The 56,108-nt window shown below is 71.9% G+C and carries 53 protein-coding genes and 1 tRNA gene (2 of these 54 running past the window's edge); 23 read left to right on the top strand and 31 right to left on the bottom strand.

Features of this window, described 5'->3' with window-relative positions; translation table 11 throughout:
- Both R6Y94_RS25990 and R6Y94_RS25995 read right to left on the bottom strand, forming a co-directional pair.
- On the bottom strand, positions 1-758 hold the 5' portion of the coding sequence (locus R6Y94_RS25990) for a hemolysin family protein (protein ID WP_318398467.1). It extends 589 nt beyond the left edge of the window; 758 of the gene's 1,347 nt are visible here — the first part of the coding sequence; its start codon is at positions 756-758; the stop codon falls past the left edge of the window.
- A 146-nt stretch (positions 759-904) separates the two neighbouring features.
- Positions 905-1,627: a hypothetical protein gene (locus R6Y94_RS25995; RefSeq protein ID WP_318398468.1), complete on the bottom strand. Its 723-nt coding sequence runs from the start codon at positions 1,625-1,627 to the stop codon at positions 905-907.
- Positions 1,628-1,828: 201 nt separating this feature from the next.
- On the opposite strand from R6Y94_RS25995, the gene R6Y94_RS26000 reads away from it, so the two are divergent.
- Entirely contained in the window at positions 1,829-2,497 is a 669-nt protein-coding gene (locus tag R6Y94_RS26000; protein WP_412102877.1) for a DedA family protein, read from the top strand.
- Positions 2,498-2,544: 47 nt separating this feature from the next.
- Here the strand turns inward: R6Y94_RS26000 and R6Y94_RS26005 are convergent, their stop codons facing one another.
- From R6Y94_RS26005 to R6Y94_RS26020, 4 genes are all read right to left on the bottom strand, one after another.
- Positions 2,545-3,189 carry a response regulator transcription factor gene (locus R6Y94_RS26005; RefSeq protein ID WP_318398469.1) on the bottom strand — a complete coding sequence of 215 codons (645 nt, stop codon included), beginning with the start codon at positions 3,187-3,189 and terminating at the stop codon, positions 2,545-2,547.
- Complete coding sequence (locus R6Y94_RS26010; RefSeq protein ID WP_318398470.1) at positions 3,180-4,397, bottom strand: sensor histidine kinase; 1,218 nt, start codon at positions 4,395-4,397, stop codon at positions 3,180-3,182. Before R6Y94_RS26010 ends, R6Y94_RS26005 begins: the two co-directional genes overlap by 10 nt.
- Before the next feature lie 66 nt (positions 4,398-4,463).
- Positions 4,464-6,665, bottom strand: a complete 2,202-nt coding sequence (locus tag R6Y94_RS26015) for a (Fe-S)-binding protein (protein WP_318398471.1) — start codon at positions 6,663-6,665, stop codon at positions 4,464-4,466.
- Positions 6,666-6,995: 330 nt separating this feature from the next.
- Positions 6,996-7,259, bottom strand: a complete 264-nt coding sequence (locus R6Y94_RS26020; RefSeq protein ID WP_318398472.1) for a cell division protein CrgA — start codon at positions 7,257-7,259, stop codon at positions 6,996-6,998.
- Positions 7,260-7,484: 225 nt separating this feature from the next.
- On the opposite strand from R6Y94_RS26020, the gene R6Y94_RS26025 reads away from it, so the two are divergent.
- The 4 genes from R6Y94_RS26025 to R6Y94_RS26040 are packed head-to-tail and all read left to right on the top strand — an operon-like array spanning position 7,485 to position 11,160.
- Positions 7,485-8,294, top strand: a complete 810-nt coding sequence (locus tag R6Y94_RS26025) for a DUF881 domain-containing protein (protein ID WP_318398473.1) — start codon at positions 7,485-7,487, stop codon at positions 8,292-8,294.
- Positions 8,291-10,195, top strand: a complete 1,905-nt coding sequence (locus tag R6Y94_RS26030; RefSeq protein ID WP_412102878.1) for a class E sortase — start codon at positions 8,291-8,293, stop codon at positions 10,193-10,195. The genes R6Y94_RS26025 and R6Y94_RS26030 overlap by 4 nt, the downstream gene beginning before the upstream one ends.
- Positions 10,196-10,201: 6 nt before the next feature.
- Positions 10,202-10,504 carry a hypothetical protein gene (locus tag R6Y94_RS26035; protein ID WP_318398474.1) on the top strand — a complete coding sequence of 101 codons (303 nt, stop codon included), beginning with the start codon at positions 10,202-10,204 and terminating at the stop codon, positions 10,502-10,504.
- Between the two features lie 5 nt (positions 10,505-10,509).
- Positions 10,510-11,160, top strand: coding sequence for an aminodeoxychorismate/anthranilate synthase component II (locus R6Y94_RS26040; protein ID WP_318398475.1), 651 nt, complete (start codon positions 10,510-10,512; stop codon positions 11,158-11,160).
- Positions 11,161-11,306: 146 nt separating this feature from the next.
- Here R6Y94_RS26040 and pknB read toward each other — a convergent pair whose 3' ends face one another.
- The 7 genes from pknB to R6Y94_RS26075 all read right to left on the bottom strand — a co-directional run bounded on the left by pknB (position 11,307) and on the right by R6Y94_RS26075 (position 20,219).
- Complete coding sequence (gene pknB, locus R6Y94_RS26045; protein ID WP_318398476.1) at positions 11,307-13,100, bottom strand: Stk1 family PASTA domain-containing Ser/Thr kinase; 1,794 nt, start codon at positions 13,098-13,100, stop codon at positions 11,307-11,309.
- 19 nt (positions 13,101-13,119) lie between these two features.
- A complete protein-coding gene (locus tag R6Y94_RS26050) occupies positions 13,120-14,484 on the bottom strand; it encodes a protein kinase domain-containing protein (RefSeq protein ID WP_412102879.1) in 1,365 nt (454 codons plus the stop codon).
- 1 nt (position 14,485) lies between these two features.
- Positions 14,486-15,991 (bottom strand): penicillin-binding protein 2, encoded by a 1,506-nt coding sequence (locus R6Y94_RS26055; protein ID WP_318398477.1) that lies wholly within the window; start codon positions 15,989-15,991, stop codon positions 14,486-14,488.
- The gene (locus tag R6Y94_RS26060; RefSeq protein ID WP_318398531.1) at positions 15,988-17,379 is read right to left on the bottom strand and encodes an FtsW/RodA/SpoVE family cell cycle protein; all 1,392 of its coding nucleotides are present in this window, start codon (positions 17,377-17,379) and stop codon (positions 15,988-15,990) included. Before R6Y94_RS26060 ends, R6Y94_RS26055 begins: the two co-directional genes overlap by 4 nt.
- A gap of 145 nt (positions 17,380-17,524) precedes the next feature.
- The gene (locus tag R6Y94_RS26065; protein ID WP_318398478.1) at positions 17,525-18,943 is read right to left on the bottom strand and encodes a PP2C family protein-serine/threonine phosphatase; all 1,419 of its coding nucleotides are present in this window, start codon (positions 18,941-18,943) and stop codon (positions 17,525-17,527) included.
- Positions 18,940-19,422, bottom strand: coding sequence for an FHA domain-containing protein (locus R6Y94_RS26070; protein WP_107263173.1), 483 nt, complete (start codon positions 19,420-19,422; stop codon positions 18,940-18,942). The genes R6Y94_RS26065 and R6Y94_RS26070 overlap by 4 nt, the downstream gene beginning before the upstream one ends.
- Positions 19,423-19,427: 5 nt before the next feature.
- Entirely contained in the window at positions 19,428-20,219 is a 792-nt protein-coding gene (locus R6Y94_RS26075) for a DUF3662 and FHA domain-containing protein (protein ID WP_318398479.1), read from the bottom strand.
- Positions 20,220-20,496: 277 nt separating this feature from the next.
- Between R6Y94_RS26075 and R6Y94_RS26080 the strand changes: the two genes are divergently transcribed.
- The 7 genes from R6Y94_RS26080 (at position 20,497) to R6Y94_RS26110 (ending at position 28,560) form a co-directional block, all read left to right on the top strand.
- Positions 20,497-20,579, top strand: a tRNA-Leu gene (locus tag R6Y94_RS26080).
- A 112-nt stretch (positions 20,580-20,691) separates the two neighbouring features.
- Positions 20,692-21,777 carry an NAD-dependent epimerase/dehydratase family protein gene (locus tag R6Y94_RS26085; RefSeq protein ID WP_318398480.1) on the top strand — a complete coding sequence of 362 codons (1,086 nt, stop codon included), beginning with the start codon at positions 20,692-20,694 and terminating at the stop codon, positions 21,775-21,777.
- On the top strand, positions 21,774-22,580 hold the full coding sequence (locus tag R6Y94_RS26090; RefSeq protein WP_318398481.1) for a WecB/TagA/CpsF family glycosyltransferase: 807 nt from the start codon (positions 21,774-21,776) through the stop codon (positions 22,578-22,580). Before R6Y94_RS26085 ends, R6Y94_RS26090 begins: the two co-directional genes overlap by 4 nt.
- Positions 22,581-22,674: 94 nt before the next feature.
- Complete coding sequence (locus tag R6Y94_RS26095) at positions 22,675-23,499, top strand: ABC transporter ATP-binding protein (RefSeq protein ID WP_318398482.1); 825 nt, start codon at positions 22,675-22,677, stop codon at positions 23,497-23,499.
- Entirely contained in the window at positions 23,493-25,985 is a 2,493-nt protein-coding gene (locus tag R6Y94_RS26100) for an ABC transporter permease (protein WP_318398483.1), read from the top strand. Before R6Y94_RS26095 ends, R6Y94_RS26100 begins: the two co-directional genes overlap by 7 nt.
- A gap of 90 nt (positions 25,986-26,075) precedes the next feature.
- Complete coding sequence (locus R6Y94_RS26105; RefSeq protein ID WP_318398484.1) at positions 26,076-27,473, top strand: hypothetical protein; 1,398 nt, start codon at positions 26,076-26,078, stop codon at positions 27,471-27,473.
- A 307-nt stretch (positions 27,474-27,780) separates the two neighbouring features.
- A complete protein-coding gene (locus R6Y94_RS26110; protein ID WP_318398485.1) occupies positions 27,781-28,560 on the top strand; it encodes a 3-ketoacyl-ACP reductase in 780 nt (259 codons plus the stop codon).
- A gap of 66 nt (positions 28,561-28,626) precedes the next feature.
- Here R6Y94_RS26110 and R6Y94_RS26115 read toward each other — a convergent pair whose 3' ends face one another.
- Positions 28,627-30,498 carry a S8 family peptidase gene (locus R6Y94_RS26115; protein ID WP_318398486.1) on the bottom strand — a complete coding sequence of 624 codons (1,872 nt, stop codon included), beginning with the start codon at positions 30,496-30,498 and terminating at the stop codon, positions 28,627-28,629.
- A 247-nt stretch (positions 30,499-30,745) separates the two neighbouring features.
- On the opposite strand from R6Y94_RS26115, the gene R6Y94_RS26120 reads away from it, so the two are divergent.
- Complete coding sequence (locus tag R6Y94_RS26120) at positions 30,746-31,345, top strand: hypothetical protein (protein WP_318398487.1); 600 nt, start codon at positions 30,746-30,748, stop codon at positions 31,343-31,345.
- On the opposite strand, the gene R6Y94_RS26125 is transcribed toward R6Y94_RS26120, so the two are convergent.
- From R6Y94_RS26125 to R6Y94_RS26135, 3 genes are all read right to left on the bottom strand, one after another.
- On the bottom strand, positions 31,313-31,753 hold the full coding sequence (locus R6Y94_RS26125) for a hypothetical protein (protein WP_318398488.1): 441 nt from the start codon (positions 31,751-31,753) through the stop codon (positions 31,313-31,315). The two genes, R6Y94_RS26120 and R6Y94_RS26125, sit on opposite strands and share 33 nt — an antisense overlap.
- A gap of 370 nt (positions 31,754-32,123) precedes the next feature.
- Positions 32,124-32,345, bottom strand: a complete 222-nt coding sequence (locus R6Y94_RS26130) for a DUF397 domain-containing protein (RefSeq protein ID WP_318398532.1) — start codon at positions 32,343-32,345, stop codon at positions 32,124-32,126.
- Positions 32,315-33,196 carry a helix-turn-helix domain-containing protein gene (locus R6Y94_RS26135; protein WP_107263184.1) on the bottom strand — a complete coding sequence of 294 codons (882 nt, stop codon included), beginning with the start codon at positions 33,194-33,196 and terminating at the stop codon, positions 32,315-32,317. Before R6Y94_RS26135 ends, R6Y94_RS26130 begins: the two co-directional genes overlap by 31 nt.
- 583 nt (positions 33,197-33,779) lie before the next feature.
- Here R6Y94_RS26135 and R6Y94_RS26140 point away from each other — a divergent pair.
- A complete protein-coding gene (locus R6Y94_RS26140) occupies positions 33,780-34,082 on the top strand; it encodes a hypothetical protein (protein ID WP_318398489.1) in 303 nt (100 codons plus the stop codon).
- A gap of 160 nt (positions 34,083-34,242) precedes the next feature.
- A complete protein-coding gene (locus R6Y94_RS26145) occupies positions 34,243-34,761 on the top strand; it encodes a hypothetical protein (protein ID WP_318398490.1) in 519 nt (172 codons plus the stop codon).
- Between the two features lie 143 nt (positions 34,762-34,904).
- On the opposite strand, the gene R6Y94_RS26150 is transcribed toward R6Y94_RS26145, so the two are convergent.
- Entirely contained in the window at positions 34,905-35,756 is an 852-nt protein-coding gene (locus R6Y94_RS26150) for a PASTA domain-containing protein (RefSeq protein ID WP_318398491.1), read from the bottom strand.
- Between the two features lie 120 nt (positions 35,757-35,876).
- Positions 35,877-36,554: a PASTA domain-containing protein gene (locus R6Y94_RS26155; RefSeq protein WP_318398492.1), complete on the bottom strand. Its 678-nt coding sequence runs from the start codon at positions 36,552-36,554 to the stop codon at positions 35,877-35,879.
- 185 nt (positions 36,555-36,739) lie between these two features.
- On the opposite strand from R6Y94_RS26155, the gene R6Y94_RS26160 reads away from it, so the two are divergent.
- A complete protein-coding gene (locus tag R6Y94_RS26160) occupies positions 36,740-38,149 on the top strand; it encodes a hypothetical protein (protein WP_318398493.1) in 1,410 nt (469 codons plus the stop codon).
- A 6-nt stretch (positions 38,150-38,155) separates the two neighbouring features.
- On the opposite strand, the gene R6Y94_RS26165 is transcribed toward R6Y94_RS26160, so the two are convergent.
- Positions 38,156-39,634: a glutamate-cysteine ligase family protein gene (locus R6Y94_RS26165; protein WP_318398494.1), complete on the bottom strand. Its 1,479-nt coding sequence runs from the start codon at positions 39,632-39,634 to the stop codon at positions 38,156-38,158.
- A gap of 280 nt (positions 39,635-39,914) precedes the next feature.
- Complete coding sequence (locus R6Y94_RS26170) at positions 39,915-40,499, bottom strand: YceI family protein (protein WP_318398495.1); 585 nt, start codon at positions 40,497-40,499, stop codon at positions 39,915-39,917.
- 150 nt (positions 40,500-40,649) lie between these two features.
- Between R6Y94_RS26170 and R6Y94_RS26175 the strand changes: the two genes are divergently transcribed.
- On the top strand, positions 40,650-41,099 hold the full coding sequence (locus R6Y94_RS26175) for a MarR family winged helix-turn-helix transcriptional regulator (RefSeq protein WP_412102887.1): 450 nt from the start codon (positions 40,650-40,652) through the stop codon (positions 41,097-41,099).
- Positions 41,100-41,443: 344 nt separating this feature from the next.
- Here R6Y94_RS26175 and R6Y94_RS26180 read toward each other — a convergent pair whose 3' ends face one another.
- The 3 genes from R6Y94_RS26180 to R6Y94_RS26190 all read right to left on the bottom strand — a co-directional run bounded on the left by R6Y94_RS26180 (position 41,444) and on the right by R6Y94_RS26190 (position 47,206).
- The gene (locus tag R6Y94_RS26180) at positions 41,444-44,131 is read right to left on the bottom strand and encodes an ATP-binding protein (protein ID WP_318398497.1); all 2,688 of its coding nucleotides are present in this window, start codon (positions 44,129-44,131) and stop codon (positions 41,444-41,446) included.
- A 119-nt stretch (positions 44,132-44,250) separates the two neighbouring features.
- The gene (locus R6Y94_RS26185; RefSeq protein ID WP_318398498.1) at positions 44,251-46,560 is read right to left on the bottom strand and encodes an MMPL family transporter; all 2,310 of its coding nucleotides are present in this window, start codon (positions 46,558-46,560) and stop codon (positions 44,251-44,253) included.
- Positions 46,561-46,720: 160 nt separating this feature from the next.
- Entirely contained in the window at positions 46,721-47,206 is a 486-nt protein-coding gene (locus tag R6Y94_RS26190; RefSeq protein WP_318398499.1) for a MarR family winged helix-turn-helix transcriptional regulator, read from the bottom strand.
- A gap of 51 nt (positions 47,207-47,257) precedes the next feature.
- Between R6Y94_RS26190 and R6Y94_RS26195 the strand changes: the two genes are divergently transcribed.
- From R6Y94_RS26195 to R6Y94_RS26205, 3 genes are all read left to right on the top strand, one after another.
- Positions 47,258-48,544, top strand: coding sequence for a multidrug effflux MFS transporter (locus tag R6Y94_RS26195; protein ID WP_318398500.1), 1,287 nt, complete (start codon positions 47,258-47,260; stop codon positions 48,542-48,544).
- Positions 48,545-48,634: 90 nt separating this feature from the next.
- A complete protein-coding gene (locus R6Y94_RS26200) occupies positions 48,635-49,015 on the top strand; it encodes a type II toxin-antitoxin system RelE/ParE family toxin (protein ID WP_318398501.1) in 381 nt (126 codons plus the stop codon).
- Positions 49,005-49,310 (top strand): helix-turn-helix domain-containing protein, encoded by a 306-nt coding sequence (locus tag R6Y94_RS26205; RefSeq protein WP_318398502.1) that lies wholly within the window; start codon positions 49,005-49,007, stop codon positions 49,308-49,310. Before R6Y94_RS26200 ends, R6Y94_RS26205 begins: the two co-directional genes overlap by 11 nt.
- 139 nt (positions 49,311-49,449) lie before the next feature.
- On the opposite strand, the gene R6Y94_RS26210 is transcribed toward R6Y94_RS26205, so the two are convergent.
- The gene (locus R6Y94_RS26210) at positions 49,450-49,638 is read right to left on the bottom strand and encodes a DUF397 domain-containing protein (protein ID WP_318398503.1); all 189 of its coding nucleotides are present in this window, start codon (positions 49,636-49,638) and stop codon (positions 49,450-49,452) included.
- A gap of 19 nt (positions 49,639-49,657) precedes the next feature.
- Positions 49,658-50,215, bottom strand: coding sequence for a DUF5753 domain-containing protein (locus R6Y94_RS26215; RefSeq protein ID WP_318398504.1), 558 nt, complete (start codon positions 50,213-50,215; stop codon positions 49,658-49,660).
- A gap of 393 nt (positions 50,216-50,608) precedes the next feature.
- On the opposite strand from R6Y94_RS26215, the gene R6Y94_RS26220 reads away from it, so the two are divergent.
- A complete protein-coding gene (locus R6Y94_RS26220) occupies positions 50,609-51,076 on the top strand; it encodes a hypothetical protein (RefSeq protein WP_318398505.1) in 468 nt (155 codons plus the stop codon).
- 79 nt (positions 51,077-51,155) lie between these two features.
- On the opposite strand, the gene R6Y94_RS26225 is transcribed toward R6Y94_RS26220, so the two are convergent.
- Positions 51,156-51,557, bottom strand: a complete 402-nt coding sequence (locus tag R6Y94_RS26225) for a hypothetical protein (protein WP_318398506.1) — start codon at positions 51,555-51,557, stop codon at positions 51,156-51,158.
- A complete protein-coding gene (locus R6Y94_RS26230) occupies positions 51,554-51,847 on the bottom strand; it encodes a hypothetical protein (RefSeq protein WP_318398507.1) in 294 nt (97 codons plus the stop codon). Before R6Y94_RS26230 ends, R6Y94_RS26225 begins: the two co-directional genes overlap by 4 nt.
- A gap of 111 nt (positions 51,848-51,958) precedes the next feature.
- Here R6Y94_RS26230 and R6Y94_RS26235 point away from each other — a divergent pair, with 111 nt between their 5' ends.
- Complete coding sequence (locus R6Y94_RS26235) at positions 51,959-53,200, top strand: D-alanyl-D-alanine carboxypeptidase family protein (RefSeq protein WP_412102880.1); 1,242 nt, start codon at positions 51,959-51,961, stop codon at positions 53,198-53,200.
- 12 nt (positions 53,201-53,212) lie between these two features.
- Here the strand turns inward: R6Y94_RS26235 and R6Y94_RS26240 are convergent, their stop codons facing one another.
- A complete protein-coding gene (locus R6Y94_RS26240) occupies positions 53,213-53,737 on the bottom strand; it encodes a hypothetical protein (protein WP_318398509.1) in 525 nt (174 codons plus the stop codon).
- A gap of 111 nt (positions 53,738-53,848) precedes the next feature.
- Between R6Y94_RS26240 and R6Y94_RS26245 the strand changes: the two genes are divergently transcribed.
- Positions 53,849-54,397, top strand: a complete 549-nt coding sequence (locus tag R6Y94_RS26245) for a DUF1697 domain-containing protein (protein WP_318398510.1) — start codon at positions 53,849-53,851, stop codon at positions 54,395-54,397.
- Between the two features lie 134 nt (positions 54,398-54,531).
- On the opposite strand, the gene R6Y94_RS26250 is transcribed toward R6Y94_RS26245, so the two are convergent.
- A complete protein-coding gene (locus R6Y94_RS26250) occupies positions 54,532-55,680 on the bottom strand; it encodes an acyl-CoA dehydrogenase family protein (protein WP_318398511.1) in 1,149 nt (382 codons plus the stop codon).
- Between the two features lie 113 nt (positions 55,681-55,793).
- Positions 55,794-56,108 carry the 3' portion of an acyl-CoA carboxylase subunit beta gene (locus R6Y94_RS26255; protein ID WP_318398512.1) on the bottom strand. The gene runs 1,218 nt beyond the window's last position, so only the last 315 of its 1,533 coding nucleotides appear in the window; the start codon falls outside the window, past its right edge; its stop codon occupies positions 55,794-55,796.

Here is a 56,108-nt window from a genome sequence, read left to right on the forward strand (position 1 = left end):
TCGACGGTCTCCTCGTAGACGGGGAAGCGGGTCCGGCCGGTCTGCTGGGCCAGGGCCAGCAGCTCGGCGACGGAGGCGGTGGCCCGCAGCGCGACCACGTCGACCCGGGGCGTCATCGCCTCGGCGGCCCGCTTGTCGCCGAACCGGATCGTCCGTTGCAGCAGCATCGCGGTCTCCCGGGGCAGCGCTCCGGCTCGCGCGGAGATCGCCGCCAGCAGGCCGAGTTCCTCGGGGGAGCGGGCGCTGGCCAGCTCCTCCTGCGGTTCGACGCCGAGCCGGCGGACCAGCCAGTTCGCCGAGTTGTTCAGGCCCCGGATCAGCCAGCCGAAGATCCGGGAGAATGTCCGCATCGGCCCGGCGGTGGCCAGCGCGGCCGGCATCGGCCGGGCCAGCGCGGCGTTCTTCGGCACCAGCTCGCCGAAGAGCATCGACAGCAGCGTCGCCAGGGCCAGCGCGAGCAGCGGGGTGACCCGCCCGGTGGCGTCCCCGGCGACCGGACGCAGCAGCGGTGTGAAGAGCTTCGCCAGCGCCGGCTCGGCGAGATAGCCGGTGAGCAGGGCGGTGATGGTGATGCCGAGCTGCGCGCCGGAGAGCTGGAAGGAGAGTTCCCGCAGCGCCTTGCGGACCGTGCCGGCCCGCCGGTCGCCGCCGGCCACCCGCCGGTCGAGTGCCGCCCGGTCGACGGTGACCAGGGCGAACTCGGCCGCGACGAAGAAGGCGTTGCCACCGGTCAACAGGACGAAGCCGACCAGCGGCAACAGGGTGGTGAGGAGTAGGGCGTCGATGATCCGTTCACCTCGACCGTGGTTGCGTCCGGCCCGCGATTATCGAGCACAGTACCGGCCCGACCAGGCGTCGGCTGCCCGGTGGCCACGGTGCGCGGGGCGGCGTGCCCCGGGGTGGCTCAGCGCCGCAGGCAGCGCCAGCCGAACGGGTCCCGGCCCTCCGGGTTCTCCGCGAACGCGCCGTCGCCGTAGGTGTCCCGGCAGGCCCGGTCGATGTCGACGGTGCGGGAGGGGAGCAGCAGCCGCTCGCACTCCCAGCCGCCGTCGTCACGGGTGTCCGACCAGCTCACCCCGCCGACGTGCTCGTCGCAGTAGCGATCCATCATCCGGGCCAGTTCGTCCCGGCCGTCCGGGCCGAGCAGCACGGGCTGCGGGGGCGGCGGCGGGGCGGCCGGCGGCGGGCTGGTGGTCACGGGTGGCGTCGGCGCCGCCGCGCCCTGAAGCGGTGGCCGCGACGAGCTCGACGGTGCCGGTGGGGTCGGCGCGGGAGCACCGGTGGCCCGGGACGTCGGGCTCGGGGTCGCCGTCGGGGTCGTCGCGGGCGTACTCGTCGGCAGGACGTCGTCCGGGGTCGGGTACGCCGGCGCTGTCGGCTCCGGCGCCGGCGGGCTGGCCACCGCCGCCGGTACGCCGACCCCCGGCTCGGTGCCGCCACCCCAGCCCATCGTCCGGAGCGTCTCCGCGCCGAACGGGACGGCCAGGAGCAGCAGCCCGACCCCGAGCCCCACCGTGGAGATCACCCGGAGCCGGCGTCCCGACCGGTCGCGCCGGTCGACCGACCCGGCCTTCCGGTGCCGTCCGCTCGACTCCGTTGCCATCCGGTGTGGTGCGCTTTCCGCCACGCGGCGCCCGCCTCCTCGCGGTCCTGGGGCCGCCGTCGGCCCACCATCGCCTGGTTCGGGACCGCCGTCGGCGGTCCGGCATCGACAGGTACGAACGAGCGCCGTGTGTGGTTCACCGCAGTGCGTGACTGTGGTGACCGGCAGGCGATCGGGCGCCCCTCCACAGGGTTCGGACAGGTGGCACCGGCTAGCGTCGAATTCATGATCGATGATACGGCTCCGCTGGCCGCCGAACCCACCCCGCTGAGCGGGATCGCCGAGTGGGCGACCGACCTGATGGACACGCTCGGTGCCCCCGGAGCGGGCCTGGCGGTGGCGCTGGAGAACCTCTTCCCGCCGCTGCCCAGCGAGATCATTCTGCCGCTGGCCGGCTTCGCCGCCAGCCGGGGCGAGATGAGCCTCGGGTCGGCGATCTTCTGGACCACCCTCGGTTCGGTGGTCGGCGCGCTGGCGCTCTACTACGTCGGCGCGCTGCTCGGCCGGGAGCGTACCCGGGCGATCGCCGCCCGGTTGCCGCTGGTCAAGCTCGCCGACGTGGACCGCACGGAGGCGTGGTTCGTCCGGCACGGAGTCAAGACGGTCTTCCTCGGCCGGATGATTCCGATCTTCCGCAGCCTGATCTCGATCCCGGCCGGCATCGAACGGATGCGGCTGGGGACCTTCCTGCTCTGCACCGCCCTCGGCAGCCTGATCTGGAACACCGTCTTCGTGCTGGCCGGCTATCTGCTCGGCGAGAACTGGCACCGGGTCGAGGAGTACGCCAGCCTGTTCCAGAAGGTGGTGATCGCGCTGGTGGCGCTCGCGGTCGGCTGGTTCGTGCTCTCCCGGCTGGCCCGCCGCGCCCGGCCCCGCAGCCGCCACCGGATGTGACCCGCCGGTCCCGGGCCGTCCACGGCGGCGGCCCGGTCCGGCCCCGGTCAGCCACCGAGATAGCGGAGCACCGCGAGCACCCGCCGGCTGTACCCGGTGACGTGCGCGAGGTCGAGCTTGTCGAAGATGGCGTTCACGTGCTTCTCGACCGCGCTCTGCGAGACGTGTAGCTGCGCCGCGATCGTGGCGTTGGTGTGCCCCTGCGCCATGTGGTCGAGCACCGCCCGCTCCCGTACGGTCAACCGGCTCAGCGGCTCGGTGTGACTGGTCCGGGCCAGCAGTTGGCGTACCACCTCCGGATCGAAGGCGGCTGCGCCGTCGCCCACCCGGGCCAGCGCGTCGAGGAACTCGCCGACCTGGGCCACCCGGTCCTTCAGCAGGTATCCGACCCCGCCGCTCTGGCTGGTCAGCAGCTCGACGGCGTAACGCTTCTCGACGTACTGGGAGAGCACCAGGACCCCGACGGCGGGCCAGCGGCGGCGGATCTCCAGCGCGGCGCGCAGCCCCTCGTCGGTGTGGGTCGGCGGCATCCGCACGTCGACCACCACCGCGTCGGGTGGGTCCGCCGCGATGGCCGCGACCAGGGCGCCCGCGTCCCCTACCGCGGCGGTTACCTGGTGCCCTTCCTCGGCCAGCAGCCGGACCAGCCCCTCCCGGAGCAGGATCGAGTCCTCGGCCAACATCACTCGCATGGCAGCTCCGCGACGACGGTGGTGGGGCCGCCGGTCGGGCTCTGCACCCGGAAGCGGCCGTCCAGGGCGGCGACCCGGCGGGCCAGCCCGGAGAGCCCGACGCCGGCCGGGTCGGCACCGCCGACGCCGTCGTCGACGACCGTCACGACCAGCCGGCCGTCCCGGACCACGACCTCGACGTCGACCCGGCTGGCCCGGGCGTGCTTGGCGGCGTTCGTCACCGCCTCCGAAACCACGAAGTACGCGGCCGTCTCGACCGCCCGCGCCGGGCGCCCGGTCAGCCGGTGGTCGATCCGTACCGGCAGCCCGGCATGCTCGGCGACCCGGGCCAGCGCGTCGGCCAGCCCCAGGTTGTCCAGCGCGGTCGGATAGACCCGCCAGGCCACCTCGCGGAGGTCGTCGAGGACCCGGCCCGACTCCTCGTGCGCCTGGCGCAGCAGTTCCGCCGCCTTGGCCGGGTCGGCGGTACGGCGGGCCCGGCCGACCAGCATGCCGAGCGCGACCAGCCGCTGCTGTACGCCGTCGTGCAGGTCCCGCTCGATCCGCCGCCGCTCCGCGTCGACCGCCGCCACCACCCCGGCCCGGCTGGTGGCCAGCTCGGTGATCCGGCGTTCGAGCACCTCCCGGCCGCTCGGCCCGAGGAACCGCCGGGCCGCCCGACGGTCGAGCGCGACCACGCCGGTGGCGCCCTGCACCACCAGGAAGAGGCCGACCAGTCCGAGTACGAGCTGCGCCAGGAAGGTCAGCAGGGTGCTCTCACCGTGTACCGCCTCCCAGATCCAGACCCCGCCGGAGAGCACACCCCAGCCGAAGAGCAGCAGTACGAAGCCGCCGAGCATGCCGACCGCCCAGCGCACGGCGAGATAGCGTACGGCCCGGCGACCGGTGTAGTCGGCCGCGCTCTCGCTGCCCAGGAACGTCGCCAGCCGCCACCGTTCGACCTCGGCCAACTGGCGGGCGCCGGTCTCGATCCGCTCGACGATCCGCTCCGCCGCCGTCCGGCGGGACTCGGCCCGTACCCAGAGCACCAGCAGGATCGACCCGAGCCCGAGCAGGTAGGTCAGCTCCACCGTCGCGGTCACGGCGCCGATCAGCAGTCCGGCGCCGAGCCGCAGCGCGCGGCGGAGCAGACCGGGCAGGGTGCGGCCGGCGTCCCGCCGGGGCGCCGGTACGGCGTCCTCGGTCATGTGCTCCGGCCCGGCTGACACCTCTGGAGGCTACCGGTGTGGTTTTCCACAGATTCCTGGCTGGGGAGCCCGCCCGGCCCGGTGCGCTCAGCCGGCGGTGCCGGCCGGTTCCGGGTCGGCGGGGGCGGCCGGGGCGGCCGGTTTGACCGAGCGGAGCAGCACGGTGGCGACGTCGACCACCTCGACCCGGTCGCCGGCCTCCTTGCCGTTGACCCCGTCGTTCAGCATGGTCGAGCAGAACGGGCAACCGACCGCGACCGTCTTCGCCCCGGTCGACATCGCCTCCTCGACCCGGTCGACGTTGATCCGCTTGCCGATCCGCTCCTCCATCCACATCCGGGCGCCGCCGGCACCGCAGCAGAAGGAGCGCTCCTGGTTGCGCGGCATCTCGGTGATCCCGTCGGCCGCGGCCGCGCCGAGCACCTCGCGCGGCGGGGCGAAGACCCGGTTGTGCCGGCCCAGATAGCACGGGTCGTGATAGGTCAGCCCGCCGTCCACCGGCTGGACCGGGGTGAGCCGGCCCTCGGCGACCAGGTGGGCCAGCAACTGGGTGTGGTGCACGACCTCGAACTGGCCGCCGAGTTCGCCGTACTCGTTGCCGAGGGTGTTGAAGCAGTGCGGGCAGGTGGCGACGATCTTGCGCTTCGCCGGCTCGCGGTCGCCGAACGCCTCGTTGAGGGTCTCCACGTTCTGCTGGGCGAGCATCTGGAAGACGAATTCGTTGCCGATCCGCCTGGCCGGGTCGCCGGAGCAGGTCTCGCCCTCGCCGAGGATGGCGAAGTTCACCCCGGCGGAGTGCAGCAGGGTGGCCACCGCCCGGGTGGTCTTCTTGGCCCGGTCCTCGAAGGCTCCGGCGCAGCCGACCCAGAAGAGGTATTCGAAGTCGTCGACCTCGCCGACCCGGGGCACCTCGAAGTCGAGCCCCTTGGTCCAGTCTTCCCGGGTGTTCGGCGGGGCTCCCCACGGGTTGCCCTTGTTCTCCAGGTTGCGCAGCATCACGCCGGCCTCGGACGGGAAGCTCGACTCGATCAGCACCTGGTAGCGGCGCATGTCCACGATGTGGTCGACGTGTTCGATGTCGACCGGGCACTGCTCGACGCAGGCCCCGCAGGTGGTGCAGGACCAGAGCACGTCGGGGTCGATCACCCCGAGTTCCTCGGCGCCACCGATCAGCGGCCGGTTCGCCTCGGCCAGCGCCAGCACGTCGACGTGCGCCAACTGGGCCTCGGTCGCCTTCTCCTCACCGGTCAGGTCCTTGCCGCCGCCGGCCAGCAGGTACGGCGCCTTCGCGTACGCGTGGTCGCGCAGCGACAGCACCAGCAGCTTCGGCGAGAGCGGCTTGCCGGTGTTCCAGGCCGGGCACTGCGACTGGCACCGCCCGCACTCCGTGCAGGTGGTGAAGTCCAGCAGCCCCTTCCAGGTGAACTGCTCGACCTGGGCCACCCCGAACTGGTCTTTCTCCGGGTCGGCCTCCTCGAAGTCGAGCGGCTTGCCGTTGCTGGTCATCGGGCGCAGCGCGCCGAGCCCGGAGCCGGCCCGGCCTGGGTCGCGCTTGAAGAAGATGTTGGGGAACGCGGCGAACCGGTGCCAGGCGACACCCATGGTCACGTTCAGCGAGATGACGATGACCCAGGTCATCGAGATCGCGATCTTGACCAGGGCGGTGACGCTGGTGCCCGCGTCCCAGGCCGGCAGCAGCCCGCCGACCGCGTGGCTGACCGGGGTGGCCCAGGCCGGGAACTCGAAGTGGTCGGTGGCGACCTTGAAGCCCCGGATCAGGAACCCGCAGACCAGTACGGCCAGCACCACGGCCTCGACGAAGTAGCCCTGCCACATGGTCGAGCCGGTGAACCGGGACCGGCGGGCCGGGTTGCCCGGGCGGTTGCGCAGCCGGATACCGATCAGCACCAGGATTCCGACCACCCCGAGGATCCCGATCAGTTCGGTGACCAGGCCGTAGCCGACCCAGTGCCCGACCAGCGGCAGTCCGCCGGTCGGGGTGACCACCTCGAAGTACGCCTCCAGCACCAGCAGCGAGAGGACGACGAAGGCGACCATCACGAACCAGTGCGCGGCGCCCACCACGCTCCAGCGCAGCATCCGGGTGTGGCCGAGCGTCTCGACCAGCATGTTCCGGGCCCGGACGCCCCGGTCGGCGAACCGCCCCGGGTCGGGCTGGCCGAGCCGGATCACCGCGGTCATCCGCAGCACCGCGCGCGTCGCCAGCCACACCGCGACCGCGGTGATGCCGGCGGCAAGGATCGTGGTGACGATCTGGACGCTGCCCATGCCTGTTGGCCTCCCCGTCCTGCTGCCTGCCCTCGTCCGCCGCCCGGCCGGCGGTCCGTCGGCCGGCGGCGGCGATGTACGCAGCCTACGCGGCGAGGTTACTGGTTGGTAACGTGACTATCCTCGCAACGGTCGTCATAGCCGCTGGACGGTGCGAGGTACCCGCGGTGGACGACACGCTCCAGCTCTACTTCCTGTGCGCCCACCCGTCGCTGACGCCGTCGTCCGCGGACCCGGGTGGGGCCGTCGGGCGACCGGCGGACCGGTCGGTGCCGGCCGCCCGGCTCGTCGCGTGCCGGGACCGTCGGAGCGGGAAAACCCGGGCCGGGGTCAGCGCCAGCGGGAGAGCAGTCCGAGTGAACCGACCATCGCGCCGAAGCCGATGGCGAGGTTCCAGTACCGCCAGGTGGCGACGGGGTATTCCATGTCGGACAGGTAGAAGACCACCAGCCAGCCGATGCCGAAGACGATCAACCCGACCGCCGTGGCCGGTAACCAGACCGGGCTAGGCTTACGGGTCGCCGCGGTGGACGTGGGACGGACGTCCGTCGGCGGGGTGTACACCTTCTTCTTACGTATCTGAGACTTGGGCACGGCGCTCTCCTGAGGGGGTGGTGATCCTCGTCCGGCCTGACAACCGGACGCAAGGGCGACGGTCCATGGCCAATAATGTTCGACAGCTAGCGTAGTCGCGAGAACCCGTTCAGGCCACGGACCCGGGCATCTGGGTACGGACGGCTGAACGCCCGGATCGCCTCGGTAATTCCCGCGATTAGGACATAATTAGCATATTGGCATGATCGTGAGGGGGAAGGGCCCGTGGAGTACACCTCCGGCGTCGCGTCCTGGCGGAAGGTGCTCCGCCGCGCCGCCGCGGGGCTGCTGCCCCGGCGGTCGGCCGAGCGCCGCCCCGGGTGGTCGGTGGGCGTACCCCTGATCGCGCTCGCCGCCGGGCTGCTCTTCACCACCACGGCCACCACCGCCGGCGGCACCTCACTGCGCGAGGACCGTCGCCCGGAGCTCGCCCAGCTCATCGAGGACCGGCGCGAGCAGGTGGCCTCGGGCCAGGAGCGGGCCGCCGCGCTTCGCGACCAGGTGGAGAGCCAGACCGAGGCACTCGGCGGCTCCGACGGCCGGGTGGCGGCCCAGCGGGACCGGGCCACGGGCAGCCGGGAAGCGGCCGGATTCACCGCGCTGACCGGCCCGGGGATCTCCGTCGAACTCGACGACGCACCGCAGCAGAGCGACAGCAAGCTGCCGACCGACGCCCGCAACGACGATCTCGTGGTCCACCAGGGCGACGTGCAGGCCGTGGTCAACGCGCTCTGGGCCGGAGATGCCGAGGCCATGACCATCATGGGTGTCCGTGTCCTCTCCACCAGCGCGGTACGCTGCGTGGGGAACACCCTGCTCCTGCACGGCCGGGTGTACTCACCACCGTTCCGAATCACCGCCATCGGCGATCCCGCCGCACTACAGCGAGCACTCGCCGCGTCCGAGGGGGTCCGGTTGTTCAAGGACGCGGTCACCCATTACCACCTCGGATATCACGAGGCAGTGGAGCCCAGCGTGACGGTTCCCGCGTACGACGGTCCCGGCGGACTCCGGTCGGCCAAGGTTCCAGGGTGAGCCCGGTGACCGGCGACCCGAACTCCGCCCGCAACGGTCGGCACCGCGCACCCGACGGCGATGACCCGACCATGTACATCCCCCGGCTGCCGGAGGCCGACGAGCCGCCGCAGACCGACCGGGCAGCGCGTCCCTCCCGCCCGGAGCCGGGCGGCCGCCGCCTGCGGATCACCGTCGACCACGTCGTGGCGCCGCCGCCGGGCCGGGCGCCGCGCGCGCCCGAGCCGCCCCCGCCGGCCGCGCACGACACCATGGACCTGCCCTCGCACGGCACCATCGGGCCGCCCGCCGGCGACTCCGGCCGCTATCCGAGCGCCGATCCGGTCGGGCGCGGCCCATCCGGTCCGCCGGAGCCGCGTCCGGGAGAGCACGGCCACCCGGGCGAGCGCCGGGGTCCGGTCGAGAGCCACCGCCCGCAGCCGTACTCGCCGGTCGAGCCCGAGTTCCGGATCGCCGAGCCTCCGGCCGACCGCCGGGAATCGGCGCCGCCCGCCAGTCGGCGGGACACGACATCCGATCCCGAGCGCTGGCCGCCGGGACCGAGCACCGTCCCCGACCGTCGGGAGCCGCCATCGGCGGTCCGACCGGGCGCCTGGGAACCGTCCCCGGCCGCCGACCCCGACCGTTGGGAGCCGTCCCCCGGGGTCGACCTCGGCCACCGGGCCGCCGCGCCGGCCGCCCCGGACCCCTGGGCACCGCGGACGGCTTCCGCCGCCGCCCGACCGGCCCCCGGCGGTACGCCCGACCGGCTCGGCGCACCCGCGGAACCCGACGGGACCGGCCAGGTGGACGGAACCGTTCGCGTCCCCGGGACCGGTCTCGCCGAGGGAATCGGTGCGACCGGACAGGTCCCCGGAAGCGGTCGTACCGACAGCCCGACGACGCTCATCCCGACCGTCGCGCCACCGCCGGACCCGGAGACCACCGCGCCGATCCCGCCGACGCCGCACCGCGGCTCCGGAGCCGACGGCGCCACCACCGCCCTGCCGCAGGTCCGGCCCGCGACCACGCCCCGCCAGGCGGACATCGAGTCCACCGCACTGATCGGCGCGATCCCACCCCGTCCGGCGGCCGGCGACGGCGGCGACGGCGGCGGGGAGGGCGGGGAGGGCGGGGACGGCGACCAGCGGCCCCGGCGTGGCGAGCGGGTCGTCCGGCTCCGGCCGGAGCAGACCGGCGAGGCCTACAAGAGCGTCTACTCCGAGCTGACCCGGCCGTCGATCGGCTCCCGGATCCGCACCGGCATCCGGGCCACCGGCGAGGTGCTGATCACCTTCGGCCTGGTCGTCCTGCTCTTCGCGGCGTACGAGGTCTGGGGCAAGTCAACCATCGTCAACGCGCACCAGGACGATCTGGGCCAGCAGTTGGCCCAGCAGTGGGACGAGCCCGACCCGACGGTCGGCCCGACCCCCACCAGTACCCCGAAGCCGATCAAGCCGGTGCCGGGCAAGCCGATCGCCGGCCTCTACATACCGAAACTGGACAAGCACTGGGTGGTCGTCGAGGGCGTGACCCAGAAGGACATCCGGTACGCCCCCGGCCACTACCCGACCAGCGCCCTGCCCGGCCAGGTCGGCAACTTCTCGGTCGCCGGTCACCGGAACCGGGCCACCTTCTGGCGCCTGGACGAACTCGACGACGGCGACGCGATCGTGGTGGAGTCCAAGGACGCCTGGTTCGTCTACCACGTGTCACAGACCCGGATCGTCCGGCCGTCCCAGGTCGAGGTGGTCGCCCCGGTCCCCGGCAAGCCGGGTGCGAAGGCGACGAAGGCGATGTTGACCCTGACCACCTGCAACCCGAAGTTCGACAACTACCAGCGGTTGATCGTGCACGCCGAGCTGATCCGTACCGAACTGAAGGCGGTCGGCTCGCCCCGGCCACCGGAGTTGGACGGCTGACCGGCGATGTACGCATGGATCTGGCGCAAGCTGCCGTTCGGAGTTCCGGGCAAGCTGATCGGCTCGCTGCTGATCACCGCGGGTCTGCTCGCCCTGCTCTGGTACGTCGTCTTTCCGTGGGCCGAACCGCTGCTGCCGTTCGACGACGTCCAGGTGACCCAGGACAACGGAGTTCCCGGTGAGCCGGCCGGCGAGCCGGGAGTGGACGGCGAGGATCCGGGAGTCGACGGTGAGCCGTCCGGCGACGGGCACGAACTGCCGTACGACACCACCCGGAACAACACCCCGCCCCCGAGCCCGAGCAGGTAGGCCCGATGCGCGTCCTCGTGATCGACAACTACGACTCGTTCGTCTTCAACCTCGTGCAATATCTGGGCCAGCTCGGCGCTGACTGCGAGGTACGCCGCAACGACGAGATCGACCCCGCCGAGGTGGGCCGGCTCGACGTGGCCGGGGTGCTGCTCTCCCCCGGTCCCGGTACCCCGGACCGGGCCGGCGTCTGCCTCGACGTGATCCGCGAGTACGCCGGCAGGCTGCCGATCCTCGGCGTCTGCCTCGGCCACCAGGCCATCGGCGCCGCCTTCGGGGCGACCGTGGAGCGGGCACCCGAACTGCTGCACGGCAAGACGTCCGAGGTGCGGCACCGGGACGTGGGCGTACTGGCCGGGCTGCCGGACCCGTTCACTGCGACCCGGTACCACTCGCTCGCCGTACTGCCGGAGACCCTGCCGGCGGAGATCGAGGTCACCGGCTGGACCGAGTCGGGCGTGGTGATGGCGATCCGGCACCGTGACCTGCCGATCGAGGGCGTGCAGTTCCACCCCGAGTCGGTGCTGACCGAGGGTGGCCACCTGATGCTGGCCAACTGGCTCGCCGGTTGCGGCCTGCCCGCCGCACAGGACCGGGCTCCCGCGCTGGCTGCCGAGGTCGACGCCCGGCGCCGGGCCGCCTTCGTCACGGTCTGACGTCGCGGTCCGAGCCCAGCCGCCTTCGTCACAATCTTGGCGCTCGGCCACTGTTCGTCACGATCTGACGCCACCGACCGCCCCGGACCAATCGGTCTGGGGCGGTCGGCGTGCGAAACGCGGTCAGCCGGTCCGCTCTGCTGCGATCAGCGTGATTCCGGGCGGGTTACCGGCGGGAACAGTCCGCCCCCGCCGCCGTTGCCGGTGGTGGGCGTGGGGGTGGGGGTGGGCGGGGTCGGCTCGTCGTCCTCTTCCGGCACGCTCACGGTGATCGTCACGGTGGTGCCGGTCGCCTTCTTCTCCCCGCCCCGCGGGTTCTGCCCGGTCACCTCGCCGGCCTCGGCGGGCGGGACCGGGTCACCGTCGACGACCCTTACCTCGAAGCCGGCCTCCCTCAGCCGATCCCGGGCCTCGTCCTCCTGGAGCCCGGTGACCCGAGGCACCTCGACGACGTTGCCCCGGGAGACCTCGACGGTCACGGTGCTGCGCGGGGCGACCTTCTCACCCTCGTCAGGATCGACCTTGGTGACGATGCCCTTCGGTTCGGTGCTGTTCACGTCCTTGCGTTGCACGGTCAGCCCGAGGCCCTTGAGCTGGCCTTCGACCGCCTCGAACCGCCCGCCCACCAGGTTCGCCGGGATCGTCACGTTGGCGGGGCCGGCACAGACCCGGATCTCGACCTCGGTGCCCTGGTCGACCGTGGAGTTCGGCGGCCGGCTCTGCGAAGTGACCTCCCCCACCTCGCAGTCGTCACTGGTGTCCGCCGCGCCGAGCTTGGGGGTCAGCTTGGCCTGCCGGAGCGTGTTCTCGGCGGCCTCCTTGGTGCTGCCGATCACGTTCGGCACCTCGGCGGTGCTCGTGGTGCCGGGGTCGTCGTTGTTGAGCATCAGAGCGGCGACCAGGGCGATCACCGCGAGCACCCCGAGACCGCTGAGCGTGGCGATCACCCAGGCGGACGCCTTGCGGCGCCGGGCGTCGCCGACCCGGGCCGGCGGCATCGGCCGACCCCCGCCGGTCTGGATCGGCCGAGTGGTGGCGGTGTGCGACATCGCCATCGTCTCGTCCTCGCGCAGCACCGGGGTGGCCATCACCGGCCGGCCGGCCGCCGCGCGGAGCAGGTCGGCCCGCATCTCCGCCGCACTCTGGTAGCGGTTGAGCGGGTTCTTCGACAGCGCCTTGAGCACGATGGCGTCGATCGGCGGGGTGACGTCCGGGTTCAGGTCGCTCGGCGACGGCGGATCTTCCCGTACGTGCTGGTAGGCGACGCTGACCGGGCTGTCGCCCACGAACGGCGGATGACCGCAGAGGAGCTCGAACAGCACACAACCGGCGGCGTAGACGTCCGACCGGGCGTCCACCGCCTCGCCCCGGGCCTGCTCCGGGGAGAGGTACTGGGCCGTACCGATCACCGCGCTGGTCTGCGTCATCGTGGTGGCGCCGCTGGCCAGCGCCCGGGCGATGCCGAAGTCCATCACCTTGACCTGGCCGGTCTGGGTCATCATCACGTTGCCGGGCTTGATGTCCCGGTGGATGATGCCGTGCCGGTGGCTGAACTCCAGCGCCGCGCAGACGTCGGCGGTGATCTCCAGGGCCCGCCGGGGCATCAGCCGACCCTCGGCGGCGAGTACCTCCTTGAGCGTCCGGCCGTTGACGAACTCCATGACGATGAACGGCAGCGTCTCGCCGGTCGGCGCGATTTCCTCGCCGGTGTCGTAGACGGCGACGATCGCCGGGTGGTTCAGCGACGCGGCGTTCTGCGCCTCCCGCCGGAAACGCATCTGGAAGGTGTCGTCACGGGCCAGATCGGTACGAAGCATCTTGATCGCGACGTCGCGGCCGAGCCGGAGGTCGCGCCCACGGTGCACCTCGGCCATGCCGCCGTAACCGAGCAGCTCGCCGACCTGGTACCTGCCACCCAGCAGGCGGGCCTGCGCCGTCATCTCGTCTGTCGTCCTTCGCTCATCTGGTCACCCCGTCGGGGCCCGCGGTCCGCTGCACCAGACGGTACGGCGCACCGGGTGGTGCGTCGCGTCCGGCTTCCGACCGCAATTCCGTTGTCGCCGTCGGGGGCGCTGGCATGCTGCTGTTCTGGTTCTGGTTTTCTCTCAAGTTGAAGGCAATCACGCCCGAGCAGATCAGTACCAACAGGCCAAGCACGACGAAGAGCGCGATCAGCAACGAGCGGTTCCCGGGCGACGGCGGCGGTGAAGCCGGACGCCCCGGATACGAGTATGCGGCCTCCGGCCGGGGCCGGACCGGCTGCGGCACCGGGGCCGCACCCCGGTTGTACCCGGCGGGTCCGACCGGCGCCGCGCCGGCGGGCGGGCGGGCCACCGGCGCGACGGCCGGCGAGTGCGGCGCCACCCGCGCGGCGCCGGGCGGCACCCGGGGCGCGGGCGGGACCGAGGTCGGCCGGGGCGGCATCGCGGGCGCGGGTGGCGGCGGCGCGGGGCGCTGCGGGGGCACCGGCAGCGAGGCGACCGGCCGGCCGGGCTGGTTGGCCATCCCGATGGTGGCGGCGGCCTGCCGGGACACCGCCGCCAGTTCGGCGGCGCTCTGCCAGCGGGCCTTCGGGTCCTTCGCCATCGACCGCTCGACGATCGCCCGGATCGCCGGCGGGATGTCGCCGGGAAGCTGCCGGGGAGCGTCCCGGACGTGCTTCATGGCGATCTCGATCGCGCTGTTGCCCTCGAACGGCCGCCGGCCGGCGAGGCACTGGTACGCGACCACGCCGAGCGCGTACACGTCGGAGCACGCGGTGGCGACCTCGCCGGCCGCCTGCTCCGGCGAGATGTACGACGCCGTGCCGAGCACCGAACCGGCGGCGGTGAGCTGGCCGACCAGGGCCGAGCGGGCGATGCCGAAGTCGGTGAGCACCAGCGTGCCGTTCGGCCGGACCAGCAGGTTGCCCGGCTTCACGTCCCGGTGCACAATGCCCTTGTCGTGCGCCGCCTGCAACGCGTCGGCGGCCTGCGCGACCAGTGCCATGGTGCGGGCCGGGGTGAGCCGGCCGACCCGGCTCAGCGTCCGGGAGAGCGCGTCGCCCTCGACGTACTCCATGACGAGGAAGGCGATCTGCTGGTCGCTGCCGTAGTCGTAGACGTCCACCACCCCGGGGTGGTTGATGGTGGCCATGGTCCGGGCCTCACCCCGGAACCGCTCGGCGAAGCCCGGCTCGTCCAGCAGCGCCGGCAGCAGGATCTTGACCGCCACCGTACGGCCGAGCACCTCGTCGGTGCCCCGCCACACGTCGCCCATGCCGCCGCCGGCGATCCGCTCGTCGAGGCGGTACCGGTTACCGAGCAGCACTCCGGGCTTCAGCATGTCAGCGGCCTCCCCGGTCGGCGATGACCGCCCGCATGATCAGTTGGCTGATCCGCGCCGCCTCGGCGCTGCCGCCCGGCCCGGCGGCCTCCAGGAAGACGCAGACCGCGGAGACCGGCTTGCCGGCGTCGTTGATCGCGAACCCGATGAACCAGCCGTGGTCGTCGCTGTTTCCACCGGTCTCGGCGGTACCGGTCTTGCCGCCGACCCGGTAGCCGTTGATCCTCGCGTTCTCGCCGGTGCCGTTCTGCACCACGCTGACCATCATGTCCTGGAGCTGCTTGGCGACGTCGGCGCTGACCGGCTCGCGCAGCTCCTTGGGGACCGCGGTGTAGTAGTCGGTGGTGCGGTCCGGGCCGAGCTGCTGCTGGACGAGGTAGGGCCGCATCTGCCGCCCGTCGTTGGCTACCGTCGCCGCGATCAGCGCGCCCTGCAACGGGGTCATCCGGACGTCGTTCTGCCCGATCGAGGACATGGCCAGCTGCGGCGGGTCGTCGTTGCCGTCCGGGGTGGCCATCTCGCCGGTACGGCTGGCCGCCACCTTCTGGCCCGAACCGTTGAGCCGGCCCACGGTCAGCTCGTCGTCCTCGAAACCGAACTGGCGGGCCTCGTCCTTGAGCTTGTCGGCACCGAGCTTGACCCCGAGCTGGGCGAACCCGGTGTTGCAGGACTCGGTCAACGCCTGGGTCAACGTCACCTGCGACTCGGGGCAGATGCTCGGCGCCGCGTTGCGGATCTCCTGGCCGGCGGTCGGCGCCAGGTAGCTCGGACCGGCCGGGATCCGCTGGCCGGGGTCGTACCCGTTCTCCAGGGCGGCGGCCGAGGTGATGACCTTGAAGGTGGAGCCCGGCGGGAACGTCTCGGAGAGCGCCCGGTTCTTCAGCGGGCCGTCCTTCGCCGCGTCGAGCTGGTCGTACGCGGCCTGGGCCTGCGCGGTGTCGTGGTCGGCCAGCGGGTTCGGGTCGAAGCTCGGCATCGAGACGAGCGCCTGGATCGCCCCGGTGGTGGGGTCGAGCGCCACCGCCGCGCCCTTGGTCACCTCGTTGCGGTTCCTGGCCAGCTCGCGGTAGGCGGTCTCCTGGGCCCGGGGCGAGAGGGTGAGCAGGATGTTCCCGCCGGCGGTCTGGTTGCCGGTGAAGAGGTCCCGCACCCGGTCGCCGAAGAGCTGGTCGCTGGTGCCGGCGAGGAAGTCGTTCTCGCTCTTCTCGATGCCGGTGTCGGCCAGGTTGACCGGCTTGTACCCGAGCGCGTGCGCGTACACCTCGCCCTTCGGGTAGGTGCGGAGGAACTTCAGCTTGCCGCTGGTCTCCTTGCTGGTCGCCAGGGGGGTTCCGCCAGCCTCGATGATCCCGCGCTTGCGCTCGTACTCGGCGACCTGGACCCGGCCGTTGTAGTCGCTGTTGCGATATTCGTCGGCCTTGTACGCCTGTACGTAGTTGAGGTTGACGAAGAGCAGGCCGAACAGGACCATCACGACGACGCCGACCTTGCGCAACGGTGCGTTCATGGCCTGATCACCTCCGTTGTGGCGCCATGCAACTGGGCCGGCGGGCCGGCGGGTGTCCCGGTGGGCCGGGCCGGGGAGGCGGAGTCGACCGGCCGGCGCGCGGCGTCGGAGATCCGGAGCAGGGCCGCGACCAGCAGCCAGTTCGCCATCAGCGACGAGCCACCGGCGGAGAGGAACGGCGTGGTCTGGCCGGTGAGCGGGATGAGGCCGCTGACCCCACCGATGATCACGAAGAGCTGGAGGCAGACCGTGAAGGAGAGGCCGCCGGCGAGCAGCTTGCCGAACGAGTCGCGGACGGCCAGCGCGGCCCGCAGCCCCCGCTCGATGATCAGCAGGTAGACCACCAGCAGCGCGGCGAGCCCGAACAGCCCGATCTCCTCGCCCAACCCGGCGAAGACGAAGTCCGTGTGTACCTCGGGGATCTCCGTCGGCTGCCCGGCACCGGGGCCGGTCCCGAAGAGCCCACCGGTCCCCAGCCCGAGCAGCCCCTGGAGGGTCTGCCAACCGCTGCCGTACGGGTCGCCGTACGGGTCGAGCCAGATGTCGACCCGGGTGTAGAAGCTGGCGAACGGGCCTCCGACGGTGCTGCCGAGATACCAGGCGAGCACGGCGCCGCCGAAGAAGAGCAGCAGACCGATGATCAGCCAACTGACCCGTTCGGTGGCGATGTAGAGGGTGACCACGAACATGCCGAAGTAGAGCAGCGAGGTGCCGAGGTCCTTCTGGAAGACCAGCACCCCGAGACTGATCAGCCAGACCACGATGACCGGGCCGAGGTCCCGGCCGCGCGGGAAGTCGATGCCGAGGAAGCGCCGGCTGGCCAGCGAGAGCACCTCGCGCTTGCGCACCAGGTAGTAGGCGAAGAAGACCAGCAGGGCCAGCTTGGCGAACTCACCGGGCTGGATCGTGAACCCGCCGACGCTGATCCACAGCTTGGCGTCCGACTGCGGGTTCACCTGCGAGTACTTGGCCGGCAGCAGCGCCGGGGTGATCACCAGCACGATGCCGGCGAGTACCAGGGTGTAGGCGTACCGGGAGATCGCCCGGTGGTCGCGGATCAGCACCAGCAGCCCGGCGGCGAGCGCCACCGAGAGCAGCGTCCAGGCGAGCTGCCGCCCACCGGTGCCGGAGAACATGGTGAGGTCGGCGCGCTCCTCCGGAGTGGTCCGGCCCAGGTCCAGTCGGCGCAGGAAGGCCACGCCGAGACCGTTGACCAGGGCGACCGCCGGCACCAGCACCGGATCGGCGTACGGCGCCAGGAACCGGATCACCACGTGGATCGCCAGGAAGACGGCGGTGATCGACGCGATCGGCACCCAGAAGTCGAACGTCACCGTGTCGAGCAGGTTCGCCTCGGCCGTCGCCGCGTACGCCGCCACCACGACCATGGCCAGCAGCAGCAGCGCCAACTCGGCATTCCGCCTGGACCTGGCGGCGAATCGGACACGTGGCAGCTCGCCCGTTGGTGCGGGCGTCGATGCCGATCCAGGCGGGGCGGTCACGTGAGTTCCCTCGGATCGTCGGAGCTGACGCTCACTCGATCGACCGGCATCCCGCGGGGTCGGTGACCGGCGGGATCGGGTCGGACGGTGGCGCGTCGGGCGTGTCCGCCGGAGTGGCAGTCGCCCGCACGGTCTGGCCGGGGGTAGGAGTGGGCGCGGACGGGGTCGGCGTGGTGGCGCTCGGCGTGGGGGTCGGACCGGGTGTGGCGCTCGGCGGGCAGAGCGGCTTCAGGTTGGGGTTGCCCGGGTCCTCGTTGGTCAGCTCGGCGAGCCGGCGTTCCGCGTCCGGCTCGTCGGCTGCCTGGATGCCCTGCTTCACCTGCTCCTGGGCGGCGTCGGTCAGGTCGTCCAGCTTCGTCGGGCTGGTCGCGTGCACGTTCGACAGGTCGAGCCCGGCGATCCGGCCCGGAACGCCCTGGAAGACCGCGAGCTGACCGTCGTCGGTGGCACCGACATAATATTGCCGCTGGGTGTAGTCCCAGCCGAACCAGAGTCCCGCGCCGACCACCCCGAGCAGCGCCACCACGATCACGGCGGTACGCAGCGGATGCCGGCGCGGACGCTCGGACTCGTCGTCGCCGACCGGTTCGGGCTCGGCCGGATCCGGGCTGGCCGGGCGCGGCGGGGAGAGCGCCGAGGCCCGGGCGGCCGGCGTCGAGTCGTCGGCCGAGGTCGCCATGCCGCGGTCTCGGGCGGCCGCACCGCCGACTATCGGGGCCGCCTCCAGGATGTCCTGGTCGCTGGCGTCCGCGATGATCACGGTGATGTTGTCCGGACCGCCGCCCCGGAGGGCGAGCTGCACCAGCCGCTCGACGCACGCCTGGGGGTCCTTGAGGTTGCGCATGGTGTCCGCGATGGTCTCCGCGCTCACCACGCCGGAGAGCCCGTCGCTGCAGATCAGGTAGCGGTCACCGGTGCGGACCTGGCGTACGGAGTATTCGGGGTCGATGTCGCGACCGTCCAGCGCCCGGGTGAGCAGCGACCGCTGCGGGTGGCTGCTCGCCTCCTCCAGGCTGATCCGGCCCTCGTCGACCAGCATCTGGACGTACGTGTCGTCCTTGGTGATCTGGGCGAACTCGTCGTCGCGGAGCAGATAGGCACGGGAGTCACCGACGTGCACCATGCCGATCTTGCTGCCCGAGAAGAGCAGAGCGGTGAGCGTGGTGCCCATCCCCTCGAGCTGCGGATTGGCGTCCACCGTGTCGCGCAACTGTTGGTTGGCGGTGTCCACGGCCGAACGCAGCGCGTCGACAAGGGCGTCACCAGGGACGTCCTCGTCGAGCGGGGCCATGGCACCGATGACGATGTTGCTGGCGACGTCACCGGCGGCCATCCCACCCATGCCGTCGGCCACGGCGAGAAGCCGTGGCCCGGCATAGACGGAATCCTGGTTGCCGTCTCGGATCAGCCCGCGGTCGCTGTGCGCCGCGTAACGCAGGGTCAGAGTCATGGCCGTAATTCGAGAGAAGTGCGGCCGATCCGGATCGGCACGCCGAGGGGGACGGGGGTAGGTCCGGTGACCTTAGCGCGATCGAGGTAGGTCCCGTTAGTCGAGCCGAGATCTTCGACGAACCACTGCCCGGATCGGGGCACGAGCCGGGCGTGCCGGGCCGAGGCGTAGTCGTCGGTGATCACCAGCGTGGAGTCCTCCGCTCGGCCGATGGTGATCTGTGCTTCGCCGAGCGTGATCCGCGTACCGGCGAGTTGGCCCCCGGTGACGACCAACTGGTGCGCCGCCCGGCCCCGTTTGACCTTCGCCGGTTTGTTCTGTCCCAGCGCGGCCCCCACCCCGCGCGGTGCGGCGACGAGGCGACTGGACCTCGCGCCGGCGAAGAGGTCCCGACGGATCACCCCGACCACCGTGAAGACGAAGATCCACAGCAGGACGATGAAGCCGATCCGGGCAACGGTGATAACAAATGGGGGCAAGGTGGTTAGCCGTCCACGCGGAAGGTCAGGGTGGTGGTGCCGAGCTGGATCATGTCGCCCGGGTTGAGCGCCACGGCGGAGACCCGCTGCCCGTTGACCATGGTGCCGTTGGTCGACCCGAGATCGGTCAGCACCACCTGGGCACCGTCGAAGTCGAGCCGGGCGTGCCGGCGGGAGATGCCGACGTCCGGCAGCCGCAGGTTCGCCTGGTCACCCCGGCCGATCACGGTCGAACCCATCTGCAACGGATAGGTGCGGCCGTCGCCGGAGACGAGCCGGATGTTGCGACCACCGGCGCCGTGTCCCGGCGGTGGGCCGTAGCCACCGCCCTGGTCGTACGGCGGGTAGCCACCCGGCTGCTGGTCGTATGGCGACTGGTGCACCGGTGCGACGTCGCCGCCCGTGTAGACCTCGGCGGTGACCCGGAACATCCCGGTGTCGAGACCGTCCCCACGCTCGATCTCGACGATGACGTCGCCGTAGACCGTCCACGCCTGCTCGCCGATGAACTCCGCCTGCGACTGGGCCAGCTCCTGGGCCAGCGCGGCGGCGTACGGCGCCAGCCGACTGTGGTCGTACGGTGAGAGATCGATCACGTAGCGGTTGGGTACCAGGGTGCGCCCACCGGCGAGGATCGCCTTGTGCGCCTCTGCCTCCCGCTGCATCGCGTTGAGGATCTCGACAGGGTGCACGACCCCTTTGAACACCTTTGCGAAGGCCCCCTCGACCAGGCCCTCCAGACGCTTCTCAAAGCGTTGCAGCACGCTCACCGGCTCCTCCTCGGGTTCCGAGGACATGATGGTATCCGGCCGCCGCACGTGCGGCTCGCACGCCGCTCGGCCGCCTGCAGCCGGCCTCTCCTCAGCGGCCGGGGTTGGTCGTGCTACTCTTCCATCCGCTGCGGACGGTAACGGCCGCAGCGGCAGTAGGGACAGCGTAGTATGTCCCGGCACATGCCGAAGAGCGGGCTCCGGACGTGATTGTTATTGTCCTGTGGCGCGCTCGAGGATGAGCCGGGTTGGTCCGAGTCCTTTCGTCGATCGGGCACGGAGCGACGCGGGTCACGCCTCGCAAGGGGAAGTGGCGGAATGGCAGACGCGCACGGTTCAGGTCCGTGTGCCCGAAAGGGCGTGGGGGTTCAACTCCCCCCTTCCCCACCGCTTCGAGGGGCTCCGTGGTGACACGGGGCCCCTCGTTCATATCGGGGCAAAGGCGCCACCGCGCTATGCTCCGGTGGTTTCCGACCCCAGGGCGAACCAGGAGTGACGTGTGACAGTCGCGTTGGTGACCGGATCCGGCGGCCTGATCGGATCCGAGGCGGCCCGGCACTTCGCCGGGCTCGGCCTGGACGTGGTCGGAATCGACAACGACATGCGTCGGCGGTTCTTCGGCCCGGAGGCGTCCACCGCGTGGAACGTGCTGCGGCTCACCAGTGACCTCGGCGACGCGTACACGCACCACGACGTGGACATCCGCGACCGGGACGCGCTGGCCGAGATCTTCCGGCGGTACGGCCGGGACATCGGCGTGGTGATCCACACCGCCGCACAGCCCTCACACGACTGGGCCCTGCGCGACCCGTACACCGACTTCGACGTGAACGCGGGCGGCACGCTGAACGTCCTGCAGAACGTCCGCGAGCACTGCATCGACGCGCCGGTGATCCACTGCTCCACCAACAAGGTCTACGGCGACCGGCCGAACAGCCTCCCGCTGGTCGAGCAGGAGACCCGCTGGGAACTCGCGGCGGACCACCCGTACTTCGACGGCATCAAGGAGGACATGTCGATCGACGCCTCGCTGCACTCGGTCTTCGGCGCCTCCAAGGTCGCCGCGGACGTGATGGTGCAGGAGTACGGTCGCTACTTCGGCATGAAGACCGCCTGCTTCCGGGGCGGCACGCTGACCGGTCCGGCGCACTCCGCCACCGAGCTGCACGGCTTCCTGGCGTACGTGATGCGCTGCAACATGGAGCGCCGGACATACAAGATCTTCGGATACAAGGGCAAGATGGTCCGGGATGCGATCCACAGCCACGACGTGGTCGCCGCCTTCGAGGCGTTCTTCCGGGAGCCCCGCTCGGCCGCGGTCTACAACCTCGGCGGCGGGCGGCACTCGAACTGCTCGCACCTGGAGGCGTTCGCGCTGGCCGAGCAGATCACCGGGCAGGAGATGGTCACCGAATACCACGAGGCCAACCGGGTCGGCGACCACCAGTGGTGGATCGGCTCCAACGCCGCCTTCCAGCGCGACTACCCGCACTGGAAGCAGATCTACGACGTGCCGATGATCCTCCAGGAGATCTACGCCGCCAACGTCGACAAGTGGGTACCGCAGGGCGGGGAGAAGGCGTGATCTCGCGGGGTAAGCGGAACGTGCTCGGTGTCCTGGTCGACGCGGTCGACTACGAAGCCGCGACCGAGCAGGTGGTGGCCGCCGGGCGGGAGCGCCGGCCGATGGCGCTGACCGCGCTGGCCGTACACGGGGTGATGACCGGGGTACTCGATCCGGCGCACAACGCCCGGCTCAACGCCTTCGACGTGGTCACCCCGGACGGGCAGCCCGTGCGGTGGGCGCTCAACCTGTTGCACCGCGCCGCCCTGGCCGAACGGGTCTACGGGCCCGACCTGACGCTGAGCGTGCTGGCGAGGTTCGCCGACGAGGGCATGCCGGTCTATCTCTACGGCTCCACCGACTCCACCCTCGCCCGGCTGATCCCGGAACTGGAGCGGATGTTCCCGGCCCTGAAGATCGCCGGGGTCGAGTCGTCGAAGTTCCGGCCGGCCCGGCCGGGCGAGGACGCCGAGATCGCCGACCGGATCCGCTCCTCCGGGGCCCGGCTCGTGCTGGTCGGGCTCGGCTGCCCCCGGCAGGAGATCTTCGCGTACGCCATGCGGCCGCTGCTCGACATGCCGCTGATGGCGGTCGGTGCGGCCTTCGACTACCACGCCGGCCTGCTCCGCAAGCCGCCGCCGTGGATGCAGCGGGTCGGCCTGGAGTGGCTGTGGCGGTTCGGCCTGGAGCCGAAGCGCCTGTTCCGCCGCTACATGGTGCTCAACCCGGCGTACGTGGCCCGGCTGACCGCGCAGCGGCTCGGCATCTGGAAGGCCACCCCGCCAGCCCCGGCGAACGACCGCCCGGCCACCTTCGCGGTCTGACCGGCCCGTCCGTGTCCGGGTAGGGCTGCCCCTACCCGGGAGAGGCCGGCCGCCGGGAGTGTTTCGGGGTGTCCGGTCCGATTGACTCGCTGCTATGGACGCGGTGCGGCTGGCGGAGGTCAGCAGACGGTACGGCTCGGGCGACAGCGCGGTCACCGCGCTGGACCGGGTAACCCTCGGTTTCGCCAGCGGCACGTTCACGGCGGTGATGGGCCCGTCGGGTTCCGGCAAGAGCACGCTGTTGCAGTGTGCGGCCGGCCTGGACCGGCCGACCGCCGGCAGCGTCACCGTCGGCGACGTCGACCTCGGTGGGCTCTCCGAGACGAAGCTGACGCTGCTGCGCCGGGACGCCATCGGTTTCGTGTTCCAGTCCTTCAACCTGCTTTCCGCGCTCACCGCCGAGCAGAACGTGGCACTGCCGCTGCGGCTGGCCGGGCGCCGGCCGCGCCGGGGCGACGTCCGGGCCGCGCTCGCCACGGTGGGGCTGGCCGGACGGGCCAGGCACCGGCCGGCCCAGCTCTCCGGAGGCCAGCAGCAGCGGGTCGCGATCGCCCGCGCGCTGATCACCCGTCCCCGGGTGCTCTTCGCGGACGAGCCGACCGGCGCGCTGGACTCGACGGCCGGACGCGAGGTGCTGCGGCTGCTGCGCGGGCAGGTGGACCGGGCCGGGCAGACGATCGTGATGGTCACCCACGATCCGGTGGCGGCCGGGTACGCCGACCGGGTGGTCTTCCTCGCCGACGGTCGGATTGCCGACGAACTGCGCCAACCAACCGCATCGGCGGTGGCGGAGCGGATGACCGCCCTGGAACCGGCCGTACCCGAGGCCGCCGCCCCGGAGCCGGACCGGCTCGGATGGGACCGGCCTGGATGGGATCGGCTCGGAGCGGTCGGGCCGGAACGGGTCGCGCCGTGCTGACGCTCGCCGGCCAGACGTTCCGGAGCCGCTGGACGGCGTTCGTCGGCACCTTCGTCGCGCTCTGTCTCGGCGTCTGCCTGCTGGCCACCACCGGGCTCACCCTGGCGGCCAGCGTCACCGGCACGGACCGGGCCGCCCAGTGGTACCGGAACGCCGACGTGGTGCTGACCGGGCCGAAGGCGATCAGCGTCAGCACGGGTACCGGCGACGAGCGGTACACCTCGACCACGGGTACGGCGTACTCGCGGCCGGTGCCGGCCGAGCTGGTGGCCCGGCTGGGCGCGGTGCCGGGGGTCGCCTCGGCGGTACCCGACCGTCAGGTCCCGGTGGACCTGGCCGGCACCGCCGGAATCGCCCGACCATGGTCGGCTGCGGCGCTGGGCGGGTACGGCCCGCTGTCGGGCCGGCCGCCCACGGTGGACGGCGAGGTGGTGTCGACCTCGCCGGGCGGGCACCGGCCGGGTGACCGGATCCCGGTGCAGACCCCGGACGGGCCACGGACGTTCACCGTCAGCGGGGTGCTGGCGCCGGTCTCCGGGGCGGCGGACGAGGACGCGCCGGCTCTCGCCTTTCTCACCGACCGGACCGCCGCCGCGCTGGCCGGTGACCGGATCACCGCGGTGGCGCTCCGGGCCGGCGACGGGATCTCCGCCGGCACGCTGGCGGAGCGGGTCCGCGCCGCCGCGCCCGGGTTCCGGGTACTCACCGGTGACGAGCGGCGCGCCGCCGAGCCGGATCCGGACGGCGACGAGCTGGCCATCGCGGCCTCACTGCTGGGTACCACCGCCGGGGTGGCCACCTTCGTCTCGGTCTTCGTGGTCGCGGGTACCTTCTCGTTCGCGGTCGCCCAGCGCCGGCGCGAGTTCGCCCTGCTGCGTACCACCGGGGCCACGCCCCGGCAGATCCGCCGGCTGGTGCTCGGCGAGGCGGTACTCGTCGGGGTGCTGGCCGGGCTGGCCGGCAGCGCGCTCAGTCTGGTCACCGCGCCGCCGTACGCGCACTGGCTGGCCCGGTCCGGCTTCGCACCGGAGAACTTCACGGCCCGGTTCATCCTCTGGCCGCTGCTCGCCGCCTCCGGGGTCGGTCTGCTGGTCGCACTGCTCGGCGCCGGGGTCGCCGCCCGGCGGGCGGCCCGGGTACGCCCGGTCGAGGCGCTGCGCGAGGCGTCGGTCGACACCCGGGTGATGGGCTGGGGACGGTGGCTGTTCGGGCTGCTCTTCCTCGGCGGTGCGGTGCTGCTGCTCACCGCCCTGCCGGAGATCGGGGTCTCGGACGGCCTGGCCATGATCATGCTGGTCGCCCAGTTGGCCCTGGCCGCTGCCGGGCTGCTCGCACCGGTGCTGATCCGGGTGCTCGTGCCGTTGCTCGGCGCTCCGCTGCGGGGGCAGACCGGCATGCTCGCCCGGTCGAATGCGCTGAGCGCGCTGCGCCGGACCTCCGCCACCGCCACGCCGATCCTGGTCACCGTCGGCATCGCGGCCACCACCCTGCCGCTGACCGCGACGCTCTGGCAGGCCGAGCAGCGTTCCGCCCGGGAGCGGGTCACGGCCGGCGCCGTGGCGACCGCGAGCGGCCCGGTCGGGCTGGCCGAGCCGACGGTCGCGGCGCTCGGCCGGGTCGCCGGGGTGCGGGCCGCCGTCCCGAGCCGGTCGGGCGAGGTGTACGTCCGCAGCGACGACTACGCCGAGGAGTACTCCGCCCGGTACGTCGGGGCGGGGCTGGACCGGGTGCTGCGACTGCCGGTCGTGGCGGGTTCGGTCGACGGGCTGACCGGTACGGACACCGTGGCGGTGAGCCGGTCGATGGGCTGGCGGGTCGGCGACCGGGTCCAGGTGTGGCTCGCCGACACGACCGAGGTACGACTGCGGGTGGTGGCCGTACTCGCCGACTCGATCGACCTGGACCGGACGCTGCTGCTGCCCTGGGAGCTGGGCCGGGCGCACCAGCCCGGTGGCGGGGCTGACGTCGTCTACCTGGACGGCGGCGATCCGGCGGCGCTCGACGCGGCGGCCGTCGCCGGTGGCGGGCGGGTGCTGCCGACCGCCGAGCACCTGGTGGTGGGGGACGCCGTGCAGTACGAGCGGAACCGGGTCGCACTGCTGGCGGTACTCGGGATGGCGCTGCTCTACACCGGCATCGCGATCGCGAACACGCTGGTGATGGCGACCAACGACCGGCGCCGGGAGCTGGCGGTGCTGCGGTTGACCGGCGCGACGCCCGGGCAGGTGCTGCGGATGATCGGCCTGGAGGCGGTGCTGGTCGGGCTGGCCGGTACGGCACTCGCCGCGCTGGTGGCCGCCGCGATGCTGGCCGGGCTGCGGGCCCGGCTGGCCGAGTTGGTGGCGCATCCGCAGATCAGCGTCCCGTGGTTGCCGATCACGCTGATCGCGGCCGGGTGCCTGCTCGCCGCCGTGCTGGCCAGCCTGGTACCGACGGTGCTGGCGCTGCGAACTCCGGCCGCCCAGCTCGCCGGAGTCCGGGAGTAGGTCGGGGGCACCCGGATCGACCGGCGCGCGGCGGGGTCCGGACGCGTACCGCCCCTGTCGCTTGGGATAGCGCTTTCCTATGCTGGGCCGATGATGAGGATCGACCAGGGCCTGACCCCGTCCGCGCTGCTACCCAAGATCGATCGACTCTGGGAGGTCTCCGCCCAGAAAATCGACTCGATCGAGAAGACCTGCCCGACCGGCGCCGCCTCGCCGGTCTTCACCGTGGAGGGGCAGTACACCGCGCGAGGCTGGACCGAGTGGACCCAGGGCTTCCAGTACGGCGCCACGCTGCTCCAGTTCGACGCCACCGGCGAGCGGCGGTTCCTCGACTCCGGGCGGGAGCAGACCGTGGCGGTGATGGCCAGCCACGTCAGCCACATCGGCGTACACGACCACGGGTTCAACAACGTCAGCACGTACGGGAACCTGTGGCGGCTGATGAACGAGGGGCGGATCCCGGCCGACCGCGCCGAGCGGGACTTCTACGAGCTGGCGCTCAAGCTGACCGGCGCAGTGCAGGCGGCTCGGTGGCGTACCACCGCGGACGGCACCGGCTACGTCTACTCGTTCAACGGGCCGCAGTCGCTCTTCGTCGACACCATCCGGTCCTGCCGCGCGCTCGCCGTGTCGCACCTGCTCGGGCACGTGCTGATGGGCGAGCGGGACGAGCCGATCTCGCTGCTGCGCCGGCTGGTCGAGCACGCCGGCAACACCGCCCGGTGGAACGTCTACTACGGCGAGGGCCGGGACAGCTACGACATCCCCGGGCGGACCGCGCACGAGTCGATCTTCAACGTGAACGACGGCAGCTACCGCTGCCCCAGCACCCAGCAGGGGTACTCGCCGTTCAGCACCTGGACCCGGGGGCTGGCCTGGGCGATGCTCGGCTTCCCGGAGCAGTTGGAGTTCCTCGCCGTGCTCGCGGACGACGAACTGGCCCCGTACGGCGGCCGGGCCGCCGTCGAGGCGACGATGCTGCGCGCCGCCACCGCCACCTGCGACTTCTACCTGGCGCACACCCCCACCGACGGCGTGCCGTACTGGGACACCGGGGCGCCCGGGCTGGTCCACCTCGGCGACTACCTGGACCGGCCGGCGGACCCGTACAACGCGCACGAGCCGGTGGACTCCTCGGCGGCGGCGATCGGCGCGCAGGGGCTGCTCCGGCTGGGCCACTATCTCGACCGGGCCGGCCGCACCGAGGAGGGCCGGAAGTACTGGCAGGCCGGGCTGACCGTCGCCGACACGCTCTTCGGCGAGCCGTACCTGAGCACCGACGCCCGGCACCAGGGCCTGCTGCTGCACTCGGTCTACCACCGCCCGAACGGCTGGGACCACGTGCCTGCCGGGCAGCGGGTGCCGAACGGCGAGTCGAGCATGTGGGGCGACTACCACGCCCGGGAACTGGCCCTCTATCTCCAGCGGATCGCCCGGGACGAGCCGTACTACACCTTCTTCGGCCCGACCGAAGGGGTGATCGCGTGAGCGAGCGAATCAGCCAGCTCAGTGCGAATGAGCCTCATGACGGCACGGAGCGAAGCGGAGGGCCGGCATGAGTGAGCGGAGCGAGCGAATCAGCCAGCTCAGTGCGAATGAGCCTCATGACGGCACGGAGCGAAGCGGAGGGCCGGCATGAGTGAGCGGAGCGAGCGAATCAGCCAGCTCAGTGCGAATGAGCCTCATGACGGCACGGAGCGAAGCGGAGGGCCGGCATGAGTGAGCGGAGCGAGCGAATCAGCCAGCTCAGTGCGAATGAGCCTCATGACGGCACGGAGCGAAGCGGAGGGCCGGCATGAGTGAGCGTCCGGTGGCGGTGGTGACCGGCGGGTCGCGCGGCATCGGTCGCGGCGTGGTGCTGGCGCTGGCCGGCGCCGGCTACGACGTGGTGGTCAACTACGCCAGCAACGCCGACGCGGCGGCACAGGTCGGCAAGGAGGTGGCGGCCCGGGGCGGCCGGGCGCACCTGGTCCGGGCCGACGTCTCCCGAGCCGGGGACCGGCGGCACCTGGTCGACGAGACGACGACCGTGTTCGGCCGGATCGACCTGCTGGTCAGCAACGCCGGGGTCGCGCCGACCGTCCGGGCGGACCTGCTGGAGGCCGGGGAGGAGTCCTTCGACCGACTGGTCGACATCAACCTCAAGGGCCCGTACTTCCTGATCCAGCTCGTCGCCAACACCATGATCGCGCAGCAGGCCGCCGACCTGGTCGAACGGCCGAAGATCGTGGTGATCTCGTCGATCAGCGCCTACACGGCCAGCGTCAACCGGGGCGACTACTGCGTCACCAAGGCCGGCCTGGCGATGACCGCCCAGCTCTACGCCGCCCGGCTGGCCGAGCACGGGATCAACGTCTACGAGATCCGGCCCGGCGTGATCGAGACCGACATGACCGGCCCGGTCAAGGCCCGGTACGACGACCTGATCTTCAACCAGGGTCTGACCCCGATCCGGCGCTGGGGGCAGCCGGACGACGTCGGCCGGGCCGTCGTGGCGGTCGCCACCGACCTGCTGCCGTTCAGCACCGGTCAGGTGATCGACGTGGACGGCGGCTTCCACCTGCGTACCCTGTAGTCCGTCGACCGAGAGCGGGCCCCCTCCCAGGCTGGGAGGGGGCCCGCTCGCTGGCGGGTCAGCGCACTAGAGGGTCAGGGTCCAGGCGTTGATGTAGCCGGTGTCCCCGGAGTAGACGTCCCGCACCTGCAACCGCCAGAGGCCGTTGCCCGGCTCCGAGGAGAGGTTGACGGTGTACGTCGCGTTCAGGTTGTCGGCACCGTCGAAGATGCTGCTGTTCTTCAGCCGGTATGCGCTGCCGTCCGGGGCGATCAGGTCGACGACCAGGTCACCCCGGTAGGTGTGCACGATCTCCACCGCCACGGTGGACGCGCTGGAGGCGTTCCGCGCGCAGCCGGAGAGGGTGATCCCGCTCGTCACGTTGACGTTGGTGTCCGGGATGGCCACGTCGGCCGTGTTGCTGGCCGCGCAGCCGCTGCTGGTACCGGTCACCGTCAGGGTGTAGCTGGTGCTCCGGGTGGTCGACGCCCCGGTGCCGGTGATGGTCAGCGGGTACGTCCCGGGCGGGGTGCTGCCGGTGGTGGCGATGGTCAACGTGGACGAGCCGCCCGAGGTGACCGTGGCCGGGCTGAACGTGGCGGTGGCGCCGCTCGGCAGGCCGCTCGCCGAGAGCGTCACCGACTGCGCGGAGCCGGCCGTGGTGGCGGTGCCGACGGTGGCCGTCACCGAGCCGCCCGGCGCCGTCGACCCGGTGCCCGGCGAGACCGAGACCGAGAAGTCGTTGGCCGGGGTGCCCTCGTTGACCACGTAGAGCAGCCGGTTGGGGGTGCCGGTGCCCGGGTTGGTCACCACGTCGGGCGTGGAGTTGTCGACCAGGTAGTCGCGGACCTGCTGCGGCGACCAGGTCGGGTTGGCGGAGAGCACCATCGCCGCCGCACCGGCCACGTGCGGCGACGCCATCGAGGTACCGCTGATGGTGTTGGTGGCGGTGTCGCCGGTGGACCAGGCGGAGGTGATGCCGACGCCCGGCGCCAGGATGTCGACGCAGGTGCCGAAGTTGGAGAAGCTGCCCGCCGCGTCGTTGTTCTGGGTGGCGCCGACCGTGATGGCGTTCGGCACCCGGGCCGGGGAGTAGTTGCAGGCGTTCTGCCGCACGCCGAGCACATTGCCGTTTCCGGCCGCCACCACGTAGGTGATGCCGGCGTTGATGGAGTTGTTGACCGCGGTGTCGATCGCGCTGTCGGCCCCGCCGCCGAGGCTCATGTTGGCCACCGCCGGGCGTACCGCGTTCGCGGTGACCCAGTCCATCCCGGCGACCACCTGGGCGGTGGTGCCCTGGCCCGAGCAGTTCAGCACCCGTACGCCGTAGACCCGGGCCGCCTTGGCCACCCCGTACGAGGTACCGCCGACCGTGCCGGCGACGTGCGTACCGTGCCCGTGGCAGTCGTCGGCGGAACCCCCGTCGATCGCGTCGAACCCGCTCACCGCCCGGCCGCCGAAGTCGCTGTGGCTGAACCGGATGCCGGTGTCGATGACGTACGCGTTCACGTTCGACGCCGTGTTCGGGTAGGTGTACGAACCGTCCAGCGGCCGGTTCCGCTGGTCGATCCGATCGAGGCCCCAGGACGGGGGGTTCGGCTGGGTGCCGCTGATCTGGAACGTCTTGTTCTGCTCGACGTACGCCACGCTCGGGTCGGCGGCGATCCGCCGCGCGGCCTGTGCGGAGGCGCTGATCTCGAAGCCCCGCAGCGCGGCGCTGTAGGTGCGGCCCACCTTGCCGCCGTGCTTGCCGATCAGGCCCCGGGCCGTCGTTGACACGTTGGCCCGGGTGACCGCGGTGTCCTTGAACACCACGATGTAGCTGTCGGCGACGGCGTTCGTGACGCCGACACCCCGGACCGGTGCTTCCGGTGGAGCCGCGGCGGCCGGCACGGCCGCGGCGACGATCATGGCCAGAGTGGACACTCCGACGACAACGGACCTACGAGGGAGACTCATCTCCCCTCCTCCCCTCCGATCGGTGCACGACAGCCCGCCCCGTTGAGTGACGAGTCAGCACGACCGATCGAGCTGGACATTAGTCAGAACCGATGCGGAACAGTAGATCCCGAACGTTCTATCTGGCTGGAAAGATGACTGTCACTGCGTCGGGCGCCGAGTCCACACCCCCTACGGGTGCCTTCTCCGGGAATCGGTGGGGGCGGGCCCGGATTCGCCCGACCGGAAATCGGGCAAGGCTGTTGGCATGGATTCCGACCTCGTCATCCTGCTCGCGATGGCCGCCGTCTGGCTCGCGGCAGGTCTCGTCGTCGAGGGCTTGCCGCAGCTACGGGCCGCGCGACGACTGCGCCGGCGCACCGGACTGCTGCTCGCGCTGGTCGGATCCGGCCTGGCCGGGCTGGCCGGGGTGTTGCTGGCCGGTCTGGTGGAGGCGGAGCCGACGCTCGCCGACCGGACCGCGGTCGGGCTGGCGCTGCCGGCGGTGCCCGCGGTGGTCGTGGCGGCGGTGACGGTACGCCGGCTGCGGCAGCTCTGGGTCGGTACGGGCGCCTTCGCGCGAGCGCCGGAGACCCCGGCCCCACCGGCGCTGCGCGCCGCCGCCGCTCATCCGATGATCGCGCTGCCGGTGCAGGTGACCGGTCTGGTCATGCTGCCAGCGCTGGTCACCGCCACCGGTCTGGTGCCACTGACGAGTCCGGGCATGATCGGAGTGGTGCTCACCGCGGCGGTACTCGCGGTCGGCACCATCGGGGTACGGCACGCGCTGCGGCACAGCCGCCTGGTGGAGCGGGCGGTCACCGTGCGGTCGCGCTCATCGCGTACGGCTGGCGTCCTGCACGTATAGCAGTTCGAGGATCGCCCGGGCGGCCTCGAACCAGCGGTCGAGCCAGAGCGAGTTGGGGACGGCGCCCTTCGGCGGCAGTTCCAGCAGCAGTCCGCGCAGCAGCGGATGGTCGACCAGCGGCTCGGTGTGCACGTCCGGCCAGCCGGCCGGCGGGAAGACCGGTTCGGTCAGTCCACCCATGTCCAGCGACGGCAACGTCGGCGTACGCTCCGGCGGGCTCGCCGACGCCGGACCGGCGCCCAGGTCGGCGACCCGCTCCGCCGGGGCACCCTCCGACGGCCCGAGGTCGGTGTCGACCGACGCCTCCTCGACGGTGGTGCTGGTGTCCCGGCGGGCCCCCCGGTACTTGCCGCCGAACCGTTCCGGCTTGGCGGAACCGTTGCCCAGATTCTCCGACCCGATAGTCATCCGTCTCGCCTGCCTCGCTCGGTTTGCGAACCCCCTGCGGCGCCGCTCATGCCGACTCCCGCCGTCTGGTACAACGACCCGACCGGTCGGCGGCGACGGCCGGCCGGAGCGTTCGAGATCGGCGACGCCGCCCGCGCCGGAGTCGTCGGACGCCACCGGCGACGCAGACGCGTTCGGCGGCTTCGACGCGTGCACCGACGCAGCCAGCGCGGCCATCCGGGCAGCTTCGGCGCTGACCGGGTGACCGCGCTGGGTTGAACCCTTTTCCACCTGAACGGCGCGGCACGTGCGCCCCGACCTGCACCTGCGGCCACGGCGGACCGCGCGGAGAGGTTGAAGAAGGTTTATTGGTCGCCGGCTCTCGTGACCGTCAGGTCAGGTCGAATTCGCCGTCCTTGGCACCGCCGACGAACGCGTCCCACTCGTCGGGCGTGAAGATCAGGGCGGGCCCGCTCCGGTTCTTCGAATCGCGTACCGCGATCGCGCCGCCCGCGAAGGCCACCTCGACGCAGTTGTCACAGTTGGGTCCGCTACGCGAACTCTTGTGCCAGGCTGCCCCGCTCAGGTCGACGCGGTACCCCTTTGTCTCCACTTCCACAATGGCTCCTCTGCCAACTTCGAAATCAGCGCGACGGACTCCTCCGGGCGTAGGGCTGCCGCGCGGATATGATCGAAGATGAATATGTATTTCTGTAGTTCATCCCGCTTCTCCAGAAAAAGCCCGCCCGTGGCATTTTCGGCGTACACCACGTCTGGATCGCCCGGTTCGGGGAAGCCGAGGATGGTGAAAGTGCCGTCCATGCCGGCATGCGCACCGGCGTCGAACGGCAGGACCTGGAGCGTGACGTTCGGTAGGTCAGCGGCCTCTACCAGCCGCTCCAACTGGGCCCGCATGACCGCGTCGCCGCCCACCGGCCGGCTGATCACCGCCTCATCGAGCACCACCCACAGATCGATCGGATCGTCCGGGTCAAGTAACGACTGACGACCCAACCGGACACGGACCCGCTGGTCGACTTCCTCGGCGACCCAGTCCGGCCGGGCGGACCGGATCATCGCCTGGGCGTACTCCTCGGTCTGCAACAGCCCGGGCACGGTCTGCTGCTCGTACGCCCGGATCGAGGCGGCCGCCGCCTCCAGCCCGACGTACGCCCCGGCGAGTACCGGACTGTACGGATGCCACCAGCCCTTCTGCCGGGCCTCCCGAGCAATCTGGATCAGCTCGTCGCACTCTGCGCCCGTCACGCCGTAGATGCCGAGCATGTCGCGGACGTCCCGGACGGTGGCCGTGGTGTGGCCGGTCTCGATCCGGGACACCTTGGACGCGGAGCACTCCAGCAACTCGGCGACGGCCTCGATCGTGACTCCGGCCTTCTCCCGGCGCTGGCGAAGCTCGGCTCCGAGCCGGCGACGGCGGATGGTCGGGCTCCGGCGCTCGGTCACCGGGTCACCTCCGGACGATCAATTGGGGAGTCGGATTGCCGCCGCGCCTTCGACCGCCATCGGCGGGGGATCATTCGCGGCGGATGGAGCGATGACCCTGTCGGCCGCAGGGGCCGAAACCGGGTCCAGTCTGCCGGTTCCACGCGCGGCGCATCAAGCGCCGCACAGCCCACTATCGCCATCCCGGAGCAAAGGGCAAACTGCAACTTGCATTGATCATGTTCTTGATGCACCCTGTCCGTATGGCTCGGGCTACGCAGCGTTCCCCTCTGGTCAGGCGACGCAATGCTCCCCCATTCTCGCCTGACCGTGGAGACGGTCGTGCCGGCGGTACGGCGAGAAGCCCCGCTCCGGGGTAAGAGCCCCCGCCGCTGTATGCCAGGGCCGCTACGGCGGCTGGCGCGTCCCGGAGTCGACAGGTGTTGGCCGGGGCGATGTGATGGCAACGACGCATCGCCCCGGCCGACGCCCCACGCCGACCGGCCCCTGGTGCGCCTCCGACCAACCGCCGCAGGACCACCCACCAGACCCCCGCCCGCCACTTCCGCCGGCCCCGCCCGGCGCCAGTCGGACAGGAGCTGCTGTGCCCCTTCCCCGCTCCGGTGATGTGCTGCACGTGACCCGCGCGGCGAGCGTCCAGTTCGCCGCGCCCATCTACTTCCGGGTGATCCGGGTGCACGACTGGCCGACCTACCACGGCTGGGTCTGGCTGGACGGCTACGAACTCAACCCGAGCGGCGACGCGGTCGAACGTCGGTCGATATTCGTGCAGGTCAACGGGCTGCGTCAGCTCCAGACCAACGCCGGGCGGCACAACTACCCGCAGGCCCTGCGGCCCGCTCGGACCAACTCCAGCGCGTTCGCCGCGCGGGTCCGGGTCGGCTGAGGCGCATCTCCTCGAAGGCCGGATGACACCCCGGTCACCGCCCTAGACTGGGCGTATCCACCCCACGGGTTCACCACCCGCACGTCGTCGAGGGCCCCGAACCTGGGAGCCGCCGATGGCAGTTGAGACCTCCGACCGACACCGGACGACGTGTCGGAGCATGCGGGTCAGCGTGCTGCTGATCCTGATCACCGCTGGTCTGCCCGGCTGCGCGAGCGGCACCGGCACCAGCCGCCCGCCCTCCGTACGACACCCGGCCGCCAACCCGACGTCGCCGGCCGAGTCGGGGCGTACCGAACCCGGTCCGGGGCTCGCCGACCCCTCCGGGCACGGCGGGGCGGCCACCTCCGCACCGCCCACCGCCACCGACCGGGGCTGGCCGGGCCGGCGCATCTGGCCCTGGCACCGGCCGCCGGCCCAGGGCAACCCGGAGACACCGGGCCCCGACGGCACCGCCGACCCGGCCATCGCCTCGGACGACGGCCCGGGTGCGTATCGGCCTCTGACCGCCCCGGAACACCAACCCGACGACGCCGGGGAGCAGCGGGCCGGGCCACCGCCGTCCACCGACGGACCGCCGCCGGGCTATCAGCGCTCACTGGCGTACTCCGGACTGTTCGGCCTGGTGATCTCGGCCGTCGGGCTGGTCATGGTCGGCACCAGGCGCCGCTACTGGTAACCGGCCCGGATGCGAGCCCCCGACCGTCCTGTCCCGGCGTTCCCGCCCCCGCCTGAGCGGCTCGGTCGCTCGCGTCTTGTCGTGATCCCGAGGGCTCAGCCGTCCCGGGTGGGTCACCTCCGGCCAGTGGGACCGGGTGCGGCTCAGCCGCCCGGGGTGGGCCCGGACGGGCCGGTGGGACCGGGTGCGGTGGTCGGCGGCGAGGTCGGCGGTTCGGCGACCACGAGGATGACCTCGCTGCCCGGCTCGACCTCCGTACCGGTCGACGGCTCCGTGTCCAGTACGGTCCCCGGCGGCCGACCGGAGGTCCGGGGCTCGATCCGGGGCACCAGCCCCAGCCGGGCGAGCTCCGCCACCGCCTCCTGCTGGGACAGTCCGACGAGCGGAGGCAGCAGTACCGGCGCTCCGGTGGTGACACTCGGGGTGGCGCTCGGCGTGCTCGCGGCGGTGGTCGGCGGGCCGGTCGTGGGCGCGGTCGGCGCCGCCGGGGTGGTCAGCACCGGGGAGGGTGAGCTCGGGGTGACGCGCCGGGCCGAGTCGACGATCGCCCAGCCGGCGACGACCAGGACACCGAGCAGGACCACCGCCACCGTCCCGACCAGGATCGGCATCCACCAGCGTCGGTCGTCCGGCTCCGGGTCGTAGCTCCAGTCGGGCTGCGGCTGGCCGGGCGGGGCCGAGCCCCGGAGCGGCACGCCGGCCCGGCCGGACCAGGCCGGCTCGCGGGGCGGGATCGGCGCGGTGGCGTCCTCCGGGCCGGGCTGCCGGACGGTGTCGCCGATCCGGGTGGCGTCCTCCGGGCCGGGCTGCCGGACGGTGTCGCCGGCTCGGGGGGCATCCGCCGCGCCGGGCCGGCCGATCCGGGTGGCATCGTCCGGGCCGGCACCGGCGCCGGTGGGCGGCGCGCCCGGGGCGTCGCCCTGCGGCCGGTCTTCGGGTACGCCACGGTCGCCGTCCACACCGTCGTCCGGAGGCTGTCGCGGATCGTCGGCCATGCCACGTCCTCTCGCCATCGGATGGACCGGGCGAACCACGTCAAACCTATCTGACGGGCGTGCTGCCGACCATCGTCGCGAGTCCGGGCGTGTCTGCCCGTTCGACGCCGTGTGTCCAGGCTACGGCGTCGGCGTTCCGCCGGATGCCGGACCGTCGGAACAGTAGAGCCGGACCTGCTGGTTCCACCGCAGCACGGTGCCGCCGGGGGGATCCTGGTTGCGCACGTCGCCCCGATCCTTGGTCGGATATTGCGGATAGAGGCCGTCGTCGACCAGCCGCCGCGCCGCCTGCTTGCAGGACTCGCCCACGAGCGCGGGTACCACCACCTCCGGTGCCTCACCCACCACGGTGACCCGGACGGTGATGCCCCGTTTCACCGCGGTGCCACCCCTCGGGTTGGTACTGGCGACGCTGGGATCGTTGCCCGCACTGCCGAAGATGAACTGCACCCCGAGGCCGAGCCTCCGCAACTCCTCCCGAGCCTGCTGGAAGTCCTTGCCGACCAGGTCGGGCAGGATCATCTGGCCGATCGGCGGCGGCGTGCTGCTTGCCCGGCGGCTGGGGGTCCGGCTCGGCGTACTCCGTGGTGGCTTGCTCGTCGTCTGCGCCGTCGGGGTGGTGGGTCCGGCGTCGTACGGCCCCTCCCGGTCGTCGCCGTCGCCGGCCAGCAGGTAGCCACCGATGGCACCGACGACGGCACAGATGACCAGTCCGACCGCCGCGCCCACGAACAGGCCGGTCCGGTTCGAGGGACCGCCGCCCAGGTCCGGGTGTCCCGCCACAGCCTCATCCGTCATGCCGACCCTGCCTCACCATCCGACGTACGAAAGCCACGCCGTTTTCCGTCCGCCCGCTGGAGCGCGCTGCCCGACAGCATCGGTGGCCCGGCCCTCGGAGCGCAACCGGCCACGGTTCGTGTCGGGACGACTGCCCCCGGTTCACGGCTCGCCCCCGGCGTCGGATGGACGCTACGCTGCCCCGCATGGCCGCACGAGGCTGGGGAGGATCCGTCGCGACGGCGGTCGGCGTTGCCGCCGGCGCCGGCGCCGCTCAACTGGGTTTCGGTTACGGGCTCGGCATCATCGCCTGGCTGCCGTCGACCGGCGGCAACAGCGAGGCGACCTGGGTCGCCAGCCTCACCTGGGCCGCCTGGATAGCCGCCACCTCGACCGTTGCCGGGGCGGTCTGCGCGCACCGGCTCGGCGGAGGTGGCCGAGGCTCCGCCGGGCGCGCCGGGGATCCGCCGCCGACCCTGGCCACCTTGCTGTGGCGGGCCGCGCTCGCCGTCTCCAGTGCGATCGGCGCGCTGGTCACCGTGGTGCTGGTCGCCGTACCGGCCCGGGCGGTGGTGCGGGCCGACACCTCCGCTCCGCAGACCGTCGCGGCCGGCTACGCCATCCTCGGCATCCTGCTCGGGTTGGTGGCGGCGATCTGGGCGATCTCGTCACCGGCCGTCGCCAGCAACGTGCTCGGTACGGTCTGCTGGCTCTGGGCGCTCGCGGTGATCTCGGTCGTCGACGGTGTACTCTCCGGGCGCGGGCTGTCCGCCGCGCAGCTCGGAGTCTGGCAGTTGACCTCCGACGGCGAGCGCTTCTGGTTCCGGGAGTACTTCTACTGGCCCGGTGCCGCACTGTCGCTCGGTTCCGCGCTGCTGATCGGCGCGCTCGCCGCCCGCTCCGCGGCACGCCGGCCGGCAACCCGGGTCGGTGCCGCGATCTCCGGCATCAGCGGGCCGCTGCTGGTGGCGGTCGCCTACTTCGTCGCCGCGCCCCGGCTGGTGGGCATCCGTCCCGAGCAGGTGTCGGCACACCTGATGGCACCGTACGCGGTGGTCGCCGGTCTCGCCGGGTCCGCGCTGGTCGCGGCGCTGGCACAGCGCTCGGAGACGATGGCCCGGCAGGCGGACTCCCTCGACTCCCGCTCCGAACCGCGCCCGTCCGGTACCGGGCCGGACGCACCGCCGCCCACCGACGGCAGCCCGGCGTCACCGCGGCCCGGCGAAACGCGGCTCGGCGAAACGCGGCCCGGCGAGACGCGGTCCCAGGAGGCCGGCGGGAAGACCCGCCGGAGCGACGCCACCGCCCCGTCCGCGGACGCCGACCCGGGCGAGCAGACCGATCGCACCGACGGCCCCGGGGCCGGCCCGTCGGGCGGTGCCGACCGACCGGCCCGGGTGCCCGGTCAGCCCGGCCGCAGGGCACGGCGCGGCGCCGACCAGGCCGACACCGCCCCGGTACCGTCAAGCGCCGCCCCCGTCCGCTCCCAGGACGCCGGGTCCGACGGCGAACCCGCTCCGGTCGCGGACGGCACGGCAGGGCCGGAGGAGCCCGCCGAGGTCACCGAGGGCGGTGCCAAGGGCAGGCTGGGCAGGTTCGGTCGCCGCTCCCGCTGACCCGGGTCAGTCGACCGGCCAGGTGTGCACGGGCTCGTCGGTCCGCTGGAGTTCGCCGTACCGGCGCAGCATGTGGTGCAGGGCCTCGGACCGGTCCATCCCCCGGCCGCGTTCGGCGGCCTGCACCGCCTCCACCTGCCACACCGCGCCGTTGCGGCCGGTACGGCAGCGCTGCTCGATGATGCCGAGCAGCTGGTCCCGATGCTCCGCGCCGACCCCGAACCGGTCCAGCCCGGCGGCCGCCCTCGGCAGCAGTACGTCCAGCACCAGCTCGGTCACCTTCACCTCGCCGAGCCGGGGCCAGGAGACGGCGGCGTCGATGCCCCGCCGCGCGGCCGCGTGGAAGTTCTCCTCGGCCGCGCTGAACGTCAGTTGGCTCCAGATCGGCCGGTCGCCCTCGGCCAGGTCCCGGGCCAGCCCGAAGTAGAAGGCGGCGTTGGCCAGCATGTCGACCACGGTCGGCCCGGCCGGGAGTACCCGGTTCTCCACCCGCAGGTGGGGACGGCCGTTCATGATGTCGTAGACCGGCCGGTTCCACCGGTAGACGGTGCCGTTGTGCAGCCGCAGCTCGGGGAGGCGGGGGATGCCGCCGTTGTGCAGCACCTCGACCGGGTCCTCGTCGTCGCAGATCGGCAGCAGCGGCGGGAAGTAGCGGACATTTTCCTCGAAGAGGTCGAAAATCGAGGTGATCCACCGCTCGCCGAACCAGACCCGGGGGCGTACGCCCTGGGCCTTGAGTTCGTCGGGCCGGGTGTCGGTGGCCTGCTCGAAGAGGGCGACCCGGGTCTCGGCCCAGAGCTGCCGGCCGTGCAGGAACGGTGAGTTGGCGCCGAGCGCGACCTGTACCCCGGCGATCGCCTGCGACGCGTTCCAGTAGTCGGCGAAGCTGTCCGGCGCCACCTGGAGGTGGAACTGGAGACTGGTGCAGGCGGCCTCGGAGACGATCGAGTCGGTGTGTGTCTGCAACCGCTCGACGCCCCGGATGTCCAGCTCGATGTCCTCGCCCCGGGCGGCAACGATCTGGTCGTTGAGCACCTGGTAGCGCTCGTTGGTGGAGAGGTTGTCGCGGACCAGGTGCCGGGGGGTGAGCGTGGGCAGGATGCCGATCAGGATGATGCTGGCGTCGGACTTGACCGCCAGCTCCTCCGCCCGGCCGAGACTGGTCCGCAGGTCCTGCTGGTAGTCGGCGAAGCCGGCTCCCTCGATCAGCCGGGGTCGGGCGTTGAGTTCCAGGTTGAACTGTCCCAGCTCGGTCTGGAAGCTCGGGTCGGCGAGGTTGTCCAGCACCTCCGCGTTGCGCATCGCCGGCTCGACGTTCGCGTCCACCAGGTTCAGTTCGATTTCCAGGCCGGTGGTCGGCCGGTCGGCGTCGAAGCCGAAGTCGTCGAGCATGAGCGCGAAGACGTCCAGACACCGGCGTACCTTCTGCCGGTATCGAATCCGGTCCTCCCGGGTGAAGGGGACCTCCGACACGTCCTGGCCCATCGACCCTCCCGCCGCGAGGCGCGCTCTGCGCAGTTCCGCAGGGCCTTGCCCAGCGGAGGCGCCTACGAATCATTACCGTATGAGCGCCGCGCACACGTGACGGCAGCCACGGCGCCCGCGGCCCAGCGTGAGCGAACAGCGGCGCTGCGTCCACCATCGCACACGAAGGAGCTTCGTTTTCCACCGGGCGCATTACCCAACGAGGCGCCCCGGTCACCATCGCAGCGGTGACCGGGGCATCCTGGTGTCGATCCCGACGGTGTGGTCGGGCGGCCGGGGGTCAGGCCTGGCGGATGGCCTCGCCCTCGATCTCAATCTTGATCTTCTTGCCGACCAGTACGCCGCCGGTCTCCAGCGCGACGTTCCAGGTCAGGCCGAACTCCTCGCGGTCGATCTCGGTGGTCGCGGTGAAGCCGAAGATGTCCTGGCCGAACGGGCTGCGGCCGGCGCCCTCGAACTCGACCTCCAGATCGACCTGCTTGGTGACGCCCTTGATGGTGAGGTCACCGGTGAGCACGAATTCGTTGCCGCTGTGCGACTTGACGCCGGTGCTGCGGAACTCCAGGGTCGGGTACTTCTCCGCCTCCAGGAAGTCGCCGCTGCGCAGGTGGTTGTCCCGGTCGTCGGCGCCGGTGTCGATGCTCCCGGCCTGGATGGTCGCGGTCACCGCGGACTCGAGCGGGTTCTCCGTGACGGTGATCGTCGCCTCCGCCTCGCGGAACTGGCCGCGGACCTTGCTCACCATCATGTGCCGGGCCACGAACCCGACGCGCTTGTGCGCCTGGTCGAGCAGGTAGGTGCCGGCGGTGGGGATCGTCAGCCCTTCCCACGTACGGGTGGTGGCGGACTCGGCGCTGCTGGTCATGGTGTGCCTTCCCAGGAGATAGGTTGTGTGACCGACGACTGACGCAGCAACTATAGACACAGCAATATTCCCCATGTCAACGACTGCTACGATGGCCGCGTGACCAAGAACCTGCACGACGACGCCAGGATCACGGCCGTGGGCCTGGTCATGGAGGTGTACGCCGGGCTCGCCGCCAGATTTGCCGCCCAGTTCGAGGAGCACGGGCTGTCGACGGTGGAGTTCGAGGTCCTGATGCGGCTGGCCCGCTCACCCGAGCACCAACTCCGGATGACCGACCTCGCCGCGCAGACCTCGCTCTCCACCAGCGGCGTGACCCGGGTCGTCGACCGGATGGAACGGGACGGCCTGCTCTGCCGCCGTGCCTGCCCCTCCGACCGGCGCAGCGCGTACGCGGTGGTGACGGAGTCCGGCATAGCGCGACTCGAAGAGACGCTACCCGGCCACATCCAGCTCATCCAGGACTGGTTCGTCGGTCAGCTCGAACCGGCCAGGCTGGAGAGCCTGCTCGACTCGTTGCGAATCGTCCGGGACGCGGTCCATCCCGGCGCCACCGCCGGCAGCACGGGTGCCACCGCCGGGGCGACCACTGCCTGTTGAACTCCGGACACGGAGTGCCGACAATCGCCACAGATCCTGATTACCACCTCAGGACGGGACCGGCACACCCCGAAAGACCACCGGCAGAAAGACCGGCAGAAGTCACGCACATATCGCCACGTCACCCATTAATCAGAAAAAACGGGCGTCTGAAGCTGGCTAATCTTCAGGCAGCCGGGGGGCTCTGGGGACGTGGCGCGGGCGGGAATCAGTGAGGGCTCTGTCGGGGGGCTGCCCCGCTCGCGCCACGGCCCCAAGGTAAGAACCCCAAGGTGACCGGAGCCGCCACCAGAGGTGACAGCGGAGCCGACACCCCGAGGTGAGGTAAGAGCCGACGGGTCGGGTCAGCTCCCGGTCTGATCCACGTCGGTGTCGGTCCGGTCCACGTCGGTGTCGGTCCGGTCCACGTCCGCCGCGTCGATCAGCGCCCGCTCCCGTGGTAGCAGGACGATCCCGCCCTCCCGGCACACCTGAGCAAGACGCCTGACCGCCGCGGTCCGGGCCGCCGGATCGTCGGTACTCGCCACCAGGCCGACCAGCGCCTCGGCAACGTCCCGCAGGTCACGGGACCCTTCACAGGCCCGCACGGCCGCCGCGTACCACTCGGCCGCCCACTCCCGGTCGCCCCGCTGCATCGCCAGACTCGCCTCGATCAGGGCGCAGATCCCGTCGTCCCGGGGAGCGATCTCGTCGGTCCGGGCACCACCGGGTTCCAGCTCGACCGGGCCCGCGCCGTCGCCCGCCTTCCGGGCACGCAACTCGGCAAGTACCGCCGTCGCCTCGTCGATCCGCCCGTCCTGGGCGAGCGCCAGGCCGACCGTGCCGAGCGCCCGCCGGCGGTGCCCGGGGTCGCCGAGGTCGGCCAGTGCCGACACCACCCGGCGACCGTGCCGGACCGCGTCCGGGTACCGGCCCTCCAGGCGGGCCACCTCGGCCAGGTTGGCCCGGGCCAGCACCCGGAGGCGCTCCTCGCCGCACTCCGCGGCGAGCCGGTCCACCGCCGCCAGCCGACGCCGGGCGGCGGCGAGGTCACCGACCCGGATCTCGTGCCAGGTCAGATTGTTCTGCGCCACCGCCATGTCCCGGATCCGGCCGGTACGGGTGGCCAGCTCCAGCGCCGCCTCGCCGTGCTGCCGCGCCTCGTCGTGACCGCCGATCGCGGTCCACAGTCCACAGAGCACGTTCCTGGCGGCCAGTTCACCGGGTACGTCGGACAGCCGTTGGAACGCCGCCACCGCCGCCTCGGCGGACGGCAGCTCCTGCGGACCGGCACCGTGCTCCTGGGCGAGCTGCGCGACCCCGACCTGGGCCCAGGCCCGGGCCGCCGGATCGGCGTCACCGGTACGCGGATCGTCCAGCAGCCGGCGCAGCCACTGCCGACCCGCCACGTCCCGCCCCCGGTACCGCCACCATCGGGCGAGGTTCCCGGCCAACCGCAGCGCGGTGTGCGGATCGTCGTTCGCCGAGTACGCCAGTGCGGTCCACAGGTCACCGGCCACCTCGTCGAGCCGGCCGACCGCCTCGACGAACCGGGCACCGGCCAGGTCGGGCACGACCCGGGCGGCCAGTCCGGCGAAGACCGACGCGTGCCGTCGGCGGATCGCGGCGAATTCGCCGTTCGCGGTGGCCCGTTCGGCGGCGAAGTCCCGCACCACGTCCAGTACCCGGAACCGGAGCGGTCCGGTGCCCCGGGCGCCGATCAGCCCGTGTGCCAGCAGCCGGTCCAGCAACCGGACGGGATCGACCGGTCCGGCGGGCTCGTCACCGGCACTCCCGTCGGCGGGCGGCGCATCGCCATCTGTGAAACGCAGGTCGCCGGGCGAGGGCGAACCGTCGGCCGGGAGCGGGTAGGGGGCGAGCATCGACTCGGCCAGCTCCACCGACCAGCGGTTACGCAGCACCGAGAGGCGGCGCAGGGCGGCCCGCTCGTCGGCGTCGAGCAGCCGGTAGCTGGCGGCCACCGCGTCCCGCAGGGTCACCGCCGCCGCCCGGCCCACCGGCGCCGTGCCGAGGTCGAGCAGGCGGTTGCCGTACCGGTCGAGCAGCTCGTTGAGGTTGAGCACCCGGCCGTGCGCCGCGGCCAGTTCGATGGCGAGGGGCAGTCCGCCGAGTCGGCGTACCAGCTCGACGAGCGCGACCACCTCGTCGGGTTGCGGTGGCTCGCGGCCGATCTGGCGCAGCCGGGCGAGCAGCAGCGCGACGGCGGGATAGTCGGCCACCACCGCGAGGTCGATCGGTACGTCGGCGGGCGGCACCTCCAGCGGGGTGACCGGGCGGACCCGTTCCCCGGAGAGCCCGACCGGGTGCCGTCCGGTGGTCAGCACCCGCAGCGTCGGCGCGATCTCGGCGAGCCGGTCGAGCGCCTCGGCGGCCGCTCCGGGGGCGCGTTCGACGGCGTCCACCAGCAGCAGCGACGGTGCGTCCGAGAACCGGCCGGCGAGGTCACTGGCCCGGCCGACGCCGAAGACCGTGGCGACGACCGAGAGCACGTCACCCTCGGTGGAACCCTCGATCATGACAATTCCGCTGGTACCGCCGGGAAAGTCGTCGGCCACCTCCCGAGCGACCTTGAGGGCCAGCCCGGTCTTGCCGACTCCGGCGAGGCCGACCAGGCTGACCACCCCGCGCGCCACCCGGGGCTGCTCGGTCAGCATCGCCGCCAGGTCGGCCACATCCCGGTCCCGACCGATCAGCTCACCCGGCTCCGGCAGCCCGTAGCCGCGCGTCGGCAGGCGCCGGGACGCCGCGGACGCAAGACCGCCCATCTCCGGCATCGGCCCGGCCTGTCCCCGGGCCAACGCGACGAAGTCGGACCGGTCCTGCCCGGCCAGACCGAGCGCGGCGGCGAGCAGTTCCACGGTCGTCCGCTGTGGACGGGAGGCCCGGCCCCGTTCGAGGTCACGGACCGTACGGATCCCGACAGCGGCCCGTTCGGCGAGTTCGGCCTGGGTCAGTCCGGCCGCCAGCCGGCACCGGCGGAGCAACTCGGCGAAGCCACCCGGAACCCGGTCGGAGCCATGATCCGGAGTCATGGGCAGGAAGACTACGCAGCCCGGTAGGGCCCCGGCAGAGATACGTCGTGCTACCGACGGAAGAGGACATAGATATCCGACAGATCACTGATGACCGGTTCCGGCCGGTAACCGGGCCCTCACGGTTCGGCGGAAACCGGCACCGGAGCGGGCGGAACCGGCGTACCGACCGACAGGTCCCGGTCGCCGGAGAGCCGCTGGTGCAGCCGGCGCAGCGGGGTCGGCGCCCACCAGTTCCACTCGCCGAGCAGGCTCATCAACGCCGGCATCAGCAGCCCGCGGACCACCGTGACGTCGAGCAGTACGGCCACCGCCATGCCGAGGCCGATCTCCTTGACCGCGGTCAGGTCGCCGAGCAGGAAACCCAGGAAGACGATGGTGATGCAGACCGCCGCCGAGGTCACCACCGGACCGGTCCGGGTGATCCCGGCCAGCACCGCCCGCTGCCCGGCCCGGGTGCGGGCCGCCGGGATACGCAGACCCGACCAGCGCCGCCACTCCTCGCGGATCCGGGCCAGCAGGAACACCTCGTAGTCCATCGACAGTCCGAAGACGAAGACGAAGAGCAGGACCGGGGTGGTGAGGTCGATCGCTCCCCAGGACTCCACCCCGATCAGCGCGGCACCCACGCCCCACTGGAAGACCACCACCAGCACACCGAGGGTGGCGAGCAGGGTCAGCACGTTCATCACCAGCGCCTTGACCGGAATGACCAGCGAGCCGGTGAGTACGAAGAGCAGTCCGGTGGTGACCAGCAGCAGCACGAGTACGGCGTACGGCAGCCGTTGGGTGACCGAGGAGCGGTAGTCGACCAGCTCGGCGGCGGGCCCGCCGACCAGCAGCGGCAGTGGCTGGTCGAGGGCGCGCACCGCGCGTACCAGCTCACGGGACTCGGGGCCGCCGGTCGCGCCACGCGGGGTCAGGTCGATCACCAGCGCCGCGCCCGGCACGTCGGGGCGGGGCTGCATCCGGATCACCTGGGGCAGGGTGTTGAGCTGGTTCATCAGGTCCCGCACCTCGGCACTGGCCGGATCCGCCTCCACGACGACGGTGACCGGGGCGGCCCGGCCCGCCTCGAAGTCGCGCAGCAGCACGTCGTGCACCTGCCGGGCCTCCATCGACCGGGGCAGCGCCCGGGCGTCGGAGTTGGCCAGGTTGGCGCCGGCCAAAAAGGGCAGAGCCAGCAGCAGCAGGCCGACGGAGACGCCGAACGCGACCGGGCCGGGTCTGCGCTGTGCGTACCCGGCGAGCCGGCCGAGCAGGCCGGGGCCGGCGCCGGGCGTACCCGATCGGGGGGTGGTTGCGGGTCGGGCCGGGACGATCCGGCGGGCCGGGCTCGCGGCGGCGGCCAGGGTCCGGCGCACCCAGGTCCGGGCGCCGGGAGCCGGGATGTGCCGGTGCGCGACGGCGAGCAGCGCCGGCAGCAGGGTCAGGCCGGCGCACGTGGCCAGCGCCACCGCGAGCGCGCCGCCGAGCGCCATCGCGGCGAGCAGCGGTTCGGCGAAGGCGTAGAGGCCGACCATCGCCGCCGCGACCGCCAGGCCGGAGATCAGCACGGTACGGCCGGCGGTCGCCATCGTCCGGGCCAGCGCCTCGGCGGGATCGCCGCTTCCCGGCCCGTGCTCGCTTCCCGGCCCGTGCTCGCTTCCCGGCCCGTCGCCGCGTTCCTCGCGGAACCGGGCGATCAGCAGCAACGCGTAGTCCACGGTCAGGCCGATGCCGAGCAGTGTGACCACGTTGACGGTGAACTCGCCGACCCCGGTGACAGCGGTCAGGCCGTAGAGGCCGAGCAGGGTCACCGCGACGGCGGCAAGGGCGGCGACCAGCGGGAGCACCCCGGCCAGCAGGCCGCCGAGGATCACCACCAGCGCCACCAGGAGTACGCCGAGCGCGATCGACTCCCCGACGGCCGCGTCGTCGATCGCCTGCTCGGCGAAGGCCCGCTCGGCCAACGTCTCGCCGCCGACCAGCACCTGCGGCGCGTCGATGCCGCGCAGCAGGGCGGCCACCCGGTCCTCGGCCGCCTCCCGCTCGGCGGTCGGCAGCCCGTCGGCCAACTCGACCCGGACCAGCGTGCTGCGGTTGTCGGCGCCGATCCGGCCGCCCGGCGCGTTGTAGAGGTCCTCGACCTCCCTGACCCCCGGTACGGCCTGCACCTCGGCGCGTACCCGGTTGACGCTGGCCACCAGCGCGGGGTCGTACGGGTCCCGGTCCCGGACGATCGCGACCACGATCGGGCCCTCCGGGAGAAGTGCGGCGACCCGACGGTCGGCCCGCTGCGACTCGGCTTCCGGGCGGAGGTTGTCGGTGTCGACCAGCCGGTCGAAGACCTGCCCGCCGAGGGTGGCTCCGGCCAGCACCAGCCCCAGCCAGGCCACAAGTACCGGCCAGCGCCACCGCCACAGCGACCGTCCGAACGCAGCGAACATGCTCCGAACCTCCCCTGGCGCGACGCCCGCTCGTCGCCCTCGGCGCACATGCAAACACCCTGAGCAGTCAGGCGTCAGCCGCTAACCGGTCAGAACTGACTGTCCGGTGTGTCGGGTCGAGGTCCGGTGTGTCGGGTCGAGGCCGGGATCGGGGAACGGGTCAGCCGCGTTCGGCGGCGCGGCGGGCCCGCAGGCGTTCGGCGAGCGCACCGAGTGCCGGAGCGGCGCTGGCGAGCTCGGCCCGCTGCTCGTCGCTGATCTCGGCCATGGCGTCGGCGAAGATCCGGGCCCAGGCATCCTCGATCCGGGCCGAGCCGTGCGCCGCGTCGAGCGTCGCGTGCAGCCGTACGGCCCGCCGGTCGTTCGGGTCGGGCTCGCGGCGGACCAGGTTGCGGGCCACCAGGGCGCGGACGGTCGCGCTGACGTTACTGGCGTGCAGGCCGAGGTCGCGGGCGAGGGTGCTCACCGAGACGCCGGGGGCGTCGGCGACGTACCGGAGTACCTCCAGCTCGGACGGCGGCAACTGGCCGAGCCCGGCCGCGTCGATGCCCTGCAGCCGCATCACCCGGCTCAGTTGGTACAGAACTGGTACGAGTGTCCTCGCCTGCCGGAGCACCGTCTCGTCCGCCATGGTCACTCGTTTCACTTCACGAGGATAACGCTAGACATACTTATATAGTTATAGTAACTTGCCGTGGTGACTTCCGCCCCCTCCCAGACCGACAAGTCCGGCCCGCCCTCCCCGCCCGAGCCGCCCGCCGAGCCGCCCACCCGGCCGCGCCGGCTGCTGCTCCCCGCCCTCGTACTGCTGGCCTTCGTGCCGCCGATGGGCATCGACATGTACCTACCGGCCTTCCCCCGGATCGCCGACGAGTTCCGCACCGACCCCTCCGGAGTCCAGCTCACCCTCACCGCCTTCGTGATCGGGCTGGCCCTCGGTCAACTCGTGCTCGGTCCGCTCTCCGACCGGTACGGCCGCCGGCTGCTGATCCTCGCCGGTACGGCGCTCTGCGCGGCCTCCGCCGCCGCCTGCGCCTTCGCGCCCACCCTGGAGACGCTGACCGCGCTCCGGTTCGTAATGGGATTCAGTGCCGCCGCCGGAGTGGTGGTCGGCCGGGCCGTCATCTCCGACACCGCCCAGGGGCCGGCCGCCGCCCGGATGTTCGGCATCCTGATGGCGCTCAGCGGCATCGCCCCGATCACCGCACCGCTGATCGGGGGTGTGGTGACCGGTGCCGCCGGCTGGCGCGCGGTGTGGTTCACCCTCGCGGCCGGACTGCTGCTCACCCTGCTGGTCGCGCTGGTCGGCGTACCCGAGAGTCTGCCGCCGGACCGCCGGCACGCCGGCGGGCTCCGCGCCACCCTGGCCACCGCGCGCTCGTTGCTGACCGACCGGGTCTATCTCGGCTACATCTTCGCGTTCGGCTTCGGGTTCGCGTCCCTGTTCTGCTACATCGCCGCGTCACCCTTCTTCCTCCAGTACGTGCTGGGGCTCTCCGTCCGGCAGGCCGCCGTCGCCTTCGCCGCCGGTGCGCTGATCGCCACCCTGAGCAGCGCGGTCAACGCCCGGGTCGTCGGCCGGGGGGCCTCCCCGGCGGTACTGCTCCGGATCGGCCTGGCCACCATGCTGGCCACCACCGGCGGCCTGCTCGCCGTCACCCTCGCCGGTCAGCTTGACCGGGCGGTGGCGGTCGCGCTGCTGCTCTTCTTCGTCGGACTGGGCATGATCATGGGAAACGCCACCGCGCTGGCGATCCAACGCGTACCGAAGGCGGCCGGCAGCGGATCGGCGGTGCTCGGCACCCTCCAGGGGGTACTCGCGGCGGTGGCGGCCCCGCTGATGGGGCTCGGTGGGCGGGACAACGCCGTAGCGCTGTTCCTGGGCATGACCGTCTGTGTCACGGTCGCCTGCCTCGCACTGCTGCTCACCCGGGGCGACCGGCCGGTGGTCAGGATCGACGGGCCGAACGGGCCGGACGCCTGACAGCCGTGCCCTCGACCACCATCAGCCCGCTGATGCCACCAACCTGGCATTACCTTGCAGGCATTACAACGCCAGGGTTATAGTTGATCCGTGGGTTCCTGGGACATCAACCTGACCGCACAGGTCGAAAACTGGTTCCTTGAACTCGCCAAGGACGACCCCGACTGCGCCAACCAGGTCGCAGCGGCCATCGACATGCTCTCAGCAGTAGGCCCCACGCTTGGTCGCCCTCTGGTCGACCAGATCAAAGCATCACGACACCAGAACATGAAGGAGTTGCGCCCGGGTTCCACTGGCAACTCCGAGATCCGCGTCTTGTTCGCGTTCGACCCCGAGCGGTCGGCAATCTTGCTGATAGCGGGCAATAAGGCGGGGAAGTGGAAAGAATGGTACAAGGAGAACATTCCGCTGGCTGATGAGGCGTACGACAACCACCTCGCCGAGCTGAAGGGACAGCATCATGGCGAATAGCTGGAAGGACGTTCGCGCCCGCGCCAACCTTGACGAGAAGCGGGTTGCCGAGCACAGAGACCGCCTGGTCGCCGAGGTCCGTGCTGCTCGGCTCGCTGACATCCGTAAGCGTCACGACCTCAGCCAACAGCAGGTCGCCGACCGAATGGGCGTTTCACAGGCACGTGTATCGGCCATCGAGAAGGGTGAACTACCTGCCACCGAGGTCGGCACGATCGGTAAATACATTGCCGCCCTCGGCGGTCAGTTGAAAATCGTGGCCGACTTTGGCGACGAGAAGTTGGTTCTCGGTTGACGATGCCACTAGGGGCCGTCGGAGAGGCACGAGACTGCCCGACGGTTGCTGTTGCCGTTGAGCGCCGCGTGGAGGGCACCTGCTGGACCAGAGCGGCTCGTGGGTACCGGAGGGATCCCAAGATCCTTCGAGAGGGAGCCTAGCGCGACGGCACGGCACACACGAACGACCGCCAGGCGGCCGGCGGGAAGGTCAGCACCGGTCCGGCCGGATCCTTGCTGTCCCGCACCCCGACCACCCCGGGCAAGTTCCCCGCCACCTCGACGCACTCACCACCGTGACCGTTGCTGCGGCTGCTCTTCCGCCACACCGCACCGCTCAGTTCCATGACTCCGCCACTTCCCGGATCATCTCGATCGACTGCTGATGGGGCAGCGCCTCACTACGGATCGAGTCCCAGAGCTTCTGGATGGCTTGACGTCCTCGGCACGCTCGATGAACCGCCCCTGGAGCTGGTCATCGAGATAGACGACGTCGTCGCCGTCCGGGAGGGTCGCGATCACAAAGGGGCCGTTGAGCCCAGCGTACGCGCCGGCACTGGTCGGAACGATCTGGATTCGCACCCGGGGCTGTTCGGCGCAGAGCTTGACGATGTGCCGGAGTTGGTCGCGCATCGCCTCGGCGCCGCCGACCGGCTGGTGCAGCACCCGCTCGTCGATGACGGCGGTGAACAGCGGCGGATCCGGCCGGGTCAGGATCTCCTGCCGGGCAAGCCGCGCAGCCACCTGCTGCTCCACCTGGTCAGCGGTGAGCAGTCCACCGCTGACCAGCAGTGCTCGGGCATATCCCTCGGTCTGCAACAGGCCAGGAATCACCGACAGTTGGAAGCAGCGAATGCCGGTCGCCTCCTGTTCGACCACCACCCAGTGCCGGAACCACGGCATGACCGGCCCGGGGCCGATCACTGCCTGGATGCGTTCGAGGAGGCCGCCGGTTTCCAGTACGTTGTCGCAGCGCTTGGCGAACTCGCGGGTCGGGCGGCGCTGAAAACAGCTCGATCTTGGCGATCAGCGCCGAGGAGGAGTTGATCCGCTGTGCCAGACCGTCCTGGGACAGTCCGGCGATGCCACGGAACCGGCGTAACTCGCCGGCGAACAGACCCAGTGTCGTCGGTTCGGCCACGGACAGGCTCCTTACCTGCGGATTGTGGACCCCGGACAACGGTTCGGGTCGCCCCGGGCAACACTTCCGAGAGTAGTGGCCCGGTCACGAGACTGGGGACCGGAAACGCGCCCATCGGCAGACCGGGACCTGACCCGGGTGGGCGTCCCGGGCCGCCCCAGGGAGGTAACGCTCCGATGTGGTCACTGTTTCGGGGGCAACCCCAACCCGTCCGGTACGCCCCGCAGCACCGACGCGACTGGCGACGGCTCTGGTGGCGGCACTGTCGCTGCGGCGACCGCTGGCCGTGCCCGGATCGGTTCAACCCACCACCGCTCGTCCCGCCGTACCCGATGGCGCGGATCGGCGCGAACCTGCCGCCCCGGTTTCCGCGCAAGCGCCCGACGAACCGGGGTCCGACCTGGCGGCACCTGCCGTTGTGTCCACTCTGGATCTGCCGGGGATGCGGGCACCCGTGGCCATGTGCCACCGCCCGACTGACGCTGCTTTCCGAATATCGGGACGACCGGGTGGGGCTGCACGTCTATCTCGGCTCGGCGCTCTACGCCGCCACCGCCGACCTGCACCGGCTCAACCCGAATCCGGGACCGGACCCGGCGGCACTGCACACCCGCTTTCTCGGCTGGGTCCGCCCGCGTCCCTGATCGGCTGGCCCCGCTCGCTCCGACGGGCACCTTGTCAGCCACAACGAGCACCTCCTCAGCCCGTCACGGGAGAGCACTGTCAGCGGGGTGGAGGTAGCTCGATCGCGGTCAGGCCGCGCCGCCGGTAGACGTCGGGATCTCCGGTGAGCACCGAACGGCCGGTCGGCCACTCCGCGTCCGGTCTCGCGACGACGACCGCGTGCGCGGCCCGCCAGTCCACGGCACCGGAGACGAGCCGTCCGACCGCGGTCGCCGCCGAATAGCCGAGTTCGACGACCTCCATCGCCGGTAACGCCCCGACGTGTTCGCCGAGCGCCGGGCGGTCGGCCGAGGCGGCGGCCAGGCAGAGTGCGGGGACGTAGATGTGCCGCCCTGCCTCCTGGTGCGCCGCCGCGACCAACCCGGAGAGCAGCCGGTGGCCGGCGCCGAGCGCGAGCAGGGCGGTGTGGTCGAAGACGACCGCCGCGAGCGGAGCGGTCACGCTCGCGGCGGCTCGTCCGAGCCGGCCGGGTCGAGAGTGGAGGGTACGGCTCCGGACTCGACGTCTCGCCAGAAGTCTTCACCGGCGGAGACGTCCTCCCCGTCGAGGTCTACACCGATCCGCGACCGCAGGTATCGGGCCGCGCTGGCCGCGCGTTCCCGCAGCTCGGCTGCGGTGGGTGTGCCGTTGGACAGCTCGGCGACCAGGTCCCGCACGGTCATGCCCCGCTCCCGGGCAATCGTGGCGAGCCGGTCCCGGACCACCGCGTCCACCTTGATCGTCGTGTCCACGGGCGGAAGTATACCGACGGTATACCGGCGTCCGGAGCGGCTCGCCGGGCACGGCGGCGCCGATATCCGAATCCGCCATCCGTACGGATGACAACGATTACTCTCCGGAGTATGGCCCGCGGTTTGTTTGCACTCAGAGTAGTCAGCGCTCTCCTGGTGCTGCCGTCGGTGACAATGGCCGGAGCGCCCGGAGCTGCGGTGGCGAGGACTCCGGCCCAGAACCGAGCGGGTACGCCGTCCCGGCCCTGTCCGGCGCCGAGCCCGCCGGTGGCCCGGCCGACCCGGCCAGCGCCGCCACCGCTCGACCCGGCGAAGGCGGCGGTCGGCGGCCCGGCGCTGGCGACCGCCGGCCTGGTCACCCCGTCCGGCGCCGCCGAGCCCCCCAAGGTCACCGCCACCTCGTGGCTGGTCGCCGACCTGGCCAGCGGCGCGGTGCTCGGCGGCTGCGGCCCGCACGAGTACGGCGTGCCGGCGAGTGTGCAGAAGCTGCTGCTGGTGGCGGCGGTACTGCCACACCTCGACCCGCAGCGGGTCGTCGAGGTGACCGAGTCGGACCTCGACTTCGAGCCGGGCAGCTCGGCGGTGGGGCTGGTACGCGGCGGCCGGTACACGGTCGAGACGCTCTGGCTCGGCCTGATGCTCAACTCCGGCAACGACGCGGCGAACGTGCTGGCCCGGCTCGGCGGCGGCGCCGCTGGCCAGGCCGGCGGGGTCGCGGCGATGAACGCCGAGGCGGCCCGGCTCGGCGCCCACCAGACGCATGCCGCCACACCCTCCGGGCTGGACGGGCCCGGCCAGTACACCAGCGCCTACGACCTGGCGCTGATCGCCCGCGCCTGCTTCGGGCATCCCGACTTCCGCCGGTACGCCGCGACCAAGATGGCGCAGGTGCCGGCCCAGGCGGCGAACAACACCAAGGGGTACCCGATCTGGAACGACAACCAGCTCCTGCACCGCTATCCCGGGGCGCTGGGCGGCAAGACCGGCTACACCGACCTGGCCCGGCACAGCTTCGTCGGGGCGGCCGAGCGCAACGGTCGTACCCTGCTGGTCACCCTGCTCGGCGCGGAGTCGCAGCCGCAGCGCGGCTGGGAGCAGGGTGCGGCGCTGCTCGACTGGGGATTCGGGCTGCCCGCCGACGCGACCGTCGGCCAGCTCGTCGCACCGGGCCGGGCCGACTCTGCCAACCAGGTCTCCTCGCCGGCCGCCGGCGCCACCCAGGTGCGTCCCGACCGGGGCTTCCGCGCCGACTGGCTGCTCGGCACGGTCGCCCCGGTGATCCTGGTCGGTACCCTGCTCGTGCTCCTGGTCCGCCAGCGGCGCCGGGCCGCCCGCCGACGGGACGGCCGCTGACCCGGAACCCGGCTAACGCGTCGAACGGACCGGGTCGACGACCTCGGAGACCTCCAGGACCCGACCGGCCAGCTCGACGCCCGGCAGTTCCTCGTCCCGGTACGCCGCCCGGCGCGGATCCGCCAGATAGGAGTCGTATCCGTCCCGTCCGGTGAACGACAGCAGGTGCACCTCGGTCCGGCCGTCCCCGGTACGCAGCCGCTGCTCCAGCCGGCCACCGTGTTCGGCCAGCAGCGGCAGCACCCGCTCCTCGTAGCGGCCGAATGCGCTCAGGTGCTCCTCGGGGACGTCGAGCAGCACGACCACCCGGACCCGCGACCGGGGCTCCGAGCCGTCCAAGCGCTTGATGAAGTGCAGGTCGGAGTACCCGCCGGGAAAGCCCTCGCTGCGGCCGACCTCGACCGAGAGGTCGGCCTCGTCGTCGGCGCCGGTCGCCCGGTTGTTGAACACGGTCAACTCCGCGCTGAGCCGCTTGGACAACTCCGGGTCGTCCCCGCCGACCACGACCGCCAGCCGGGTACCAGGTTCCGTCGTCATCCGCGCAGTATGCGCAACGGCGATCGTCGGGCGCGTCCCATTTCCTTCCAGGCACCTTTCGACAGGGATACGCTGCTGGCCGTCGGCAACAAGCGACCGAGGAGGCGGGGGATGGGCCGCTACGCCGCACTCCTGCGGGGCGTCAACCTCGGCTCACACAACCGGATCGGCATGGCCGACCTGCGCCGGATCGTCACCGACCTCGGCCACGACGACGTGAAGACCTACCTGCAGAGCGGCAACGTGGTCTTCGGGGCCGGGAACGGCGCCGATCCGGAACGGCTGGCCGGTGACCTCCGGCGAGCCGTCGCCGACCAGTTGGCCATCGACGTGGCGGTAATGGTCCGCTCCGGCCCGGAGTTGGCGGAGCTGACCGGCGGCAACCCGTACGCGCCGGCCCAGCCGGACGAGGTCAAGCTGCTGGTGGCGTTCCTGGCGGAGCCGCCGGAGGCCGACCGGGTGACCGGGCTGTCCGTGCCGGGCGGCGAGACCGCCGAGTTCACCTTCGCCGGTACCGGCCGGGACCTCTACCTGCACTATCCCGACGGGTACGGCCGCAGCAGGTTCAGCAACGCCTTCCTAGAGAAGCGGCTCGCCGTCGTCTCGACCAGCCGGAACTGGAAGACCGTCCGCGCCCTGGCTGAACTCACCGCGAGCTGACGAGTCGGCGAGCGGCGGAACCGGCCGCAGCCTGGTGGGTCGGCGAGCGGGAGGCGACCACCGCGCCAAGCGACGCTCCGGAGTTGACCGGCCGGCCGAACGAGCCGTGAGTCGGCCGGCCGGAGCATTCCGGGTTACAGTCCCAGATCGCGGGCGATGATCATGCGCTGCACCTCGGAGGTGCCCTCGCCGATCTCCAGGATCTTCGAGTCCCGCCAGAACCGGGCCACGGCGAACTCGTTCATGAAGCCGTACCCGCCGTGGATCTGGGTCGCCTCCCGGGCGTTGTCCACCGCGCACTCGCTGGCGTGCAGCTTGGCGATCGCCGCGTGCCGCTTGAAGTCCTCGCCGGCCAGCATCCGGGCCGCCGCGTCGTAGTACGCCAGCCGGGAGGTGTGCGCCCGCCGCTCCATGTCAGCGATCTTGAACTGGATGGCCTGGAAGTTGGCGATCGGCCGGCCGAAGGCGTGCCGCTCCTTGGCGTACCGGATGGACTCGTCGACGCAGCCCTGGGCGAGGCCGACCGCCAGCGCCGCAATCGCGATCCGTCCCTCGTCGAGGATCCGCAGGAACTGGGCGAAGCCCCGGCCGCGCTGGCCGAGCAGGTTCTCCGCCGGCACCCGGCAGTCGTCGAAGGTCAGCTCGTGGGTGTCCGAGGCGCACCAGCCCACCTTGGAATAGCCCGGCGCGACGGTGAAGCCCGGCGTACCGGAGGGCACGATGATGGTGGAGAGCTCCTTGGAGCCGTCCGGGTTGGTGCCGGTGACGGCGGTGACCGTGACCAGGGTGGTGATCTCGGTACCCGAGTTGGTGATGAACGCCTTCGAGCCGTTGATCACCCATTCGTCCCCGTCCAGTACCGCCCGGGTCGCCGTGCCGGCCGCGTCGGAGCCGAAGCCCGGCTCGGTCAGCCCGAACCCGGCCAGCGCCTCGCCGGTGACCAGCTTCGGCAGCCAGCGCGCGCGCTGCTCGTCGGTGCCGAACCGGTAGATCGGCATCGCGCCGAGCGAGACCGCCGCCTCCAGCGTGATCGCCACGCTGGAGTCGACCCGGGCGATCTCCTCCAGGGCGAGGCAGAGCGCGAAGTAGTCGCCGCCCATCCCGCCGTGCTCCTCCGGGAACGGCAGGCCGAACAGCCCCATCTTGCCCATCTGCGCGACGATCTCGTACGGGAAGGTGTGCCGCTCGTAGTGGTCGGCGATGGCCGGCGCGACGACCTCGCGGGCGAAGGACCGCACGCTCGATCGCAGCGCCTCGTACTCCTCGCTGAGCCGGAAGTCCATGGGTTCCTCCATCGGGTCGGTCCGCCGGTAACGCTCGTGGCGCGACGGGCGGGGGGCTGCGGGTGGCGGGCCGGGCGTTCCGGTCCTCGACGGTCGGAGCGCCGGGCCGGTTCCTAGACGGGCGTGACGCCGTGTCGGCGCCGGGAGAAGGTGCGGTCCTTACCTCGGGCGGCGGCGAACCGCCGGATCAGCTCGGTTCGCAGGTCGGCCGGTTCGACGATCGCGTCCACGACCAGCTCGCTGGCCAGCCGGACGATGTCGATGTCCTGCTCGTAGGCGGTGCGCCGCTCGGCCACGAAGGCCGCCCGCTCGTCCGGGTCCTCGATCGCGGCGATCTTGTTGGCGTAGACGGCGTTCACCGCCGCCTCGGCGCCCATCACCGCGATCTTCGCGGTGGGCAGCGCGATCGTCGCGTCCGGCTCGAAGCC

The organism is Plantactinospora sp. KLBMP9567 (genome assembly GCF_033446045.1).
Classification (GTDB): Bacteria; Actinomycetota; Actinomycetes; order Mycobacteriales; family Micromonosporaceae; genus Plantactinospora.

Excerpts from the sequence above, each read along its gene's own strand:
- R6Y94_RS26170 (WP_318398495.1), bottom strand. The coding sequence starts at position 40,499 with ATGACCAGCAGCGCCGAGTCCGCCACCACCCGTACGTGGGAAGGGCTG.
- R6Y94_RS26180 (WP_318398497.1), bottom strand. The coding sequence starts at position 44,131 with ATGACTCCGGATCATGGCTCCGACCGGGTTCCGGGTGGCTTCGCCGAG.
- R6Y94_RS26015 (WP_318398471.1), bottom strand. The coding sequence starts at position 6,665 with ATGGGCAGCGTCCAGATCGTCACCACGATCCTTGCCGCCGGCATCACC.
- R6Y94_RS26175 (WP_412102887.1), top strand. The coding sequence starts at position 40,650 with ATGGAGGTGTACGCCGGGCTCGCCGCCAGATTTGCCGCCCAGTTCGAG.
- R6Y94_RS26075 (WP_318398479.1), bottom strand. The coding sequence starts at position 20,219 with ATGTCCTCGGAACCCGAGGAGGAGCCGGTGAGCGTGCTGCAACGCTTT.
- R6Y94_RS26185 (WP_318398498.1), bottom strand. The coding sequence starts at position 46,560 with ATGTTCGCTGCGTTCGGACGGTCGCTGTGGCGGTGGCGCTGGCCGGTA.
- R6Y94_RS26205 (WP_318398502.1), top strand. The coding sequence starts at position 49,005 with ATGGCGAATAGCTGGAAGGACGTTCGCGCCCGCGCCAACCTTGACGAG.
- R6Y94_RS26095 (WP_318398482.1), top strand. The coding sequence starts at position 22,675 with ATGGACGCGGTGCGGCTGGCGGAGGTCAGCAGACGGTACGGCTCGGGC.
- pknB (WP_318398476.1), bottom strand. The coding sequence starts at position 13,100 with ATGACGGCGCAGGCCCGCCTGCTGGGTGGCAGGTACCAGGTCGGCGAG.
- R6Y94_RS26220 (WP_318398505.1), top strand. The coding sequence starts at position 50,609 with ATGTGGTCACTGTTTCGGGGGCAACCCCAACCCGTCCGGTACGCCCCG.
- R6Y94_RS26105 (WP_318398484.1), top strand. The coding sequence starts at position 26,076 with ATGATGAGGATCGACCAGGGCCTGACCCCGTCCGCGCTGCTACCCAAG.
- R6Y94_RS26060 (WP_318398531.1), bottom strand. The coding sequence starts at position 17,379 with ATGGTCGTGGTGGCGGCGTACGCGGCGACGGCCGAGGCGAACCTGCTC.
- R6Y94_RS26050 (WP_412102879.1), bottom strand. The coding sequence starts at position 14,484 with ATGCTGAAGCCCGGAGTGCTGCTCGGTAACCGGTACCGCCTCGACGAG.
- R6Y94_RS26000 (WP_412102877.1), top strand. The coding sequence starts at position 1,829 with ATGATCGATGATACGGCTCCGCTGGCCGCCGAACCCACCCCGCTGAGC.
- R6Y94_RS26165 (WP_318398494.1), bottom strand. The coding sequence starts at position 39,634 with ATGGGCCAGGACGTGTCGGAGGTCCCCTTCACCCGGGAGGACCGGATT.
- R6Y94_RS26245 (WP_318398510.1), top strand. The coding sequence starts at position 53,849 with ATGGGCCGCTACGCCGCACTCCTGCGGGGCGTCAACCTCGGCTCACAC.
- R6Y94_RS26115 (WP_318398486.1), bottom strand. The coding sequence starts at position 30,498 with ATGAGTCTCCCTCGTAGGTCCGTTGTCGTCGGAGTGTCCACTCTGGCC.
- R6Y94_RS26120 (WP_318398487.1), top strand. The coding sequence starts at position 30,746 with ATGGATTCCGACCTCGTCATCCTGCTCGCGATGGCCGCCGTCTGGCTC.
- R6Y94_RS26110 (WP_318398485.1), top strand. The coding sequence starts at position 27,781 with ATGAGTGAGCGTCCGGTGGCGGTGGTGACCGGCGGGTCGCGCGGCATC.
- R6Y94_RS26145 (WP_318398490.1), top strand. The coding sequence starts at position 34,243 with ATGCGGGTCAGCGTGCTGCTGATCCTGATCACCGCTGGTCTGCCCGGC.
- R6Y94_RS26250 (WP_318398511.1), bottom strand. The coding sequence starts at position 55,680 with ATGGACTTCCGGCTCAGCGAGGAGTACGAGGCGCTGCGATCGAGCGTG.
- R6Y94_RS26055 (WP_318398477.1), bottom strand. The coding sequence starts at position 15,991 with ATGAACGCACCGTTGCGCAAGGTCGGCGTCGTCGTGATGGTCCTGTTC.
- R6Y94_RS26005 (WP_318398469.1), bottom strand. The coding sequence starts at position 3,189 with ATGCGAGTGATGTTGGCCGAGGACTCGATCCTGCTCCGGGAGGGGCTG.
- R6Y94_RS26235 (WP_412102880.1), top strand. The coding sequence starts at position 51,959 with ATGGCCCGCGGTTTGTTTGCACTCAGAGTAGTCAGCGCTCTCCTGGTG.
- R6Y94_RS26150 (WP_318398491.1), bottom strand. The coding sequence starts at position 35,756 with ATGGCCGACGATCCGCGACAGCCTCCGGACGACGGTGTGGACGGCGAC.
- R6Y94_RS26240 (WP_318398509.1), bottom strand. The coding sequence starts at position 53,737 with ATGACGACGGAACCTGGTACCCGGCTGGCGGTCGTGGTCGGCGGGGAC.
- R6Y94_RS26160 (WP_318398493.1), top strand. The coding sequence starts at position 36,740 with ATGGCCGCACGAGGCTGGGGAGGATCCGTCGCGACGGCGGTCGGCGTT.
- R6Y94_RS26125 (WP_318398488.1), bottom strand. The coding sequence starts at position 31,753 with ATGACTATCGGGTCGGAGAATCTGGGCAACGGTTCCGCCAAGCCGGAA.
- R6Y94_RS26035 (WP_318398474.1), top strand. The coding sequence starts at position 10,202 with ATGTACGCATGGATCTGGCGCAAGCTGCCGTTCGGAGTTCCGGGCAAG.
- R6Y94_RS26040 (WP_318398475.1), top strand. The coding sequence starts at position 10,510 with ATGCGCGTCCTCGTGATCGACAACTACGACTCGTTCGTCTTCAACCTC.
- R6Y94_RS26210 (WP_318398503.1), bottom strand. The coding sequence starts at position 49,638 with ATGGAACTGAGCGGTGCGGTGTGGCGGAAGAGCAGCCGCAGCAACGGT.
- R6Y94_RS26065 (WP_318398478.1), bottom strand. The coding sequence starts at position 18,943 with ATGACTCTGACCCTGCGTTACGCGGCGCACAGCGACCGCGGGCTGATC.
- R6Y94_RS26155 (WP_318398492.1), bottom strand. The coding sequence starts at position 36,554 with ATGACGGATGAGGCTGTGGCGGGACACCCGGACCTGGGCGGCGGTCCC.